Source organism: Pseudomonas sp. FBCC-B1667 (assembly GCF_059133255.1).
In genome coordinates this window covers 5,884,551-5,942,221 of the sequence record NZ_CP101437.1, presented here as the reverse complement: position 1 = coordinate 5,942,221, position 57,671 = coordinate 5,884,551, and the positions used below count along the sequence as shown (strand labels likewise).

Annotated in this window: 51 protein-coding genes and 4 tRNA genes (1 of these 55 only partly in view); 36 read left to right on the top strand and 19 right to left on the bottom strand. The window is 59.1% G+C overall.

Features of this window, described 5'->3' with window-relative positions; genetic code table 11:
* Together NL116_RS27435 and radA are read left to right on the top strand one after the other, a co-directional pair.
* Positions 1–48, top strand: the final stretch of a protein-coding gene (locus tag NL116_RS27435; protein ID WP_494374845.1) for an ankyrin repeat domain-containing protein. It extends 495 nt beyond the left edge of the window; 48 of the gene's 543 nt are visible here — the last part of the coding sequence; its start codon lies off the left edge, out of view; it ends in the stop codon at positions 46–48.
* 45 nt (positions 49–93) lie between these two features.
* Positions 94–1,461: a DNA repair protein RadA gene (gene radA, locus NL116_RS27430; RefSeq protein WP_262164169.1), complete on the top strand. Its 1,368-nt coding sequence runs from the start codon at positions 94–96 to the stop codon at positions 1,459–1,461.
* 24 nt (positions 1,462–1,485) lie between these two features.
* Here radA and NL116_RS27425 read toward each other — a convergent pair whose 3' ends face one another.
* The gene (locus tag NL116_RS27425; RefSeq protein WP_494374844.1) at positions 1,486–1,854 is read right to left on the bottom strand and encodes a PilZ domain-containing protein; all 369 of its coding nucleotides are present in this window, start codon (positions 1,852–1,854) and stop codon (positions 1,486–1,488) included.
* 160 nt (positions 1,855–2,014) lie between these two features.
* On the opposite strand from NL116_RS27425, the gene NL116_RS27420 reads away from it, so the two are divergent.
* The 3 genes from NL116_RS27420 (at position 2,015) to yjiA (ending at position 5,426) form a co-directional block, all read left to right on the top strand.
* Positions 2,015–4,081, top strand: coding sequence for a carbon starvation CstA family protein (locus tag NL116_RS27420; protein ID WP_494374843.1), 2,067 nt, complete (start codon positions 2,015–2,017; stop codon positions 4,079–4,081).
* A gap of 15 nt (positions 4,082–4,096) precedes the next feature.
* A complete protein-coding gene (locus tag NL116_RS27415; protein ID WP_003228401.1) occupies positions 4,097–4,294 on the top strand; it encodes a YbdD/YjiX family protein in 198 nt (65 codons plus the stop codon).
* A 160-nt stretch (positions 4,295–4,454) separates the two neighbouring features.
* Positions 4,455–5,426: a GTPase gene (gene yjiA / locus NL116_RS27410; RefSeq protein WP_494374842.1), complete on the top strand. Its 972-nt coding sequence runs from the start codon at positions 4,455–4,457 to the stop codon at positions 5,424–5,426.
* A gap of 102 nt (positions 5,427–5,528) precedes the next feature.
* Here yjiA and NL116_RS27405 read toward each other — a convergent pair whose 3' ends face one another.
* From NL116_RS27405 to NL116_RS27385, 5 genes are all read right to left on the bottom strand, one after another.
* Positions 5,529–6,218 (bottom strand): GntR family transcriptional regulator, encoded by a 690-nt coding sequence (locus tag NL116_RS27405; protein WP_494374841.1) that lies wholly within the window; start codon positions 6,216–6,218, stop codon positions 5,529–5,531.
* Between the two features lie 24 nt (positions 6,219–6,242).
* Complete coding sequence (locus NL116_RS27400; protein WP_494374840.1) at positions 6,243–6,947, bottom strand: FadR/GntR family transcriptional regulator; 705 nt, start codon at positions 6,945–6,947, stop codon at positions 6,243–6,245.
* 57 nt (positions 6,948–7,004) lie between these two features.
* Positions 7,005–8,318 carry a C4-dicarboxylate transporter DctA gene (locus tag NL116_RS27395; RefSeq protein ID WP_027924217.1) on the bottom strand — a complete coding sequence of 438 codons (1,314 nt, stop codon included), beginning with the start codon at positions 8,316–8,318 and terminating at the stop codon, positions 7,005–7,007.
* A gap of 249 nt (positions 8,319–8,567) precedes the next feature.
* Positions 8,568–9,821, bottom strand: coding sequence for a serine hydroxymethyltransferase (gene glyA, locus NL116_RS27390; RefSeq protein WP_059182128.1), 1,254 nt, complete (start codon positions 9,819–9,821; stop codon positions 8,568–8,570).
* 222 nt (positions 9,822–10,043) lie between these two features.
* Positions 10,044–13,892, bottom strand: coding sequence for a sensor domain-containing protein (locus NL116_RS27385; RefSeq protein ID WP_494374839.1), 3,849 nt, complete (start codon positions 13,890–13,892; stop codon positions 10,044–10,046).
* A 285-nt stretch (positions 13,893–14,177) separates the two neighbouring features.
* Between NL116_RS27385 and ettA the strand changes: the two genes are divergently transcribed.
* Entirely contained in the window at positions 14,178–15,842 is a 1,665-nt protein-coding gene (gene ettA / locus NL116_RS27380) for an energy-dependent translational throttle protein EttA (RefSeq protein ID WP_123433500.1), read from the top strand.
* A gap of 173 nt (positions 15,843–16,015) precedes the next feature.
* Here the strand turns inward: ettA and NL116_RS27375 are convergent, their stop codons facing one another.
* The 3 genes from NL116_RS27375 to NL116_RS27365 all read right to left on the bottom strand — a co-directional run bounded on the left by NL116_RS27375 (position 16,016) and on the right by NL116_RS27365 (position 19,047).
* Positions 16,016–16,510 (bottom strand): GreA/GreB family elongation factor, encoded by a 495-nt coding sequence (locus tag NL116_RS27375; RefSeq protein ID WP_494374838.1) that lies wholly within the window; start codon positions 16,508–16,510, stop codon positions 16,016–16,018.
* A gap of 101 nt (positions 16,511–16,611) precedes the next feature.
* On the bottom strand, positions 16,612–18,465 hold the full coding sequence (locus NL116_RS27370; RefSeq protein ID WP_494374837.1) for an Lnb N-terminal periplasmic domain-containing protein: 1,854 nt from the start codon (positions 18,463–18,465) through the stop codon (positions 16,612–16,614).
* 93 nt (positions 18,466–18,558) lie between these two features.
* A complete protein-coding gene (locus NL116_RS27365; RefSeq protein ID WP_123433504.1) occupies positions 18,559–19,047 on the bottom strand; it encodes a DUF3015 domain-containing protein in 489 nt (162 codons plus the stop codon).
* A 278-nt stretch (positions 19,048–19,325) separates the two neighbouring features.
* Between NL116_RS27365 and NL116_RS27360 the strand changes: the two genes are divergently transcribed.
* Together NL116_RS27360 and NL116_RS27355 are read left to right on the top strand one after the other, a co-directional pair.
* Entirely contained in the window at positions 19,326–21,764 is a 2,439-nt protein-coding gene (locus tag NL116_RS27360) for a Lon protease family protein (protein WP_494374836.1), read from the top strand.
* 337 nt (positions 21,765–22,101) lie between these two features.
* Positions 22,102–22,431 carry a PA4575 family protein gene (locus NL116_RS27355; RefSeq protein ID WP_027924208.1) on the top strand — a complete coding sequence of 110 codons (330 nt, stop codon included), beginning with the start codon at positions 22,102–22,104 and terminating at the stop codon, positions 22,429–22,431.
* Between the two features lie 4 nt (positions 22,432–22,435).
* Here NL116_RS27355 and NL116_RS27350 read toward each other — a convergent pair whose 3' ends face one another.
* Positions 22,436–24,265 (bottom strand): hypothetical protein, encoded by a 1,830-nt coding sequence (locus NL116_RS27350; RefSeq protein WP_494374835.1) that lies wholly within the window; start codon positions 24,263–24,265, stop codon positions 22,436–22,438.
* A gap of 170 nt (positions 24,266–24,435) precedes the next feature.
* Between NL116_RS27350 and NL116_RS27345 the strand changes: the two genes are divergently transcribed.
* From NL116_RS27345 to bamJ, 3 genes are all read left to right on the top strand, one after another.
* Entirely contained in the window at positions 24,436–24,924 is a 489-nt protein-coding gene (locus tag NL116_RS27345) for a TIGR00645 family protein (RefSeq protein ID WP_027924206.1), read from the top strand.
* Between the two features lie 123 nt (positions 24,925–25,047).
* Positions 25,048–25,359 carry a DUF6482 family protein gene (locus NL116_RS27340; RefSeq protein WP_494374834.1) on the top strand — a complete coding sequence of 104 codons (312 nt, stop codon included), beginning with the start codon at positions 25,048–25,050 and terminating at the stop codon, positions 25,357–25,359.
* A 121-nt stretch (positions 25,360–25,480) separates the two neighbouring features.
* A complete protein-coding gene (bamJ, locus tag NL116_RS27335; RefSeq protein ID WP_008028844.1) occupies positions 25,481–26,098 on the top strand; it encodes a BamJ family beta-barrel-assembly machinery protein in 618 nt (205 codons plus the stop codon).
* 150 nt (positions 26,099–26,248) lie between these two features.
* On the opposite strand, the gene NL116_RS27330 is transcribed toward bamJ, so the two are convergent.
* The 3 genes from NL116_RS27330 to NL116_RS27320 form a co-directional block, all read right to left on the bottom strand.
* Positions 26,249–26,506: a PA4570 family protein gene (locus NL116_RS27330; protein ID WP_494374833.1), complete on the bottom strand. Its 258-nt coding sequence runs from the start codon at positions 26,504–26,506 to the stop codon at positions 26,249–26,251.
* A 204-nt stretch (positions 26,507–26,710) separates the two neighbouring features.
* Positions 26,711–27,052, bottom strand: coding sequence for a zinc ribbon domain-containing protein YjdM (locus NL116_RS27325; protein ID WP_046028563.1), 342 nt, complete (start codon positions 27,050–27,052; stop codon positions 26,711–26,713).
* A gap of 108 nt (positions 27,053–27,160) precedes the next feature.
* Positions 27,161–28,129, bottom strand: coding sequence for a polyprenyl synthetase family protein (locus tag NL116_RS27320; protein ID WP_494374832.1), 969 nt, complete (start codon positions 28,127–28,129; stop codon positions 27,161–27,163).
* Between the two features lie 240 nt (positions 28,130–28,369).
* On the opposite strand from NL116_RS27320, the gene rplU reads away from it, so the two are divergent.
* The 5 genes from rplU to NL116_RS27295 all read left to right on the top strand — a co-directional run bounded on the left by rplU (position 28,370) and on the right by NL116_RS27295 (position 32,145).
* Positions 28,370–28,684, top strand: coding sequence for a 50S ribosomal protein L21 (rplU, locus tag NL116_RS27315; RefSeq protein ID WP_003176051.1), 315 nt, complete (start codon positions 28,370–28,372; stop codon positions 28,682–28,684).
* A gap of 34 nt (positions 28,685–28,718) precedes the next feature.
* On the top strand, positions 28,719–28,994 hold the full coding sequence (gene rpmA, locus NL116_RS27310) for a 50S ribosomal protein L27 (RefSeq protein ID WP_007943982.1): 276 nt from the start codon (positions 28,719–28,721) through the stop codon (positions 28,992–28,994).
* 194 nt (positions 28,995–29,188) lie between these two features.
* On the top strand, positions 29,189–30,412 hold the full coding sequence (gene cgtA, locus NL116_RS27305) for an Obg family GTPase CgtA (protein WP_494374831.1): 1,224 nt from the start codon (positions 29,189–29,191) through the stop codon (positions 30,410–30,412).
* Between the two features lie 137 nt (positions 30,413–30,549).
* Complete coding sequence (proB, locus tag NL116_RS27300) at positions 30,550–31,668, top strand: glutamate 5-kinase (RefSeq protein WP_027924199.1); 1,119 nt, start codon at positions 30,550–30,552, stop codon at positions 31,666–31,668.
* A gap of 12 nt (positions 31,669–31,680) precedes the next feature.
* Entirely contained in the window at positions 31,681–32,145 is a 465-nt protein-coding gene (locus tag NL116_RS27295) for a CreA family protein (protein ID WP_494374830.1), read from the top strand.
* Positions 32,146–32,330: 185 nt separating this feature from the next.
* On the opposite strand, the gene rpsT is transcribed toward NL116_RS27295, so the two are convergent.
* Complete coding sequence (gene rpsT, locus NL116_RS27290) at positions 32,331–32,609, bottom strand: 30S ribosomal protein S20 (protein ID WP_007942340.1); 279 nt, start codon at positions 32,607–32,609, stop codon at positions 32,331–32,333.
* 252 nt (positions 32,610–32,861) lie between these two features.
* Here rpsT and murJ point away from each other — a divergent pair, with 252 nt between their 5' ends.
* From murJ to ispH, 6 genes are all read left to right on the top strand, one after another.
* Positions 32,862–34,400 (top strand): murein biosynthesis integral membrane protein MurJ, encoded by a 1,539-nt coding sequence (gene murJ / locus NL116_RS27285; RefSeq protein ID WP_494374829.1) that lies wholly within the window; start codon positions 32,862–32,864, stop codon positions 34,398–34,400.
* 128 nt (positions 34,401–34,528) lie between these two features.
* Positions 34,529–35,479 carry a bifunctional riboflavin kinase/FAD synthetase gene (ribF, locus tag NL116_RS27280; RefSeq protein ID WP_494374828.1) on the top strand — a complete coding sequence of 317 codons (951 nt, stop codon included), beginning with the start codon at positions 34,529–34,531 and terminating at the stop codon, positions 35,477–35,479.
* Positions 35,480–38,311 carry an isoleucine--tRNA ligase gene (ileS, locus tag NL116_RS27275; RefSeq protein WP_494374827.1) on the top strand — a complete coding sequence of 944 codons (2,832 nt, stop codon included), beginning with the start codon at positions 35,480–35,482 and terminating at the stop codon, positions 38,309–38,311. It abuts the gene before it with no gap.
* Positions 38,304–38,816, top strand: a complete 513-nt coding sequence (gene lspA, locus NL116_RS27270) for a signal peptidase II (protein WP_494374826.1) — start codon at positions 38,304–38,306, stop codon at positions 38,814–38,816. The genes ileS and lspA overlap by 8 nt, the downstream gene beginning before the upstream one ends.
* 7 nt (positions 38,817–38,823) lie before the next feature.
* Positions 38,824–39,261 (top strand): FKBP-type peptidyl-prolyl cis-trans isomerase, encoded by a 438-nt coding sequence (fkpB, locus tag NL116_RS27265; protein ID WP_174602658.1) that lies wholly within the window; start codon positions 38,824–38,826, stop codon positions 39,259–39,261.
* 151 nt (positions 39,262–39,412) lie between these two features.
* The gene (gene ispH / locus NL116_RS27260) at positions 39,413–40,360 is read left to right on the top strand and encodes a 4-hydroxy-3-methylbut-2-enyl diphosphate reductase (RefSeq protein ID WP_494374825.1); all 948 of its coding nucleotides are present in this window, start codon (positions 39,413–39,415) and stop codon (positions 40,358–40,360) included.
* Here the strand turns inward: ispH and NL116_RS27255 are convergent.
* Entirely contained in the window at positions 40,329–40,886 is a 558-nt protein-coding gene (locus tag NL116_RS27255) for a GspH/FimT family pseudopilin (protein WP_494374824.1), read from the bottom strand. The two genes, ispH and NL116_RS27255, sit on opposite strands and share 32 nt — an antisense overlap.
* 129 nt (positions 40,887–41,015) lie before the next feature.
* On the opposite strand from NL116_RS27255, the gene NL116_RS27250 reads away from it, so the two are divergent.
* Genes NL116_RS27250 through thiO form a run of 7 tightly spaced genes read left to right on the top strand, consistent with a single transcriptional unit; the run spans position 41,016 to position 47,763 of the window.
* Entirely contained in the window at positions 41,016–41,489 is a 474-nt protein-coding gene (locus tag NL116_RS27250) for a GspH/FimT family pseudopilin (protein WP_494374823.1), read from the top strand.
* On the top strand, positions 41,486–41,935 hold the full coding sequence (gene pilV / locus NL116_RS27245) for a type IV pilus modification protein PilV (protein ID WP_494374822.1): 450 nt from the start codon (positions 41,486–41,488) through the stop codon (positions 41,933–41,935). The genes NL116_RS27250 and pilV overlap by 4 nt, the downstream gene beginning before the upstream one ends.
* Entirely contained in the window at positions 41,932–42,645 is a 714-nt protein-coding gene (locus NL116_RS27240; protein WP_494374821.1) for a PilW family protein, read from the top strand. The genes pilV and NL116_RS27240 overlap by 4 nt, the downstream gene beginning before the upstream one ends.
* The gene (locus NL116_RS27235; protein WP_494374820.1) at positions 42,642–43,112 is read left to right on the top strand and encodes a pilus assembly PilX family protein; all 471 of its coding nucleotides are present in this window, start codon (positions 42,642–42,644) and stop codon (positions 43,110–43,112) included. The genes NL116_RS27240 and NL116_RS27235 overlap by 4 nt, the downstream gene beginning before the upstream one ends.
* Positions 43,099–46,191 carry a pilus assembly protein gene (locus NL116_RS27230; protein ID WP_494374819.1) on the top strand — a complete coding sequence of 1,031 codons (3,093 nt, stop codon included), beginning with the start codon at positions 43,099–43,101 and terminating at the stop codon, positions 46,189–46,191. Before NL116_RS27235 ends, NL116_RS27230 begins: the two co-directional genes overlap by 14 nt.
* Positions 46,192–46,205: 14 nt before the next feature.
* On the top strand, positions 46,206–46,607 hold the full coding sequence (locus tag NL116_RS27225) for a type IV pilin protein (RefSeq protein ID WP_494374818.1): 402 nt from the start codon (positions 46,206–46,208) through the stop codon (positions 46,605–46,607).
* 55 nt (positions 46,608–46,662) lie between these two features.
* Entirely contained in the window at positions 46,663–47,763 is a 1,101-nt protein-coding gene (gene thiO, locus NL116_RS27220) for a glycine oxidase ThiO (protein WP_494374817.1), read from the top strand.
* A 72-nt stretch (positions 47,764–47,835) separates the two neighbouring features.
* On the opposite strand, the gene NL116_RS27215 is transcribed toward thiO, so the two are convergent.
* From NL116_RS27215 to NL116_RS27200, 4 genes are all read right to left on the bottom strand, one after another.
* Positions 47,836–49,176, bottom strand: a complete 1,341-nt coding sequence (locus tag NL116_RS27215; RefSeq protein WP_494374816.1) for a sigma-54-dependent transcriptional regulator — start codon at positions 49,174–49,176, stop codon at positions 47,836–47,838.
* A gap of 2 nt (positions 49,177–49,178) precedes the next feature.
* Positions 49,179–50,768 (bottom strand): sensor histidine kinase, encoded by a 1,590-nt coding sequence (locus tag NL116_RS27210; protein WP_494374815.1) that lies wholly within the window; start codon positions 50,766–50,768, stop codon positions 49,179–49,181.
* Positions 50,758–50,991 (bottom strand): PP0621 family protein, encoded by a 234-nt coding sequence (locus NL116_RS27205; protein ID WP_494374814.1) that lies wholly within the window; start codon positions 50,989–50,991, stop codon positions 50,758–50,760. Before NL116_RS27205 ends, NL116_RS27210 begins: the two co-directional genes overlap by 11 nt.
* 122 nt (positions 50,992–51,113) lie before the next feature.
* Entirely contained in the window at positions 51,114–52,136 is a 1,023-nt protein-coding gene (locus NL116_RS27200; protein ID WP_494374813.1) for an outer membrane protein assembly factor BamD, read from the bottom strand.
* A 151-nt stretch (positions 52,137–52,287) separates the two neighbouring features.
* Here NL116_RS27200 and rluD point away from each other — a divergent pair, with 151 nt between their 5' ends.
* The 7 genes from rluD to NL116_RS27165 all read left to right on the top strand — a co-directional run bounded on the left by rluD (position 52,288) and on the right by NL116_RS27165 (position 57,542).
* On the top strand, positions 52,288–53,250 hold the full coding sequence (gene rluD / locus NL116_RS27195) for a 23S rRNA pseudouridine(1911/1915/1917) synthase RluD (RefSeq protein WP_007942311.1): 963 nt from the start codon (positions 52,288–52,290) through the stop codon (positions 53,248–53,250).
* Entirely contained in the window at positions 53,247–53,999 is a 753-nt protein-coding gene (pgeF, locus tag NL116_RS27190) for a peptidoglycan editing factor PgeF (RefSeq protein WP_494374812.1), read from the top strand. Before rluD ends, pgeF begins: the two co-directional genes overlap by 4 nt.
* 263 nt (positions 54,000–54,262) lie before the next feature.
* On the top strand, positions 54,263–56,827 hold the full coding sequence (clpB, locus tag NL116_RS27185) for an ATP-dependent chaperone ClpB (RefSeq protein ID WP_494374811.1): 2,565 nt from the start codon (positions 54,263–54,265) through the stop codon (positions 56,825–56,827).
* Between the two features lie 299 nt (positions 56,828–57,126).
* Positions 57,127–57,202 (top strand) — tRNA-Asn (locus NL116_RS27180).
* Between the two features lie 9 nt (positions 57,203–57,211).
* A tRNA-Pro gene (locus tag NL116_RS27175) sits at positions 57,212–57,288 on the top strand.
* Between the two features lie 5 nt (positions 57,289–57,293).
* Positions 57,294–57,369, top strand: a tRNA-Lys gene (locus NL116_RS27170).
* A 96-nt stretch (positions 57,370–57,465) separates the two neighbouring features.
* Positions 57,466–57,542, top strand: a tRNA-Pro gene (locus NL116_RS27165).
* Positions 57,543–57,671: the final 129 nt, after the last annotated feature.

Here is a 57,671-nt window from a genome sequence, read left to right as displayed (position 1 = left end):
GCCTCGCGTCTGGCCAGCGGTGAAATCCGTACCGCCGCGCCGCGCTGATCGGCGTCAGCTGAGCTATCATCGCGGTTTTTGCCGGGAGTTCAGATGGCCAAGGCCAAGCGCATGTACGGCTGCACCGAGTGTGGCTCAACCTTCCCCAAGTGGGCCGGCCAGTGTGGTGAGTGCGGGGCCTGGAACACGCTGACCGAAACCCTGGTGGAAAGCGGTGGTGCCGCCGCCCCTGGCGGTCGAACCGGCTGGACCGGTCAACAGGCCCAAATCAAAACCCTGGCCGAAGTCAGTGTCGAAGAAATACCGCGTTTTTCCACCGCATCCAGTGAACTCGATCGGGTGCTGGGCGGTGGCTTGGTCGACGGTTCGGTGGTGCTGATCGGCGGTGACCCGGGGATCGGTAAATCGACCATTCTGTTGCAAACCTTGTGCAACCTCGCCAAGAGCATGCCGGCGCTGTATGTCACCGGCGAAGAATCGCAGCAACAAGTGGCCATGCGCGCCCGCCGGTTGGGCTTGCCGCAGGACCAATTGCGCGTGATGACCGAAACCTGCATCGAAACCATCATCGCCACGGCCCGGGTGGAAAAGCCCAAAGTCATGGTGATCGACTCGATCCAGACGATCTTCACCGAACAACTGCAATCGGCACCGGGCGGCGTCTCTCAGGTGCGCGAAAGTGCGGCCTTGCTGGTGCGTTATGCCAAGCAGAGCGGCACCGCGATTTTCCTCGTCGGTCACGTGACCAAGGAAGGCGCACTGGCCGGTCCCCGTGTGCTGGAGCACATGGTCGACACTGTGCTGTATTTCGAAGGCGAATCGGATGGGCGCTTGCGTTTGTTGCGTGCGGTGAAAAACCGTTTCGGCGCGGTCAACGAATTGGGTGTGTTCGGCATGACGGACAAGGGTCTGAAAGAAGTCTCCAACCCTTCGGCGATTTTTCTCACACGCGCTCAGGAAGAAGTGCCGGGCAGTGTGGTCATGGCAACGTGGGAAGGGACGCGGCCCATGCTGGTGGAAGTGCAGGCCTTGGTGGATGACAGCCATCTGGCCAACCCGCGCCGGGTCACGCTGGGACTGGATCAGAATCGCCTGGCGATGTTGTTGGCCGTTCTGCACCGTCACGGCGGCATTCCGACCCACGATCAGGACGTGTTTCTCAACGTGGTCGGTGGTGTGAAAGTGCTGGAGACCGCTTCGGACCTGGCCTTGATGGCGGCCGTCATGTCCAGTTTGCGTAACCGGCCATTGCCGCATGATTTGTTGGTATTTGGCGAAGTCGGGCTATCCGGCGAAGTACGCCCGGTGCCCAGCGGTCAGGAACGCCTGAAAGAAGCCGCCAAGCACGGCTTCAAACGCGCCATCGTGCCCAAGGGCAATGCGCCGAAAGAGGCGCCGCCGGGGTTGCAGATTATTGCCGTTACTCGTCTGGAACAGGCCCTCGACGCCTTGTTTGAATAAACCACATTGGAGTTGCGGCAACCTTCAGACTTCGATCAAGGCGCCCAGCTCACGTTCCAGCTCTTGCGGGTCACCCAGGTTGAATTCGATCAACCGCCGCAGGCGCTGGATGGATTCCAGGCTGATGTGTTTGCAGACAAAGCCGAGTTGGCCATGGTCATCGTGGGTCAGTAGCACATCCATCTTGATCGCGTCGTCAGGCGCCAGATGAACCTCAACGCAGAAGTGATGCTCCCGATTGCCCAGCCACGGCTCGGGCTTCTCGACCAACAGCCCCTTGAGCGACAGATCAATCAACTTCACCTGCCAGATGTATTCGTCCTGGCGCAGTTCGGTTTGGGCGTCGAACGCGATACGTTTGAAGCGGCGACGGTCGGCGGCGTGTTCGCTCATGGCGCAATCCTCGGAAAGGTACGCTGACTATAGACCCGCATTATTAAAGCCTGCCAGCGCAGGCGGACGTCTAGACCAATGTCGGGGTATGGCCTTTGCCGTCAGGGGAGCTAAACTCGGGGTGGCTGTCTTTCTTGTCCACTCTGGCTGGAATCATAAAATGAAAAATAATAATAGCCTGCTACGCCATTTACCCTGGCTGCTGCTGGCAATTGTCGGTGCGTGCGCCCTGGGTGTAGTGGCATTGCGCCGAGGTGAGGCGATCAACGCCTTGTGGATTGTGGTCGCTGCCGTGGCCATTTATCTGGTTGCGTATCGCTACTACAGTCTGTTCATCGCAAACAACGTGATGCAACTCGACCCGCGACGGGCCACCCCCGCCGTACTCAATAATGACGGTCTGGACTACGTTCCGACCAACAAACACATCCTTTTCGGACACCACTTCGCGGCCATCGCTGGCGCGGGGCCGCTGGTCGGGCCGGTGTTGGCGGCGCAAATGGGCTATTTGCCGGGCACGCTGTGGCTGATCGCCGGCGTCGTGCTGGCCGGTGCGGTTCAGGACTTCATGGTCCTGTTCATGTCGACCCGCCGCAACGGTCGTTCGCTGGGCGACATGGTCCGTGAAGAAATGGGCCGCATCCCCGGCACCATCGCGCTGTTCGGCTGCTTCCTGATCATGATCATCATCCTCGCGGTGCTGGCGCTGATCGTGGTGAAAGCGCTGGCCGAAAGCCCGTGGGGCATTTTCACGGTAATGGCGACCATCCCGATTGCGATGTTCATGGGCATTTACATGCGCTACATCCGCCCGGGCCGCATCGGTGAAATCTCCGTGGTCGGCGTGGCGTTGCTGCTGGGTTCGATCTGGCTCGGTGGGCAAATTGCGGCTGATCCGGTCTGGGCCAAGGCGTTCAGCTTCACCGGGATCCAGATTACCTGGATGCTGATCGGCTACGGTTTTGTTGCCGCGGTATTGCCGGTGTGGCTGATTCTGGCCCCGCGCGACTACCTGTCGACGTTCCTGAAGATCGGCACCATCGTCGCCTTGGCCATCGGCATTCTGGTGACCATGCCCGAGCTGAAAATGCCGGCGCTGACCCAGTTCATCGACGGCACTGGCCCGGTGTGGAAAGGTGGCTTGTTCCCGTTCCTGTTCATCACCATCGCCTGTGGCGCGGTCTCGGGTTTCCATGCGCTGATCTCTTCCGGCACCACGCCGAAGCTGCTGGATAACGAAGTCAATTCCCGTTACATCGGTTACGGCGCGATGTTGATGGAGTCCTTCGTTGCCATCATGGCCATGGTTGCCGCCTCGGTGATCGAACCGGGCGTGTACTTCGCCATGAACAGCCCGGCTGCTGTGGTCGGTGGTGACATCGTAGCGGTCGCGCAAACCGTCAGCAGCTGGGGTTTTGCGATTACCCCGGAGGCCCTGCAAGCGGTGGCCCATGACATCGGCGAAACCACCATCCTGGCACGTGCCGGTGGGGCGCCGACCCTGGCGGTCGGTATCGCACAGATCCTGCACAGTGTCCTGCCGGGTGAAAACACCATGGCGTTCTGGTACCACTTCGCAATCCTGTTCGAAGCGCTGTTCATCCTGACCGCGGTTGACGCCGGCACCCGTGCCGGTCGTTTCATGCTCCAGGATTTGCTCGGTTCCTTCGTCCCGGCGCTGAAACGTACCGAATCCTGGGCTGCCAACCTGATCGCCACCGGCGGTTGCGTGGCGATGTGGGGCTGGTTGTTGTACCAGGGCGTGATTGACCCATTGGGTGGGATCAACACCTTGTGGCCGCTGTTTGGTATCTCCAACCAGATGCTGGCGGGTATCGCGCTGATGCTGGCAACGGTTGTGCTGATCAAAATGAAGCGCCAGCGCTACATCTGGGTGACCATGCTGCCGGCGGTCTGGCTGCTGATTTGCACCGTGACCGCCGGCTTCATCAAGCTGTTCGACGCCAATCCGGCCATCGGCTTCCTGTCGCTGGCGAAGAAATACAGCGACGCGCTGGCCAATGGTCAGCTCCTCGCCCCGGCCAAGGACATTACGCAGATGCAACACGTGATCTTCAACGCCTACACCAACGCCACGCTGACGGCGCTGTTCCTGTTCGTGGTCTTCAGTATCCTGTTCTACGCACTCAAGGTCGGCATCGGCGCATGGGGTACGAAAGAGCGTACGGATAAAGAAGCGCCATTCCAGGCCCTGCCGGACGCGTAATCGAGGATTGCAAACATGTTCAATGACCTGAGTCGCCTCGGTAAATACCTCGGTCAGGCCGCGCGCCTGATGGTCGGCATGCCCGACTACGACACCTATGTCGAGCATATGCAAACCAAACACCCGGACAAACCAGTGATGAGCTACGAGATGTTCTTCCGTGAACGTCAGGAAGCTCGTTACGGTGGCAAGGGTGGGCCGAAGTGCTGTTGATCCGACAGCGAGATTGATGCAATCCCTGTGGGAGCGGGCTTGCCCGCGAAGAGGCCTTGTCAGTCGACATAATGTTGAATGACATTCCGCTTTCGCGAGCAAGCCCGCTCCCACATTTGTTTTGTGTTGTTTGTTAACTCTGTAAAACAGGAGAAACCGTTTGTCCTCTCCCATCCCCGTCACGATCCTCAGTGGCTTCCTCGGCGCTGGCAAGACCACGCTGTTGCGTCACCTGCTCAAAGCCGAGCACGGGCTGAAAATCGCCGTGATCGAAAACGAATTCAGTGATGCCGGTATCGACACCCAGTTGTTGGGCGACGAGCCGGTACAAGTCATGACGCTGTCCAACGGCTGCGTCTGCTGCACCATCCACACCGACCTGACCAAAGCGCTGTACCTGTTGCTCGAGCGCCTGGACAGCGGTGATATCGTCTTCGACCGTCTGGTGATCGAGTGCACCGGCCTGGCCGATCCGGCGCCGGTGGCGCAAACCTTTTTCATCGACGAGGAACTGCGCGAGCGCTACATCCTGGACGGCATTATTACCCTGGTAGACGCGGCGCATGCCGAAACGCACCTGACGCAAACCATCGCCCAAGCGCAAATCGGTTTCGCCGACCGCTTGCTGGTGAGCAAGCGTGATCTGGTGGACGAGCCGACGTTCACCGCATTGAGTGAGCGCCTGACCCGTATCAACCGTCGCGCACCGATCCGGGTGGTCGATCACGGCCAGATCGACCTGGGCGAATTGCTCGACGTGCGCGGATTCAATCTGAATGCCGACCTCGGCGGTGGCGTGAGTTTGCGCCCGGTCAGCAAAGCGCCGTCCATTGACCGCATTTCCAGCCTGGTGCTGCGTACCGACAAGCCGCTGGATATCGACAAGCTCAGCGAGTTCATGAACGAATTGCTGGAAGACCACGGCAAGCAATTGCTGCGTTACAAAGGCGTGTTGAATATTGTCGACGAGCCGCGGCGGATGGTGTTTCAGGGTGTCCTGAAGTTGTACGGGTTCGACTGGGACACGGAATGGGCGGAGGGCGAGGCGCGGGAAAGCGTGATCGTGTTTATTGCCGATGACTTGCCGGAAGAGAAAATACGTGAGGGGTTTGCGCGGGTGGCGGCAGAGTAAGGCAGAAATCTTCAGCGTTTTTGAGGACCCCTTCGCGAGCAAGCCCGCTCCCACAGGGGATTGCGTTCCAAATGTGGGAGCGGGCTTGCTCGCGAAGGCGATCTAACCGGCAACACGATTTTGGCCAAGTGTCGGTCCGCAGTTCAGCAAACTCCTCTCCAGATAATCCAGATGCTGGCTCAGCGATGTCACCGCCGTCACCGCATCTTGGCGCGCCACCGCGTCCAAAATCCCCTCATGCACCTGCCAATTGCAATAACCCTCCAACCATCCCTCGAACTGCGCAACGGCCAGCGATGTCAGCGGCACCAGACTGTCCAGAAAATGCGCCAAAGGCGCATTCCCGGCCATTTTTGCCAGCTGTAAATGAAACTCCCCCGACAATCGAATCGCCGAACCACGCGCGGTACATTCACGCGCGCTATCGATCAACGCTTCCAGGCGATTCAACGCGTGCGGGCAAGGGTGCTGACACGCCAACCGCACCAGCGTGATCTCGGCCAGCCGCCGTGCATGCAACGTTTGCCGGACCTGCTCGACATCCAGCGCCGCAACTCGGGGCCGATGATTGACCCGAAGTACGACAATCTGCTGATGAGCCAATCGCGTCAGCACACCGCGGATATCACCGCGTCGAACATCAAACATCTGCGCCAGGCTTTCTTCGGTAAAACGACTGCCCACATCAATGCGCTGTTCGAGAATCGCATCGAAAACCCGCGAATACGGATCCTCTGCCAGGGCGGGAAAGGGCAGGGCAACAAGCGTCTGCGGTGAAGCGAAGCTGTTCATGGCCGGTCTCCGGTTCCAAAGGTTTCAACTACCGAGGTTGTCGTCCGGGATGTTCAATTCGATGCCCATCCGTCGTCCTTCGCGCAGGATGTGCCGGCGCATTTCGGCACTGGCCTGTGCGCTGTTCTTGCTACGGATTGCGCGCACCACGGCTTCGTTTTCTTCCAGACGTTCGGCCAAGTGTTCCGGTGAATTACGCAGCACTTCAGCGCTTTGCTTGAGTGCGTTGCTGGTCTGCTGCACCACGCTCTGGAAAATCGGGTTCGAGGTCAGGGTGAACAATTCTTCGTGGAAGGCGATGTAGGCGTTGACCCCGGCGTCGGCGTCGTTGGCTTCCAGTGCTTCGCGCATGTCCATCAGCGTCAGGCGCAGTTGCCCGACTTCTTTGCTGCTGATCGACTGCGCCACAAGGCCGACAATGAATGGCTCAAGGGTGTAGCGCAGTTGCAGCACGTCTTCCAGGCTGGCACCGGCCACTGCGCTGTCGTGGCTTTGGCTGTCGCTGAGGTGCGCGTCCAGCACCACGACGCCTTTGCCCGGCATTGAACGCACCAGACCAAGGGTTTCCAGCACGATCACCGCTTCACGCAGGCTGGGGCGGCTGATGCCCAGTTGTTCGGCCAGTTCACGCTGCCCCGGCAGCATCTCGCCAGAACGCCACTGACCACGGGCCAGTGCGGCCCGAAGTTTTTCTACGACTGAATTGACGACCGTTGAAGTGGTAATCACGGGTTGCTCCATGGATAAAGGCAGAGGAGCCCGCCGTCGGGCAGGCTCCCACTTGATTCAAAATTCCTGCTGATGCGCCGGCGCGACGGGTTTTCTCGGCTGGAAGGTATAACCCACCTGGCCGGAAAGCACCTTGTTCGCGCGCTGGATATCGATGTCTTTCTCCCAGCGGGCGATGGCCACGGTGGCGACGCAGTTACCGATCAGGTTGGTCAGCGCCCGGCCGATGCCCATGAACCAGTCCACCGCGAGCACCAGCACCAGGCCAACCACCGGAATCGCCGGGATCGCCGTCAAGGTGGCCGCCAGGATCACCAGCGCCGAGCCGGGAATCCCATGGGCGCCTTTGGAGGTGATCAGCGACACCAGCAAAATGGTCAGCAGGTCAGTCATGGCCAGCGGCGTGCCGGTGGCGTTGGCGATGAACACGATGGCAAGGGTCAGGTAGATCGAGAAACCGTCAAGGTTGAACGAGTAACCGGTGGGAATCACCAGCCCGACCGTCGAACTGCCGATGCCCAGATGCTCAAGCTTGCGCATGATCTGCGGCAGCACGGCATCGGACGAAGCGGTGCCCATGACAATCAGCAGTTCTTCGCGCAGGTACTTGAGCAACGGCCACATCCGCAAGCCGGACAGGCGCATCACCAGGCCCAGAATCAGCGACACAAAAGCAGCGCAGGTCAGGTAAAACAGGCCGACCAGGCTGCCCAGATGCTGCAACGAATCCAGGCCATATTTGCTGGTGGTGAAGGCAATGGCGCCGAACACGCCAATCGGCGCCAGACGCACGATCATGCCCATGATGCGGAAGATCACGTGGCTCAGTTCATTGATCAGTCGGGAGATGCCTGAGGCCGCTTCGCCCACCAGGTTCAACGCGCTGCCGAACAGCACCGAAAACAGCAGCACCTGCAGAATGTTGTTGTCGGCGAAGGCGCCAATCACCGAGGTCGGGATCAGGTCCATCAGGAATTGCGTGGTGGTGTGCATGTGCTGCCCGCGCTGGGCGATGTCACCCATGTCGGCGGCGGAGAGCTGATCCAGATGAATGTTCGCGCCGCTGCCTATGCCGGTGCTGAAGGCGAACACCAGGCCGATCACCAGGGCGATGGTGGTCAGCACTTCAAAGTAGATCACTGACTTGAGGCCGATGCGCCCGACCTTTTTCAGGTCGCCGGCACCGCTGATGCCGCTGACCACCACACAAAACACGATCAGACCGATGAGCATCTTGATCAGTTTGATGAAACCGTCGCCGAGCGGTTTGAGCTGGGCCGAGTATTCAGGAAGGGTCAGCCCGCAGACGATGCCGAGCACCAGTCCGAGAACCACTTGAAGGAAGATTGAACGCGAGCACCATCTGAGCATGGGAGGAATCCTGGTCGGTGTCCTGGCGGCCTGACGCTTGAGCGCAGCAGATTCAGGACTTAATTATTGTGGTCTTACCGGTATGTCCAGTGCAGGCGCAGTCTAGGCGCAGGTTTTGCGTGATCGCAAGCGGAAATTGTGTAATTGGCATTACCGGTCTGACCAGTGGCGCTGGTCCTACAAATCCAGGACGAAAAAAAACCGGCCATCACGTGGCCGGTTTTTCTGTGCTGCAGTTCAGCGGTGCAATTAAGCGCCGTACACCGGCAGTTTCTTGCAGATAGCCTTGACCTTCTCACGAACGGCGTCGATCACCGCTTCGTTGTTCAGGTCAGCCAGGATGTCGCAGATCCAGCCGGCCAGTTCCTTGCACTCAGCTTCCTTGAAACCGCGAGTGGTCACAGCCGGAGTACCGAAGCGCAGGCCGGAGGTGACGAACGGGGAGCGTGGGTCGTTTGGCACGGAGTTCTTGTTCACGGTGATGAACGCTTTGCCCAGAGCGGCGTCGGCGTCTTTACCGGAGATTTCCTGCTTGATCAGCGACAGCAGGAACAGATGGTTTTCGGTACCGCCGGAAACCACGTCGAAACCGCGCTCGATGAACACGCCGGCCATGGCCTTGGCGTTTTTCACCACCTGTTGCTGGTAGGTCTTGAACTCAGGCTGCAGCGCTTCCTTGAAGCAGATCGCTTTAGCGGCGATCACGTGCTCCAGCGGGCCACCCTGGGCGCCCGGGAATACGGCGGAGTTCAGCTTCTTCTCGATGTCGGCGTTGGCGCGAGCCAGGATCAAGCCGCCACGTGGACCGCGCAGGGTCTTGTGCGTGGTGGTGGTCACGACGTCAGCGAAAGGCACCGGGTTCGGGTAGACGCCAGCGGCGACCAGACCGGCCACGTGGGCCATGTCGACGAACAGGTAAGCGCCCACTTTGTCGGCGATTTCGCGGAAACGCGGGAAGTCCAGAATCTGCGAGTAGGCAGAGAAGCCGGCCACGATCATTTTCGGCTTGTGCTCAACCGCCAGACGCTCGACTTCGTCGTAGTCGATCAGGCCGTTGGCGTCGATGCCGTACTGGATGGCGTTGTACAGCTTGCCCGAGGACGAAACGCTGGCGCCGTGGGTCAGGTGACCACCGTGGGCCAGGCTCATGCCCAGGATGGTGTCGCCAGCCGACAGCAGGGCCAGGTAAACGGCGCTGTTGGCTTGCGAACCGGCGTGCGGTTGAACGTTGGCGTAATCGGCGCCGAACAGTTCCTTGGCACGGTCGATAGCCAGTTGCTCGACGACGTCAACGAACTCGCAACCACCGTAGTAGCGCTTGCCCGGGTAGCCTTCGGCGTACTTGTTGGTCAGTACCGAGCCTTGAGCCTCCATCACCGCTGGGCTGGTGTAGTTTTCCGAAGCGATCAGCTCGATGTGTTCTTCCTGACGCTGAGCTTCTTGCTCCATGGCGGCAAAAAGATCGGCGTCGTACTTGGCAATAGTCAAATCACGGCTGAACATGGCGGTCCTCAAGGATCGGGGGCAGAAAAGGGGGGCATTCTAACCCAACGGGTTTTAGATGGCATATGAAAGGAGATCATGTCGCAGACAAGTGGGCTTCATGACGGGATCAGCGGTGATCATGCCGGCCTCATCGCCAGCAAGCCGGCTCCTACATTTGAAACGCGGTCCCCGTAGGAGCCGGCTCGCTGGCGATGGCGTCATTTGCCTCACCACAAAACCTCAATCGAACATGAACAGCGCATCATTGCTGAACTGCGCCTCAAACCGGGCAGGCGGCATCGGCCGGCCAAACAGATACCCCTGAACCTCATCGCAACCATGCTCACGCAGGAAGTCGAGCTGCTCGTGGGTTTCCACGCCCTCGGCGATTACCGCCAGGTTCAGGCTGTGCGCCATGGCGATGATCGCCCGGGCGATTTGCGCGTCCTGTTCACCGGACGGCAGGCCATCGACGAAGGTGCGGTCGATTTTCAGCACATCAATCGGGAATTGCTTGAGGTAGTTGAGCGATGAGTAACCGGTGCCGAAGTCGTCGACCGCAATGCTCAGGCCGAGGTTCTTCAACCCGGCAAGCATCTGCATCGCCTCGCTGACTTCACGCATCAGGATACTTTCGGTCAGTTCCAGCTCCAGGCACGCCGGCGGCAGGCCGGTTTCCTTGAGGATGTTGGCGATCCGCGTGCCGAGCTGACCATCGGAGAACTGCCGCGCCGAGATGTTCACCGACACTTTCGGCACCCGCACTTTGGCCTGATGCCAGGTCTTGAGCTGGCGGCAGGCCTCGGCGATGACCCAGTCGCCGACATCCACCACCAGCCCCAGCTCTTCGAGCACCGGAATGAAATCCCCCGGTGGCACCAGTCCGCGTCGCGGATGACGCCAGCGCAGCAACGCTTCGGCACCGGTCAGCCGTTTACCATCGCCGCTGAACTGCGGTTGGTAATACAGCACGAATTCGTTCTGTTCCAGGGCGTGGCGCAGGTCGCTTTCCAGCTCCAGGCGCTCCAGGGCGCTGGCGTTCATGTCCGCCTGATAAAACTGGAAGTTGTTCTTGCCGCGTTCCTTGGCGTGGTACATCGCCGTGTCGGCGTTCTTCATCAACTGGCTGAGTTCGTTGCCGTCCTGCGGGCTCAGGGCGATGCCGATACTGGCCGTGACGAAGAACTCGCGACCTTCCAGGACAAAGGGTTTCACCAGGCTGGCGAGGATTTGTTCCGCCACGTGGATCGCCCGGTTCAGCGCGATTTCACGGTTGACCTTCGGCTGCAGCAGCAATGTGAATTCATCGCCGCCCATGCGTGCCACGGTGTCGTCATCGTCAACGCAACCGAGCAGGCGCGTGGCCATTTCCTTGAGCATGCGGTCGCCGGCGGCGTGACCGAGGGAGTCGTTGATCGGCTTGAATCGGTCGAGGTCGAGGAACATCAGCACCACCCACGACTTCTGTCGTTCCGCCGATTGCAGCGCGGTGTGCAGGCGATCCTGGAACAGCGTTCGGTTGGGCAGGTGAGTCAGCGCATCGTAGTAAGCGAGGCGGTGAATCCGCTGTTCACTGGCCTTGCGTTCGCTGATGTCGCTGAAGAAGCACACATAGCTGGCCAGGTCACCTTCATCGTCGAGCACCGCCGTGATGCCGACCCAGGCCGGGTAGTGTTCGCCGCTGCGGCGCTTGAGCCAGACTTCGCCTTCCCAGGTGTTGTTCTGATGCAGTTGCTTGAGCACGTAGCGCAGATGCGCGTCCTGCTGCTCATCGACGGTCAACATGTTCGGCAACTGGTCGAGCACCTGTTCCACGGCGTAACCGCTGACGCGACTGAACGCTTCATTGGCCTGAACGATGTAACCGGCCGGGTCGGTGATCAGAATCGCCGAGGTCGAGTGTTCAAAGACCGTGGCCGCCATGCGCAGGTCTTTTTCGGCGCGGCGCTGTTGGCTGATGTCGCGACCGACACCGAGCACGCCTTCGAAGGCACCGTGTTCGTCCCAGACCAGCACCAGCCGCAGCTCGATGGGGATCTTGCGGCCGTCGGCCCGCAGGCAATCGAACAGGAACAACTGGGTCTGCACCTGGCTGCGGAGTAGCGCCAGTTGTTCGGGTTTATCCAGGGCTTTGCTGACCCGATCCATCAGGGTGAAGATGCCGGTCAGTTGTTGTGGGTTGGCGACGATCGATTGCCAGCCGTTCTTGAAGATCCATTCCGCGTCATAACCCAGCACGGCTTGCACCGAGGGGCTGACGTAGTTGAGCGACAACTTGCTGTCGGTGGAGAAAATCACGTCGCTGATGCTTTCGGCGAGCATCCGGTAACGCTGCTCGCTGTCGCGCAACGACTCACTGGCTTCGATCTGGTCGGTGATGTCCTTGGCCACGCCAATGATGCGCGTGACCTGATTGTGCTTGTCTCGCGCCAGGGCCTGTTCGCGAATCTCGAACCGTCGCCATTTACCATCGCGGTGACGGAAGCGCAGTTGGCACTGCATCAACTGGCTGTAACCCGCCTGACGCTGGGTCTGCCGTGAACGGTGGTAGAAATCGGCGTCTTCGGGGTGCAGCAGGATTTCCCAGAAGTACTCACCCATTTGATGCAGTTCAGTACGGTCGTAACCCAGGGTCTGTCCCAGGTGGTGGTTGCTGTAAATCATCCGCTGGCTGATCACGTCCTGCACGTACAGGTGATCCGGCACGGTGCGCACCACATCTGACCAGAACCCTTCACGTTCCAGCAGCGACAGCTCGATCAGCTTGCGGCTGGTGATGTCGGTGATGCTCAGAATCACTGCTTTATAGTCGTCCTGATTCACCGGCAGGCGCAGGACCAGCCACAAATGCTGGTCGCGGTCATTGGCACCCTGCAATTTTATTTCCAGCTCAAGCTGGTTTTGCTGGTTGAGCACTGCTTCAAGCACTTGATTGCCGATGGCCGTGCCGCCCAGCGGGTTGCCATCGATCAGCAGGTTCCAGGCTTGATCGCAGGCATTGACGTTGAGCAGTTGCAGGGCCACCTGGTTGACCTCCGTAATGCGCAATTCCTGAAGCAGTTGCCGGCGTTGTTCCGGGTCCTCGAGCCAGGCATGCAGTTGTTCGTTGCTGTGCAGGTGCGCCTTGTCGAAAAGGCTCTTGAGCCCGGACATGTCGAGAACGCAGAGGGCGACGCCGGTGCCTTCGAAGATATCCTGGTAGCGTCGACGACCTTCATTCAGTTGGCGTTGACGTCGGCGCATGTTCAGCAACGCGATGAATGGCAATAAGGAGAACGCCAGACCCAGCAGGCACTTGCCGATGAAGGCCGGCAGCAGGTCTTCGAGCACGCGTTGCCGATCGAACAACCCGCGCAACTGCCAGTCGCTACTGCTCAAGGGGACGGTCAGCACACTGCTGGCCAGTTCATCGGGCGTCAGCACGGCCGGCGTGCTCGCAGGCAATGCATCATCGCGGCTGATGATCTGGCGATTGACCCGGTTCTCCACCAGCCACAGTGGGCGGATGCCGGCTTCATTTTGTTTGGTCAGGGTCGAGAAAAAGGTCGGTGACAGGCGCAAAGCCCAATAGCCTCGCGTGCTACCGCTGGCCTGATGCAACAGAAGGTGCACCACGGATCCGTCATCGGCATTGCTGAAATAGTGCACCTGAGCGTGACTGCGCCGCACCAGATCACTCAAGTAGTCGGCGTCCTGACTGTCCGCGGCGCTGTCGCTGAGTATTTTTCCGGAAGGACTGAGCAACGCCAGGCTGCGCAGTTCGGGCAATGACTGTTGCAGCTTGCGCAGCAGTACCTGTTGTTCGTCGGCACTTTGCGGTTGTTCGACGATCGGTAGCAGGTTGAGGGCGATCTGGGCGTTGAGCGCCATGTTCAGGCTGACTTGCGCGGCCAGGTCGGCAGTGTAGTCGATGGTGTATTGGCGCTGGAGTTTCTGGGTTTCGCGAAGCTGATCCAGCAACTGCCAGAACAGCAGGGCGAGCAGCAACAGGACGAGGGTGGCCAGTGCGCCTTTCAAGGTTCCGCGCAGGGGGGAGCCGGTCGCAGGACTGTGGGCGCTCACGGAAACGGGCGGAGTGGCATTAGGCAAACTGGAATCCTGCGGTTTGACTGGACTGGCGCGACGTGCACTATAAGCCTGACGCCCGAAGGGCGGCTAGCATGCCTTGAGTTGTGGCTAAGTGCCAGCCCTTGTCGGCTGGACTGCCTTCCGTCATTCAGGTAGCTTTGCCGGTTACGCGGGAGCGTTCCAGCTCCTAAAATCAGACTTTTTCAGCGTGCACGGATTGATAGCTATCATCTGGACGACGCGCACAGTCTGGCCGGGCTCCGCCTGCGCTCCAATCATTCATCTGTCACTGACCCAAGGTTCTCCATGGCTCAATACGTCTTCACCATGCATCGGCTGGGCAAAGTTGTTCCGCCGAAGCGGGAAATCCTGAAAAACATTTCTCTGTCGTTCTTCCCTGGCGCCAAGATCGGCGTACTCGGCCTCAACGGTTCGGGTAAGTCCACGCTGCTGAAAATCATGGCCGGCGTCGACACCGAGTTCGAGGGCGAAGCCCGTCCGATGCCGGAGCTGAACATTGGCTACCTGCCGCAGGAACCGATCCTGGACCCGACCAAGACCGTGCGTGAAGTGGTTGAGGAAGCGGTCAGCGTGATCAAGAACGCCCAGGCGCGCCTGGACGAGGTCTACGCGGCGTACGCTGAAGAAGATGCCGACTTCGACAAACTGGCGGCAGAACAGGCCAAGCTCGAAGCCATCCTGCAAGCCAGCGACGGTCACAACCTGGATCGCCAACTGGAAGTCGCCGCCGATGCGCTGCGCCTGCCAGCGTGGGACGCCAAGGTCGAATTCCTGTCCGGTGGTGAAAAGCGTCGTGTGGCCCTGTGCCGCCTGCTACTGTCCGCCCCAGACATGCTGCTGCTCGACGAACCGACCAACCACCTGGACGCCGATTCTGTCGCCTGGCTGGAGCACTTCCTGCACGATTTCCCGGGCACCGTGGTTGCGATCACGCACGACCGGTACTTCCTGGACAACGTTGCCGGCTGGATTCTGGAACTCGACCGCGGTGCCGGTATTCCGTACGAAGGCAACTATTCGGGCTGGCTCGAAGCCAAGTCCGATCGTCTTGCGGCCGAATCCAAGCAGCAATCGGCTCACGAAAAGGCCATGAAGGAAGAACTGGAGTGGGTGCGCAAAGGCGCCAAGGCCCGCCAGTCCAAATCCAAGGCACGTCTGCAACGCTTCGAAGAAATGCAATCGCAGGAATTCCAGAAGCGCAGCGAAACCAACGAGATCTACATCCCGGCCGGTCCACGCCTGGGCGACAAGGTCATCGAGTTCAAGAACGTTTCCAAGGGCTACGGCGATCGCGTGTTGATCGACAACCTGTCGTTCTCCATGCCTAAAGGCGCCATTGTTGGCGTGATCGGCGGTAACGGTGCCGGTAAATCGACCCTGTTCCGCATGCTGATGGGCAAGGAGCAACCGGATTCGGGCAGCATCGAAGTCGGCGAAACCGTGCAACTGGCGTGCGTCGATCAGAGCCGCGAAGACCTGGACGGCAGCAAGACTGTATTCCAGCAGATCTCCGACGGTTCGGACCAGATCCGCATCGGCAACTACGAGATCCCGTCGCGTACCTACGTCGGTCGCTTCAACTTCAAGGGCGGCGATCAGCAGAAGTTCGTCAAGGACCTGTCCGGTGGTGAGCGCGGTCGCTTGCACCTGGCCCTGACCTTGAAAGAGGGCGGCAACGTCCTGCTGCTCGACGAACCGTCCAACGACCTCGACGTTGAAACCCTGCGTTCCCTGGAAGAAGCCCTGCTGGACTTCCCGGGCGCTGCCATTGTGATCTCTCACGATCGGTGGTTCCTTGACCGCGTCGCGACCCACATCCTGGCGTACGAGGACGACTCGCAAGCGGTGTTCTTCGAGGGTAACTACACCGAATACGAAGCCGACCGCCGCAAGCGTCTTGGCGAAGCGGCTACCCAGCCGCATCGTGTACGGCACAAGAAACTGGCCTGATATCGGCTCGGTTGCAGAAAAAACGGAGCCTTCGGGGCTCCGTTTTTTTATGGGCTTTCAAATAGACCGAGTCGTCTGCATCGCAGGCAAGCCAGCTCCCACAGTTGATCTCCATTGTCAGATGCAACTCGGTCAATGTGGGAGCTGGCTTGCCTGCGAGGGCGGACTAACGGTCACCCGGTCTCTATGCCCAAAACCTCAATCACCAAATCCCCCACCGGCCGCTTCCATACCACCTCATCCCCCACTTGCGCCCCCAGCAACGCCCGCCCTAACGGTGAGCCCCAATTGATCAACCCGCTGGCGGCATCCGCCTGATCCTCCCCCACCAACTGCACACGCTGTTCGTTGCCCTGTTCATCGGCAAAGGTCACCCAGGCGCCAATCTGTACCTTGTGGGTCGAGGAGGCCGGCACGACCAACTGAGCGCTTTGCAGGCGCTGATTGAAATACCGCCAGTCACGCTCAAGGTCGGCCTGGCGCTGTTTGTCGGCCAGTTCACCTTTCGCGCTCTGTTCATTGATCAGGTTTTGCACCTCGGCGACTTTCGCCTGCAACTGCGCAAGCCCCGCCGGCGTGACGTAATTGGGTTGCGTGCTGACCTGCCGTTCAACCGGCTGATCGGCTTGCTCGGCGGCGCTATCTTCGTTGACGAATGCCCGGCTCATGGTCTTCTCCCGTTACAGGGTTTAGGCCATGGTTGCAGGGTTTTAGTTTCGGCGTATGTCTGCAAACGACTCATGGCGAGTGATAGGCACGTGGATTCGGGTTAGTAGTGATACCACTTCACCTCAAGCATCACTTCGTTCTCGGGCGTGGCGAGGTGGCTGAAGTCGCGCTGGGCGCTCAGGCGCAGGCCCAGATTGCGCGACAGCTCCCACTGCTGATTCAGGCTGATGTTGCGGCGCACTTCACCATTGGTGAAGAAATCGCCCTTGGTCTCGAGACTGAAGTTACCCAGCGGGTTTTTCCACAGCACGCCGGTGTTGAAGCCCGCGGCCGGGGCGATGAATTCGGCGAAGTCATTGTTGTGCTCGATGCGCACCGTGCCCAAGGCAAAACCGAGCAAGTCCTCGCCCAATTGCCAGGTGCCGCCGCCACCGCCATTGACGTGGCTGACCAGAGTTTCGTCGTCATGCTTGCCCGGCACACGCTCCAGCCCGCCCGTCACCTGCCACGACAGCGGTTGCAGCAGTTCGTTACGCGGGGTCAAGGAACGAATCGTCGCCAGATCCAGCTGCTGGAATTGCCAGTGATTGCCTTCGTACTGGCGCAGTTTCATTTGCAGGATTTCAATCTGGGCGCCGAGCGGGAAGCTCTCGGCGTTGTCGTTGAGATCGTGATAGGCCATGCGCAGGCCGTATTCGCCAAACGCCTTGTCACCGCGGGTGCCGATGCCGGCCTGCCAGGTACGCGATTCATGGCCATCCTCGGGCAGTCCCGGTTGCGGGATGTCCAGCTCTGGCGCCGGGTTCTGGTTGATCGCCCGCAGCAGCTCGAAACTACGCTGAGCCCGCGCCTGGTCACGTTCCTGGCCATTGGCTCGGTAGCGTTCCAGCCGATAGGCCGCGTCGATGATCAGTGCCTGACGATCCTTGGGTTGCGCCTTGAACGCGCGCGCCTGCAACTGTTTCTGATCGGCGCTGACTTTCAGCACCCATTGCTGTTCGTCAGGGTTCAGCGGTTCGGCACGACTTAACAACTCACGTTCGCGGGACGGGCGGTATTGAATGGATTCCACCAGACCGGCCTCTTTAACGGCTTTGACCGTGTCGGTCGGAATCGCAGTCAGCGGGAATTGCTCGGTCAGACGCAGGCTTGGTCGCGCCACTTGCAGCAATTCCAGCAGGCGATAGGAGCAGTTTTCGTCGAAGAAGAAATAGTCGAACTTGATCTGCTTCAGCTCCCAGACATGCTCGACCATGCGTGCGGTTTCTTCCTGGGTCAGATTCAGCCTGTATTCCCATAAGTCACGGTTTTCGAGGCTGCGGTATTCCGAGAGTTTTTCCTGGTAGGGCACCAGCGCGAACAGCCCCGGATAGCCGCCCATCAGGCCTTTCCAAGCATAGAGGATGCTGTTGTCCGAACCTTCGATGTAGGCGCCGAAGTTGATCGCGTAGCTGAGCAGGGCCGTGTGGTCGCTCTGTACATCGGCCTGGTCGATTCGTAGCAGCGTATGACCAAACATCGATGACGGACTGTTCAAATACGCTGCCGGGAAAATCATCACCGCACTGTGGGGCGAGACGTCCTTGAACCATTGCTTGAATTCGCTGCAATCCAGTGTCGGCAGATCGGTCAGGTTGAGCTGTGCTTTCAGCCAGCGGGTACGGGCCGGATAGACGCATTGGGCGTGGTGTTCGCCGGCGCTGGCCGGGGCGTACAACGCTTGCACGGTGGCGGCCAGTTCATGGTCGGGGTGTTCGTTGCCGTCGGGCGCGAGGAAGAATTTCTTGTCGCTGACATAGCTGCGCCAGCCGCCGAGCTTGGCGGTTTCGTAGTGGCCCAGGGAAATCCAGAAGGGGTCATTGGCCAGTTGCTGCAAACGTTGAGGGTCGATGTGCGGCGCGGCGGCCAGCGGGGCGCAGACACAGAGCGCCAGCCAGGCAAGGCGTTTGAGCATAGTGGGCAACTTAAGTCGAAAAAAACAAAGACCCAAAGAAGGGGCGGGCCAAAAAAATAAATCCGCTCCCCGGAGGGAGCGGGCGCATCGAGATTAAGCTTGAGTGGCGTACTTGGCCAGACGCGGATCGCTCTTGAGAACGGCCAGGGTGTTGGTATGCACGTCTTCAGCGGTCACGTCAGCCTTGCTGAAGATTTGCTGGAAGTGCTCGTGAGTGACGGCGGCGAAATGCGCACGGTCTTCCGGCGCCACGCCCAGGACCACGGCGTAAGTGGTCAGCGCTTCGCCTTGACCTTTGGCCATGTCTTCGGACAACTCGTTCATCATGCCATTCATGGCAAACCAGGATTTGCCACCGTAGGTCAGCGACGCATTCGTTGCGCAGCCGTTGGTGCCGGAGGTCATACCGAAGGTTGCGTTGCCGGAGGTGCCGTTGGTGGTGGACGCCATGAAGTGAGCCGGGGTGCCACGCTGACCTTCGAACAGCATGTTGCCCCAACCGCAATCCGGGCCGCCTGGGGCTTGCGCCATGGCGTTGAGGGATACAACGGTGAAAAGAGTACCGAGAAGAATCCGTTTCATAGCTATGTTCTCTTTGTGTGCATACCGATGGACAAGGGGTTTTGGCCCGTGCCGGCGCCAATTGGGCCGGTTATTAGTCCAGCCGCGCAGTTTGGAGTTTAGGCACGATCACGGGGTTCCGTGATTTTTTGCAAAACATTCGCCCAAATCAGTGATTTAGCCTCGGCCCGCTTGGAGATGGCAGTTTGTCTATGCTTTGACAGGCGGCGCGCCTTGCAAGTGAAGTATGAGCAGCGCCAGAATGCCGCTATCTGCCCCGCCTGATGTAAGGAAGCCCGATGCCTGATCCTGTTGCTGCCAGCTTGCGTCTAGCGCCCGAAGCGCTGACCCGTCCGTTTTCCGCTGAACAGTTCAGCTTCTCTACCACTAATGATCTGGAGCCCTTTCGCGGTGTGCTTGGCCAGGAACGTGCGGTCGAAGCCTTGCAGTTCGGTGTGGCCATGCCACGCCCCGGTTACAACGTGTTTGTCATGGGTGAGCCTGGTACCGGCCGGTTCTCGTTCGTCAAACGCTACCTGAAAGCCGAAGGCAAGCGCCTGCAGACCCCGGCGGACTGGGTCTACGTCAACAATTTCGATGAGCCGCGCGAGCCGCGCGCCCTGGAATTACCGTCGGGCACCGCCGGTGCCTTCATTGGCGACATCAACGGCTTGATCGACAATCTGCTGGCGACCTTTCCGGCAGTGTTTGAACACCCGTCCTACCAACAGAAAAAAAGCGCCATCGATCGCGCTTTTAATCAGCGTTACGACAAGGCCCTGGACATCATCGAGCGCCTGGCCCTGGAAAAAGAAGTCGCGCTCTACCGCGATGCCAGCAACATCGCGTTTACCCCAATGAGCGAAGGCAAGGCATTGGATGAGGCGGAGTTCGCCCAGTTGCCGGAAGCCGATCGCGAGCGATTCCACGAGGATATTTCCGGCCTGGAAGAGCGTCTGAATGAGGAGCTCGCCAGCCTGCCGCAATGGAAGCGTGAGTCGAGCAATCAACTGCGCCACCTCAACGAAGAAACCATCACCCTGGCCTTGCAGCCGCTGCTGTCGCCGTTGTCGGAGAAGTACGCCGAAAACGCAGCCGTGTGCGGTTACCTGCAAGCGATGCAGGTTTACCTGCTGAAAACGGTGGTCGAGCAATTGGTCGACGACAGCAAGACTGACGCCATTGCCCGCAAGCTGCTGGAAGAGCAGTACGCGCCGAGCCTGATGGTCGGGCATTCGGCCAGCGGCGGTGCGCCAGTGGTGTTCGAGCCGCACCCGACCTACGAAAACCTGTTCGGCCGGATTGAATACAGCACCGATCAGGGCGCGCTGTACACGACCTATCGGCAACTGCGACCGGGCGCCTTGCACCGGGCCAACGGCGGTTTTCTGATCCTTGAAGCTGAAAAAATGCTCAGCGAGCCGTTCGTCTGGGATGCGCTCAAGCGCGCCCTGCAATCGCGCAAGCTGAAAATGGAATCGCCGCTGGGTGAGCTGGGCCGACTGGCCACGGTGACCCTGACGCCGCAACACATTCCGCTGGCGGTCAAAGTCATCATCATTGGTGCCCGTCAGCTGTATTACACGTTGCAAGACCTTGATCCGGACTTTCAGGAGATGTTCCGCGTCCTGGTGGATTTCGATGAAGACATCCCGATGGTCGACGAGAGCCTGGAGCAGTTCGCCCAGTTGCTCAAAACCCGCACCTCCGAAGAAGGCATGGCGCCGCTGACGGCAGATGCCGTCGCACGGCTGGCGACTTACAGCGCGCGGCTGGCTGAACACCAGGGGCGTTTATCGGCGCGCATCGGTGACCTGTTCCAACTGGTCAGCGAGGCGGATTTCATTCGCCACCTGGCGGGCGACGAGATGACCGACGCCGGGCACATTGAACGTGCGCTCAAGGCCAAGGCCACCCGTACCGGGCGCGTCTCGGCGCGGATTCTCGATGACATGCTGGCCGGGATCATCCTGATCGACACCGATGGTGCCGCCGTCGGCAAGTGTAACGGTCTGACGGTGCTGGAAGTCGGTGACTCGGCCTTTGGTGTGCCGGCGCGGATTTCCGCCACGGTGTACCCGGGCGGCAGCGGCATTGTCGACATCGAGCGCGAGGTCAACCTCGGGCAGCCGATTCACTCCAAAGGCGTGATGATCCTCACCGGGTATCTGGGCAGTCGTTACGCTCAGGAATTCCCATTGGCGATTTCCGCGAGCATTGCCCTGGAGCAGTCCTACGGCTATGTCGATGGCGACAGTGCGTCGCTGGGCGAGGCCTGTACGCTGATTTCGGCCTTGTCGAAAACTCCGCTCAAGCAGTGCTTTGCGATCACCGGTTCGATCAACCAGTTCGGTGAAGTGCAGGCCGTGGGCGGGGTCAACGAGAAGATCGAAGGCTTCTTCCGCCTCTGCGAAGCGCGCGGGCTGACCGGCCAGCAAGGTGCGATCATTCCGCAGGCGAACGTTGCGACGTTGATGCTTGACGAGAAGGTGCTGGCTGCCGTGCGCGCAGGGCAGTTTCATGTTTACGCGGTGCGTCAGGCGGACGAGGCGCTGAGCCTGTTGGTCGGCGAGCCGGCCGGTGCTCCGGATGAGAATGGTGAGTTCCCTGAAGGCAGCGTCAATGCGCGGGTGGTGGAGCGTCTGCGAGTGATTGCGGAAATGATCAGCGAGGAGGACCTCAAGGAAGCCGAGAAAGAAGCTTCGCAGGAAGCGTTGGTCGAGGCCAAGCCGGCTTGATGTAAATAGATGGGGCTACGGCAATCCCTTGTGGGAGCGGCGGTGCGGCGATCCGACTTGCTCGCGAATACGGTTCTTCATTCAACAGATAAGTTGACTGACACACCGCTTTCGCGAGCAAGCCCGCTCCCACATTTCGTTCGGGGTTGAATCCGGAAAAGCGCCATCACTCTGACGTCAATATTCACACTATGACCATTCGGCGCCTTCTGGTCTCGCCTGACGTGCGGGCCAGACTTTTCTTCTATTCTCTGGTTCAAGGATATCGACAGTCATCACAGGATCGAAACAGCCTTCCCACGGGGGCTGAATACCGGATCTTCCGAGGGTCGCCGCCATGTCGCGCAACCTCTGCCTCACCCGTCAATGCCTGGGCCTAGTGACCCGTATCGAGTGTGCCATCCGCCCTCTGGCGGGAGATACGGGCATGTGGACCTTGCTCTTCGCCGCCGGAATGGCCGGCGAGCAACCTTCAGCCATCAAGGCTCAAGGCCCGTTTCATGGCCCTTTCGTGGCTGAATCCATCCTCGACACCATCGTTGAAAGCTTGACGCTGCACGGCTACGAACTGGCCGATGATCCACAAATCTGGTGCCTGCACCTGCAAGCCCAGTTGCGGGAAATCAACGGCGGCCGTTGCCGCAATCTGGGTGGTTTCGAGCACTGAAGGGTTATTGATCCAACTCGCTCAGGTCAGCCTTGGCCAGTTTGACCTCGAAACCATATTGCACAGTGGTGAGGTCGGTTCGCTGATAAGTTTCCAGACGTGTGGGCTGGCCATAGAAGTAGTGCACGTCAAATAACGCCGGGCCTTCGGCGCTGGCATCATGGGTGACCGCAAGAATCTCCTTCAGGTAGTTCCCGCTGTCGTCCCTGGCGAAAAATCGCCAGTCCTGCGCAGGAAACAGTTTCGCATCCACCACTAAAGCATTGCCTTTGAGCTCCAGGCCCTTGGGCAGTTTTTGTGCGTCGAGCGTTTGCTTGTCGACCGTGGCCAGGAACAACGGCATGGAGCCCACGGCGAACGCCGGCGTTTGCGGAAACAGGTTCAGGTCGTAGGTGATCGTGCCGCGCAGAGGGTCGACCTGATAGGCCTGCGGTGGCAGTTCGATCGGTTCATTGCGTTTGCCGCTGCTGTCAGCGGTAAAGAAACTGACCGGGCTATCGCCAGGACTGAATGAGGTGCCGAGCAGCTCGTCATTGAAGCTTCTTGGGTGGTCGAATTCGATGCGCGCAGCGCTCGGGTCTTCCACCGACTGATTGACGTTGATACTTTTTTTCAGCTGCTCCTCACTCAGCGTCGCGCCCTTGAGCCAGTTCGGTATCTGGTCGTCGTACACCACCACCGGCAAGGTCAGCGGCTGGACGGTTTTTGCCGTGGTGTGCGGGTCGAAGCGGCGCACCGGCAAGTTCAAGTCCTTGCGGGTGACGGTGGCGGTCGAGAAATCCAGCAGGCTGACTTCAAGGGTTTCGATCGGCCCGTTGAAGTACACCTTGGAATAATGCTGGCCCTGCTGCTGCTCGAACGTGCGCTGTTCGTCATTGAGCTGTTTTTCGAACGCCTCGCTCCAGGTTTTCTGTTGCTGCATTTTCGCCAGTTGTTTTTGGTAGAAGGCAATTTGCGTCGGGGTTTCATTGATCGAACCGGAGCGAGAGAGAAATTGCCCGGTGCTGTCCTTGGCCTGGACGATCAATGGGTTCAACGGGGTGTCACCGACTTCGGCGGCCACGGGTGCTCTGTTGTTGTATTCAAGCTCGGCGTAGTTCTTCCCGAACTTCAACAGGGTGACGCTGAGGTTGTCGTCGGTGCGGGTCTGGCCGACGTCCTTTTTGCTCAGATTGAAACTGTAGAGGCGGCGTGGCGCGATCACTTCTACTTTGCCGTGCAGGATCACCGGTTGCGGCTGGTTCTTTTTGTCGACATCCAGGCCATCGATGAAAGGGTAGGTCACCGTCAGGTCGTCGGGGTTGGTCAGGTTGGAACTGGACGGGCTGAGCTGAATGCCGGGATCGGTTTCCGACCACTCGGGCTGGAAGGGGATGACCCGTTTGTTGCTCAGTGTCACCGATTGCCATTCCAGGCCATGGGGAAAAAGGAACGCCGCCGGAATATTGAAGTTGAACGGGAAGACCGGTTGCAGGTCGGTCAGGTAATCGGAACTGGAATCCTTGTGCAGTACAAACAGGCCATTGATGTAGGTGTCGACCAGGGCCTGGGGCGAGGGGTAGTGCTTGAGCACGGCGAGGGCGTCTTCGCCGTATTCGGTGTCCACCGGTTTGCTGTCGAGCTTGAGTTGCGCACGTTCGAGCAGCAGCAGTGAGCCGCCGAGCTCGGACACGGCGTCCTTGAGTTTCGGGTCCTGGATCTGATCCAGCGATTGTTCGAACTGCGCGGTTTTTTCCTCGAGACTGACGTGATGCTTGTCCTCGCCAGGCGAGCAGGCGCTCATCGTCAGCGCCAGACAGATGCCGGCACTCGTTAAAGGCAATCGCACATCCATTTCCAGTCTTCCTGTCCGATGTCGCTGAGCGGTCAATAGTCTGGACACTAGCAGAAAAAATTTGTGACACACGCGCAGGTGGCGGATTTTCCGATGGTTTCTGGCAGCTTCTGGATAGCGACAGGTGGCTGGTATACTCGCGGCCATTTTCAACCCCTGTGTGAGATTCAATGGAACGCTTTATCGAAAATGCAATGTACGCCTCCCGCTGGCTACTGGCGCCGATCTACTTCGGGTTGTCGCTTGGGCTGCTCGCGCTGGCGCTGAAGTTCTTCCAGGAGGTTTTTCACGTTATTCCCAACGTGTTCTCGATGGCGGAATCGGACTTGATCCTGGTGCTGCTGTCGCTGATCGACATGGCGCTGGTGGGCGGTTTGCTGGTTATGGTGATGATTTCCGGTTACGAGAACTTCGTCTCTGAACTGGACATCGATGACCACAAGGAAAAGCTCAACTGGCTGGGCACCATGGATTCATCGTCCCTGAAGATGAAAGTGGCTGCTTCCATCGTGGCGATTTCCTCTATCCACCTGCTTCGCATCTTCATGGACGCCAAGAACGTCGATCCCGAGCATTTGAAGTGGTACGTGATCATTCACATGACGTTCGTCGTGTCGGCGTTTGCCATGGGCTATCTGGACAAGCTGACCAAACACTGATTCTCACTCCTGTAAGGGGATTGGGTCGAACCGGACGGGCGGTGTCATTGCTGGCTTGTGCTTTGATGCGCAGGGGCCTATGCCTGTAATAAGTCTTGGCTCGCCATTGTCTGAGGTACGCTCATGAACCTTGTTGAACTTCGCGCTTATGCCATCGCAGGGAAAGTCGATGAGCTGAACCTGATTTCCATGGAAGGCGGGATTTACTTGCTGGAAGCGCGCATGCACGGTGCCGCGTATCCCTTGAGCGATGCCCACGACCATATGTTCCATGTGCGCTCGGTCGAGCATGCACGTCAGGTGCTTCATGATTTCCCTTCCTTGCCCTTTAATCTCGTTCACGCCTCGGTTCATGATGAAATGTGTGGGTTGGGCGGGAGCGTTGGGGAAGCTCTGAAGGTGCCGATTGCCTTCCGCTCTTCTTGGGATCACTGACAGCCCTCATCAGGAAGATGTCAACTGTGCTAGTCTGCTGGCCCTTTTGGTTCCGGGCGCTCCGGGACGCGCTGTGCACGCACGGCAAGTTCCCGGGCCGTCCGCACAGCGGAGCAGTGTCATGTCCGAAGTAAATCTGTCCACCGACGAAACCCGCGTCAGCTACGGTATTGGCCGTCAGCTGGGCGACCAACTGCGCGACAATCCGCCACCGGGCGTTAGCCTGGACGCGATCCTGGCGGGTTTGACCGACGCCTTCGCCGGTAAGGAAAGCCGTGTTGGCCAGGAAGAAATGTCCGCGAGCTTCAAGGTGATCCGCGAAATCATGCAAGCCGAAGCGGCTGCCAAAGCTGAAGCGGCTGCTGGCGAAGGCCTGGCTTTCCTGGCTGAAAACGCCAAGCGTGATGGCATCACCACCCTGGCTTCCGGCCTGCAATTCGAAGTGCTGACTGCCGGTGAAGGCGCCAAGCCGACCCGTGAAGATCAAGTGCGTACTCACTACCACGGCACCCTGATCGACGGCACTGTGTTCGACAGCTCCTACGAGCGCGGTCAGCCGGCAGAATTCCCGGTTGGCGGCGTGATCGCTGGCTGGACCGAAGCCTTGCAACTGATGAATGCCGGCAGCAAATGGCGTCTGTACGTGCCGAGCGAGCTGGCTTACGGCGCTCAAGGCGTTGGCAGCATTCCGCCGCACAGCGTACTGGTGTTCGACGTCGAACTGCTCGACGTACTGTAATGCCCTGATGTTGGAACGAGCTCGGTAAAATGTGGGGGCGGGCTTGCTCGCGAATACGGTCTGACAGTCAGCGATGATGTTGAATGTTATGGCCTCTTCGCGAGCAAGCCCGCTCCCACAGGGCTCGCTTCGACATCTTGCATGTAATCATCATATTTCGATCTTGTGGTGCAGTTCGCTCGACGGGCGCAACGCCCGGGCATAACAGAACAGAAACAGATTACGCACCAGTTCCTTGAGCACCATCGGCTCGCTGGAGCTCAGGCCATTGACGTCCAGATCTCCCTGATCCTGCAGCTCGCTCAACGCTTCTTCTTCAAGCACCGCACAGACTTCCCCGGTTTCCCGATGCAGGATCCTGAGGTAAGGGTGTGGGCGGTCCAGCCACGCATCGATCAAATAAGTCATGCCTCATCTCCATTGATTGGGTTTCAATGAGAATAATTCTTATTCATCAAATAGCAAGGGCCTATTGGCAGTTTGAGCTTTTTTTCGGGTAAGGGTTGCGTAAGGTCATATCGGCTGGCGATTGGCTATTGCGCGTGCAGACAGGTTGAGGCGGGGAGGGCGAAGCACCATCCCACGCAAGGCGCGGGATGGAAGACAGCAGATTCAGACTTTTCTGACGAACTCGGACTTGAGCTTCATCGGGCCGATGCCGTCGATCTTGCAGTCGATGTCGTGGTCGCCATCGCACAGGCGGATGTTCTTGACCTTGGTGCCGACCTTGACCACCAGCGACGTGCCCTTGACCTTGAGGTCCTTGATCACGGTGATGGTATCGCCGTCCTGCAAGACATTGCCGACCGAATCCTTTTTCACGGTGTCATCGGACGCCACGTCGGCTTCGCCGCTGGCGGACCATTCGTGCGCGCACTCGGGGCAGATCAGCTGAGCGCCGTCTTCATAGGTGTATTCGGAGTTGCATTTTGGGCAGGGTGGCAACGTGCTCACTAAAGCTCCTTGGATTCAGGATCGCTAAAAGCGCACATTATATAGGGTTTTAGGCGGGAGAGGGCGGAACAAGCCTGTGGGAGGCTGGCTCCCACAGGTTGAGGTCGGTCAGTGCGTGCGGGCGACCGCGAATTCGCTCAGTTCGACCAATGCGTCGCGGTACTCGCTGGCAGGCAACGCATCGAGGCATTTAATTGCACGAGCTACGTAATCACGGGCCAGATTCGCGGTGTATTCCAGCGAACCGGAAGCCTCTACCGCTTCACGGATGCTTTCCAGGTCTTCGATACCGCCTTTCTGGATAGCCTTGCGCACCAGTGCCGCCTGTTCCGGCGTGCCTTCGCGCATGGTGAAGATCAGTGGCAAGGTCGGCTTGCCTTCGGCCAGGTCGTCGCCGACGTTCTTGCCCAGGGTTTCAGCATCGCCTTTGTAATCCAGCAGGTCGTCGACCAGCTGGAAGGCCACGCCCAGGTGGTCGCCAAAGGTACGCAGGGCTTCGGCCTGTTCCGCTGTCGCTTCGCAGAGCGCGGCAGCGCTGTGGGTCGACGCCTCGAAAAGCATCGCAGTCTTGCCGCGGATGACTTCCATGTAGGTTTCTTCGGTGGTGCTGGCGTCACGGACCTTCGACAGCTGCAACACTTCGCCTTCGGCAATGATGCGGGTCGCTTGCGAAAGGATCTTCATCACTGGCATAGAGCCCAGTTCGACCATCATTTCGAAGGAGCGCGAATACAGGAAGTCGCCGACCAGTACGCTCGGGGCGTTGCCCCACATGGCATTGGCGGTCGAGCGGCCACGACGCATGCCGGACATGTCGACCACGTCGTCGTGCAGCAGGGTGGCGGTGTGCAGGAACTCGATGGTCGCGGCCAGCAGACGCAGGTCATCGCCTTCGCGGCCCAGCGCCTTGCCACATAGCAACACTAATAAAGGACGCAGGCGTTTACCGCCGGCCGAGGTAATGTAATCGCCGATTTTCGATACCAGCGGTACTCGGGAAGTCAGCTGCTTCTTGATGATGCCGTCGACGGCGCTAAAATCGTCCGCCACCGCGCGGTAGAAAGCTTGGGGTTGCATCAGCGACAGTTGCTCCAGAAGGGTTGCGCGGCATGCTAGGACCCACGTCGGCGAGTGTCAAGGCGCGATGGACGGCCTCTTGCATCACTCCGGCAGCTTGCGTACAATCGCGCACCCTGAACTTCCTGGGCAGCACCTGCCTTACGCAATTGCAAACCGGCCTTCCAGCCCTATGCAGCCATGCCAGCCAATACCTCTTCTTATAAAGAGCTGGGTGAGCAGGATTATCGGAGAAATACCATGTCGTACGCAGTAATTGTTACTGGTGGCAAGCAATACAAGGTCGCCCCAGGTGAATACCTGAAGATCGAAAAACTGGAAATCGCTACCGGCGAATCCGTTACTTTTGATCGCGTTCTGTTGGTCGCCAATGGCGATGACGTGAACATCGGCGCTCCAGTTGTTGCTGGCGCTACCGTTGTGGCTGAAGTGATCTCCCAAGGTCGTCACGATAAAGTCCGCATCATCAAGTTCCGTCGTCGTAAGCACCACATGAAGCGTATGGGCCACCGCCAGTGGTACACCGAGATCAAAATCACCGGTATTCAGGCTTAATTTCAGCCTAATTCCTCACTAGGAGAATTGACTCATGGCACACAAAAAAGCTGGTGGTAGTACCCGTAACGGTCGCGACTCAGAAGCCAAACGCCTTGGCGTGAAGATGTATGGCGGCCAGGTTATCATTCCGGGCAACATCATCGTGCGTCAGCGCGGCACCCAATTCCACGCCGGTTACGGTGTTGGCATGGGTAAAGATCACACTCTATTCGCTAAAATCGACGGCGTGATCAAGTTTGAAGTAAAAGGCGCTTTCAACCGCCGTTACGTAAGCATTGTCCCGAAGACTGACGTCGTCGCGGCATAATTACGTGGTTGCTGGAAAAGCCCTGTCTTGCGACGGGGCTTTTTCGTTTGTGGGGTGAGTCTCTTGCAAAGCTGTTTGTGATGGGCTCCAGCGCAGGTTTTTGCGGTCGTTGATTGAGGTCGCTGCGCTCATTTTTGCAAGAGTCTTATGTCTAGATTTTTTCGGCTCGTCCGTATGGCGAGAGGCGTTTTGTTATGAAGTTTGTTGATGAAGTATCGATTCGAGTAAAAGCCGGTGACGGCGGCAACGGTTGCATGAGCTTCCGTCGCGAGAAATTCATTGAAAACGGCGGCCCGAACGGCGGTGACGGTGGTGATGGCGGCTCGGTCTACATGATCGCCGACGAAAACCTCAACACCTTGGTCGACTACCGTTACACCCGTCACTTCGATGCCGAGCGCGGTTCCAGCGGCGGCAGCACCGACTGCACCGGCAAGAAAGGTGAAGAGCTGGTGCTGCGCGTACCGGTCGGCACCACTGTCATCGACGCGGCCACTCAAGAAGTGATTGGCGACCTGACCAAGGCCGGCCAGAAGCTGCTGGTGGCTCACGGCGGCTGGCACGGTTTGGGCAATACCCGTTTCAAATCCAGTACCAACCGCGCTCCGCGTCAGACCACTCCGGGTAAGCCGGGTGAGGCGCGTGACCTCAAGCTGGAAATGAAAGTGCTGGCTGACGTCGGCCTGCTGGGCTTGCCGAACGCCGGTAAAAGTACCTTCATTCGCTCGGTATCGGCCGCCAAGCCGAAAGTCGCCGACTACCCGTTCACCACCTTGGTGCCGAATCTGGGTGTGGTCAGCGTCGATCGCTGGAAGAGCTTCGTGGTCGCGGACATTCCGGGTCTGATCGAAGGTGCTTCCGATGGTGCTGGACTGGGGATTCGCTTCCTCAAGCACTTGTCGCGTACCCGTTTGCTGCTGCACCTTGTGGACATGGCGCCACTGGATGACACCAGTGCTCCGGATGCCGCTGAAGTCATCGTCAGCGAGTTGACCAAGTTCAGCCCGTCCCTGGCCGAGCGTGATCGTTGGTTGGTGCTGAACAAGTGCGACCAGATCCTTGAAGAAGAGCACGATGCTCGCGTCAAGGAAATCGTCGATCGCCTGGAATGGACTGGTCCGGTCTACGTGATCTCGGCGATCTCCAAGCTGGGCACCGAGCGTCTGTGCCACGACATCATGCGTTACATGGAAGATCGTGCTGATCGCCTGGCCGCCGACCCGGCCTACAAGGAAGAGCTGGCAGAACTCGATCAGCGCATCGAAGACGAAGCCCGTGCTCAGTTGCAGGCCCTGGATGATCAGCGTGCACTGCGCCGTAGCGGCGTTAAGTCGGTCCACGACATCGGCGACGATGATTGGGATGAAGAAGATGTGGATGACGAAGACGGTCCGGAAATCATTTACGTGCGTGACTGATTCGTTGCAGTAAACTTAAGCGCCGCTCAATCGAGCGGCGTTTTAGTATCTGGTAATCGATCGTTGGCCAGCAATAGCCACGATTAACGTCACGGGCAGTGCCAGGTCGCGCTGTCCTCAAGCTAAGGTTGAAGATGATGCGGAGCAAGGTGACAGGTGCGCAGCGTTGGGTCGTGAAGATCGGCAGCGCTTTGCTGACGGCGGATGGCAAGGGCCTGGATCGCGCGGCAATGGGTGTCTGGGTCGAGCAGATGGTGGCTTTGCATGAGGCCGGTGTCGAACTGGTGTTGGTGTCTTCCGGGGCTGTGGCCGCGGGCATGAGCCGCTTGGGCTGGACCGTGCGACCCAGTGCCATGCACGAGTTGCAGGCCGCTGCCGCCATCGGTCAGATGGGTTTGGTGCAGGCCTGGGAGTCGAGCTTTGCCGAGCATGGCCGGCACACCGCGCAGATTCTCCTGACGCACGATGACTTGTCCGATCGCAAGCGCTACCTGAACGCCCGCAGCACTTTGCGTGCGTTGGTTGAGCTGAAAGTGATCCCGGTGATCAACGAAAACGACACCGTGGTGACCGACGAAATCCGTTTCGGCGACAACGATACGCTGGCGGCGCTGGTGGCCAACCTGGTTGAAGCTGATTTGCTGGTGATCCTCACGGATCGCGATGGCATGTTCGACGCGGATCCGCGCAATAACCCTGACGCCAACCTGATTTACGAAGCGCGCGCTGATGATCCGGCGCTGGATGCGGTGGCAGGCGGTACTGGTGGTGCGCTGGGGCGCGGCGGTATGCAGACCAAATTGCGTGCGGCGCGCCTGGCAGCCCGTTCCGGTGCGCACACCATTATCGTTGGTGGACGCATAGAGCGCGTGCTGGATCGCCTGAAGGCAGGTGAGCGCATCGGCACCTTGCTGTCGCCTGAGCGCGGGATGCTGGCGGCGCGCAAGCAATGGCTGGCCGGGCATCTGCAAACCCGTGGCACGCTGGTCCTGGATGGCGGTGCGGTGAAAGCGCTGGCCCAGGACCATAAAAGTTTGCTGCCTGTGGGTGTCAAGCTGGTGCAGGGCAGTTTCCGTCGCGGTGAAATGGTGGTGTGCGTGGCGCCGGATGGTCGCGAGATCGCCCGTGGCCTGGCCAACTACAGTGCGCTGGAAGCACAAAAAATCATCGGACAGTCGTCTGAGGCGATTGTCGGTCTGTTGGGTTACATGGCTGAGCCGGAACTGGTTCACCGCGATAACCTGATTCTGGTCTGAAGGAATACCTGAATGCGTATGGCAAAAGGATTGTTGGGTCTGCTGCTGGCGCTGCCGCTGCTGGCTTCGGCTGAGGAAATTGGCCAAGTGTCGACGGTGTTCAAATTCGTCGGGCCGAACGACCGGATCGTCGTCGAGGCGTTTGATGATCCTAAGGTCGACGGCGTGACGTGCTACCTGTCGCGAGCCAAGACCGGTGGCGTGAAGGGTGGTTTGGGGTTGGCGGAAGATCGCGCCGAGGCCTCTATTGCTTGCCGTCAGGTTGGGCCCATCAGTTTCAAGGGTGAGCTGAAGGATGGTGACGAGGTGTTCAAGGAGCGCACATCGCTGGTGTTCAAGACCATGCAGGTGGTGCGCTTCCTCGACAAGAAGCGCAATACGCTGGTTTACCTGGTCTACAGCGATCGCTTGATCGAAGGCAGTCCGCAGAATGCGGTGACGGCGATCCCGATCCTGCCGTGGGCGCACGCTCAGTAATCTGACAAAGATCCAAATTGTGGGAGTGAGCCTGCTCGCGATAGCGGTGCAACAGTCGACATCGGTGTTGAATGTTGCACCGCTATCGCGAGCAGGCTCACTCCTGCATTTTTTTGTGTGTTGTCTGTTAAATCGCAGGCAATAAAAAACCGACCCTGAGGTCGGTTTTTCAACAAGCTTATCGCTTAAGCGGCAACAGCAAGGTTCAGAGCCTTGACGTGACCGTTCAGGCGGCTCTTATGACGAGCAGCCTTGTTCTTGTGGATGATGCCTTTATCGGCCATGCGGTCGATAACTGGCACGGCCAGAACGTAAGCAGCTTGAGCTTTAGCAGCGTCTTTTGCGTCGATGGCTTTAACTACATTCTTGATGTAGGTACGAACCATGGAACGCAGGCTGGCGTTGTGGCTGCGACGCTTCTCAGCCTGTTTTGCACGTTTTTTGGCGGAAGGTGTGTTGGCCACCGTCGAGCTCCTCGAAAGACTTTTTAGGAAATAGCAAACAAAATAGGCCGCGAATCATGCCGATGAGTTGATGTCTTGTCAAGGGCGGTTGAGACGTTCCGCTAAGTGGTAGGTATAAAGAGGCGGGATATTTATTTCCGGCGCTTGACCTGTAAACTCGCGAGCTTTGGCTCTGTGCTGCTGCGGCGCGGAGTATCGCATAAGTAGGCGCTTTGTTCGCCTGCTGTTTATCGACAGGCACAAACTCTTTCAATGAATCTGCTCAAATCGTTGGCCGCCGTCAGCTCTATCACGATGATCTCCCGGGTTTTGGGGTTTGTTCGTGACACGCTGATCGCACGTACATTTGGTGCCGGGATGGCGACGGACGCCTTCTTTATCGCCTTCAAATTGCCCAATCTGTTGCGTCGAATCTTCGCCGAGGGGGCGTTTTCCCAGGCCTTCGTGCCGATTCTGGCCGAATACAAAAGCCAGAAGGGCGAGGAGGCGACGCGAACATTCATTGCTTACGTCTCGGGCCTGCTGACACTGGTGTTGGCACTGGTCACGGCATTGGGGATGATCGCGGCGCCCTGGGTGATCTGGGCGACTGCACCGGGTTTTACCGATACGCCGGAAAAATTCGAGCTGACCTCCAGCCTGTTGCGTGTGACCTTTCCTTACATATTGCTGATTTCCCTGTCGTCCCTGGCCGGTGCGATCCTCAATACCTACAACCGTTTTTCGGTGCCGGCCTTTGTGCCGACCCTGCTCAACGTCAGCATGATCGTGTTTTCGGTGTTCCTGACGCCGTACTTCGATCCGCCGGTCATGGCCCTCGGATGGGCAGTCCTGGTGGGTGGCCTGGCGCAATTGCTTTATCAGCTGCCGCACCTGAAAAAGATCGGCATGCTGGTTTTGCCGCGCCTTAACCTGCGTGACAGCGGCGTCTGGCGGGTGATGAAGCAGATGCTGCCGGCAATTCTCGGCGTATCGGTCAGTCAGATTTCCCTGATTATCAACACCATCTTCGCTTCGTTTCTGGTGGCCGGTTCGGTGTCCTGGATGTACTACGCCGACCGTTTGATGGAGTTGCCTTCCGGTGTATTGGGCGTGGCGCTTGGCACGATTCTGTTGCCGACGTTGGCCAAAACCTACGCCAGCAAGGACCGTCACGAATATTCGCGCATCCTCGACTGGGGCCTGCGCCTGTGCTTCGTCCTGGTATTGCCGTGTTCGCTGGCACTGGGGATTCTGGCTGAGCCGCTGACCGTTTCGCTGTTCCAATATGGCCAGTTCAGTGCCTTTGATGCGTCGATGACCCAGCGTGCACTGATCGCTTATTCCGTCGGCTTGCTCGGGATTATCGTGATAAAAGTGCTGGCGCCGGGCTTCTATGCGCAACAAAACATCCGCACACCGGTGAAAATCGCCATTTTCACCCTGGTGGTGACCCAGGTGTTCAACCTGTTGTTGATTGGTCCGCTGGCGCACGCCGGGCTGGCCCTGGCCATCAGTGCCGGTGCCTGTATCAACGCCGGGCTATTGTTCTATCAACTGCGCAAGCAGCAGATGTACCAGCCGCAGCCAGGCTGGGCGAAGTTCGGCGCCAAGCTGGTTATCGCCGTGTTGGTGATGTCCGCAGTGTTGTTGCTCGGCATGCACTTCATGCCGGCTTGGGATCAAGGGCATATGCTGGAGCGGTTCCTGCGCCTCGGTGCTTTGATCGGCGCCGGCATCTTTGCTTACTTCGGAATGTTGCTGCTCATGGGCTTCCGTTTGCGCGACTTCAATCGCAAGGCATTGAGTTGAGGTTGCGACCTCGATAAACACGGGCGAGCCGGTGGTTTTGTCGGCTCGATCACTTTGGTTACGGTGTTGCCTGTCGTCGGCCGCCGGGTGTGGTTATAATCGACCACTTTATGAGCAAGAAGCGCGTTATGCAGCTGGTTCGAGGCCTCCAAAATCTGCGCCCCCAGCATCGGGGCTGTGTCGCCACTATTGGCAACTTTGACGGTGTTCACCGTGGCCACCAGGCTATCCTGGCGAGGCTGCGTGAGCGCGCGCTCGAGTTGGGCGTGCCTAGCTGCGTGGTGATTTTTGAACCGCAGCCGCGAGAATTCTTCGCCCCGGACACGGCCCCGGCCCGTCTGGCCCGGCTGCGGGACAAACTGCAGCTACTGGCCGAGGAAGGTGTCGACCGCGTCCTGTGCCTGGCCTTCAATCAGCGGCTGAGCAAGCTCAGCGCCAGCGAATTCGTCGATACCATTCTGGTGGACGGCCTTGGCGTGCAGCACCTCGAGGTCGGTGACGATTTCCGCTTCGGCTGTGACCGCGTTGGCGATTTCGATTTCCTGCAACAAGCCGGCATCGTTCAGGGCTTTACCGTGGAAGCTGCGCAAACCGTCGAGCTGGACGGCATTCGCGTCAGCAGCACCCAGGTCCGCAATGCCCTGGCCGCTGCGGATTTCGTCCTGGCCGAGCGGCTGCTCGGGCGGCCGTTCCAGATTACCGGGCGGGTGCTGCATGGCCAGAAACTGGCGCGCCAGTTGGGGACCCCCACGGCCAACATACAACTCAAGCGCCGTCGCGTGCCGCTGACCGGGGTTTACCTGGTCAACGTTGACATCGACGGCAAGACCTGGCCAGGCGTCGCCAATATCGGCGTGCGGCCAACGGTCCAAGGGGATGGCAAAGCCCACCTCGAAGTGCATCTTTTAGATTTTGCCGGCGATCTGTATGACCGGCGTTTGACGGTGGTCTTCCACCACAAGCTGCGTGAAGAGCAGCGTTTCGCCTCTCTGGAGGCGCTTAAGACGGCGATCAATGCGGATGTCGCCGCCGCCCGTGCCCTGTCGCACCTAGCGCCAATCGCTAATGAAGAGCCTTAAATGACCGACTATAAAGCCACGCTAAACCTTCCGGACACCGCCTTCCCAATGAAGGCCGGCCTGCCTCAGCGCGAACCGCAGATTCTGCAGCGCTGGGACAGCATTGGCCTGTACGGTAAGTTGCGCGAGATTGGCAAGGATCGTCCGAAGTTCGTCCTGCACGACGGTCCTCCGTACGCCAACGGCACGATTCACATCGGTCATGCGTTGAACAAGATCCTCAAGGACATGATCATCCGTTCGAAAACCCTGTCGGGTTTCGACGCGCCTTATGTTCCGGGCTGGGACTGCCACGGCCTGCCGATCGAGCACAAAGTCGAAGTGACCCATGGCAAGAACCTGGGCGCGGACAAGACCCGCGAACTCTGCCGTGCCTACGCCACCGAGCAGATCGAAGGTCAGAAGTCCGAATTCATTCGTCTGGGCGTGTTGGGCGACTTTGCCAACCCGTACAAGACCATGGACTTCAAGAACGAAGCCGGTGAGATCCGCGCCCTGGCGGAAATCGTCAAGGGTGGTTTCGTGTTCAAGGGCCTCAAGCCCGTGAACTGGTGCTTCGACTGCGGTTCGGCCTTGGCTGAAGCGGAAGTCGAGTACGAGAACAAGAAGTCCTCGACCATCGACGTAGCGTTCCCGATCGCCGACGAAGCCAAACTGGCGGCCGCATTCGGTCTGTCGTCGCTTGCCAAGCCGGCTTCGATCGTGATCTGGACCACTACCCCGTGGACCATCCCGGCCAACCAGGCGCTGAACGTTCATCCGGAATTCAACTACGCCCTGGTCGACGTCGGCGATAAGCTGCTGGTGCTGGCTGAAGAGCTGGTGGAGTCGTGCCTTGCCCGCTACAGCCTGGAAGGTTCGGTCATCGCGACCACCACCGGTAAAGAACTGGAACTGATCAACTTCCGTCACCCGTTCTACGATCGCCTGTCGCCGGTTTACCTGGCCGACTACGTGGAACTGGGCGCTGGCACTGGCGTGGTTCACTCCGCACCGGCCTACGGCGTGGACGACTTCGTGACCTGCAAGCAATACGGCATGGTCAACGACGACATCCTCAATCCGGTGCAAAGCAACGGCGTATACGCGACCTCGCTGGAGTTCTTCGGCGGCCAGTTCATCTGGAAAGCCAACCCGGCCATCGTCGACAAGCTGACCGAAGTCGGTGCGCTGCTGCATACCACTATCATCGAACACAGCTACATGCACTGCTGGCGCCACAAGACCCCGCTGATCTACCGCGCCACCGCGCAGTGGTTCATCGGCATGGACAAAGAGCCCGTCACTGGCGACACCCTGCGCAAGCGTGCAATCAAAGCCATCGAAGAGACCAGATTCGTTCCGGCCTGGGGTCAGGCGCGTCTGCACTCGATGATTGCCAACCGTCCGGACTGGTGCATCTCCCGTCAGCGCAACTGGGGCGTGCCGATCCCGTTCTTCCTGAACAAGGAAAGCGGCGAACTCCACCCACGTACCGCCGATCTGATGGAAGAAGTTGCCAAGCGCGTCGAAGTCGAAGGCATCGAAGCCTGGTTCAAGATGGACGCTGCCGAGTTGCTCGGTGACGAAGCGCCGCTGTACGACAAAATCAGCGACACCCTCGACGTCTGGTTCGATTCGGGCACCACGCATTGGCACGTCCTGCGCGGTTCGCACCCGATGGGCCACGAAACCGGTCCACGCGCCGATTTGTACCTGGAAGGTTCGGACCAGCACCGTGGCTGGTTCCACTCGTCCCTGCTGACCGGTTGCGCCATCGACAACCATGCGCCGTACCGCGAACTGCTGACCCACGGCTTCACCGTCGACGAGTCCGGTCGCAAGATGTCCAAATCCCTGGGCAACGTCATTGCACCGCAAAAAGTCAACGACACCCTGGGCGCCGACATCATGCGTCTGTGGGTGGCTTCCACCGATTATTCGGGTGAAATGGCGGTGTCCGAGCAGATCCTGCAGCGAAGCGCGGACGCCTACCGGCGTATCCGTAACACTGCGCGCTTCCTGCTCTCGAACCTGACCGGTTTCAACCCGGCCACCGACATCCTGCCGGCCGAAGACATGCTGGCGCTGGACCGTTGGGCCGTGGACCGCACCCTGCTGCTGCAACGCGAGCTGCAAGAGCACTACGGCGAATACCGCTTCTGGAACGTCTACTCCAAGATCCACAACTTCTGTGTTCAGGAGCTGGGCGGTTTCTACCTCGACATCATCAAGGACCGTCAGTACACCACTGGCGCCAACAGCAAGGCCCGCCGTTCGGCGCAAACCGCGCTGTATCACATCTCCGAAGCGCTGGTGCGCTGGATCGCGCCGATCCTCGCGTTCACCGCTGACGAACTGTGGGAATACCTGCCGGGTGAGCGTAACGAATCGGTGATGCTCAACACCTGGTACGAAGGCCTGACCGAGCTGCCGGAAGGCGTCGAGCTGGACCGCGCCTACTGGGAGCGGATCATGGCCGTCAAAGTGGCCGTCAACAAGGAAATGGAAATCCAGCGCGCGGCCAAGGCCGTCGGTGGCAACCTGCAAGCCGAAGTGACGCTGTTCGCCGAAGAGGCGCTGAGCGCCGACCTGGCCAAGCTGAGCAACGAACTGCGCTTCGTGCTGATCACTTCGACCGCCACTGTTGCACCGTTCGTGCAGGCTCCGGCCGATGCCGTGGTTACCGAAGTCAGCGGTTTGAAGCTGCAAGTGGTCAAGTCCAGCCACGCCAAGTGCGCCCGTTGCTGGCACTGCCGTGAAGACGTCGGTGTGAACCCTGAGCATCCGGAAATTTGCGGTCGTTGCGTTGACAACATCAGCGGCGCCGGCGAGGTTCGTCACTATGCCTAATGCCATTGGCCGTTTCGGACGGCTGAGCTGGCTCTGGTTGAGTTTGCTGGTCCTGGTCATCGACCAGGTCAGCAAGTTCTACTTCGAAGGCAAGCTTGCGATGTACCAGCAGATCGTGGTGATCCCCGATTACTTCAGCTGGACCCTGGCCTACAACACTGGCGCGGCGTTCAGCTTCCTGGCTGACAGCTCGGGCTGGCAGCGCTGGTTGTTTGCCCTGATCGCCGTGGTGGTCAGTGCGGTGCTGGTGGTCTGGCTCAAGCGTCTGGGGCGCAACGAAACCTGGCTGGCGGTTGCGCTGGCCCTGGTGCTCGGTGGCGCGCTGGGCAATCTGTACGACCGCGTAGCCCTGGGCCATGTGATCGATTTCATTCTGGTGCATTGGCAGAACCGCTGGTACTTCCCGGCGTTCAACTTCGCCGACAGTGCAATTACTGTCGGTGCGGTGATGCTTGCACTGGACATGTTCAAAAGTAAAAAGACCGGAGAAGCCGTTCATGACTGAACAGTTATTGGCTGAGCAACGCATCCGCCAGAACACGGAAGTCACCTTGCACTTTGCACTGCGCCTGGAGAACGGCGACACCGTCGACAGCACCTTCGACAAAGCCCCGGCGACCTTCCAGGTTGGCGACGGTAACCTGTTGCCAGGTTTCGAAGCGGCACTGTTTGGCTTCAAGGCGGGCGACAAGCGTACGCTGACGATTCAGCCGGAAAACGCTTTTGGCCAGCCGAATCCGCAAAACGTACAGATCATCCCGCGTTCGCAGTTCAAGGACATGGACCTGTCACCGGGTTTGCTGGTGATCTTCAACGATGCGGCGAATACTGAGCTGCCTGGCGTGGTGAAGGAATTCGATGACGAACAAGTGACCATCGACTTCAACCACCCGCTGGCCGGCAAGACATTGACCTTTGACGTCGAGATCATCAGCGTCAAATCGCTGTAACTGACTGGACACTGTCCCCTGTGGGAGCGAGCTTGCTCGCGATGAGTACCTGACATTCAACATTGATGTTGACTGACATTCCGCCATCGCGAGCAAGCTCGCTCCCACATAGGTTTTTCACTGTTTTCGCGCGCAAGACACGAGGCACAGCATGCAAATCAAACTCGCCAACCCCCGTGGCTTTTGCGCCGGCGTGGACCGTGCGATTGAAATCGTCAACCGCGCCCTGGAAGTGTTCGGGCCGCCGATCTACGTGCGCCACGAAGTGGTCCACAACAAATTCGTCGTCGAAGACCTGCGCGCTCGCGGGGCAATCTTTGTCGAGGAACTGGATCAGGTGCCAGATGACGTCATCGTGATCTTCAGTGCCCACGGCGTATCCCAGGCCGTGCGTACCGAAGCCGCCGGCCGTGGCCTCAAGGTGTTCGACGCGACCTGCCCGCTGGTGACCAAGGTGCACATCGAAGTCGCGCGCTACAGTCGCGATGGTCGTGAATGCATCCTCATCGGCCACGCCGGTCATCCGGAAGTCGAAGGAACCATGGGCCAGTACGATGGCAGCAATGGCGGTGCGATTTACCTGGTCGAAGACGAGAAAGACGTCGCCGCGTTACAGGTGAGCAACCCGGAAAAACTCGCCTTCGTGACCCAGACCACCCTGTCCATGGACGACACCAGTCGCGTAATCGACGCTCTGCGTGCTCGCTTCCCGGCTATCGGCGGTCCACGCAAGGACGACATTTGCTACGCCACGCAAAACCGTCAGGACGCGGTCAAGCAACTGGCCGACGAATGCGACGTGGTGCTGGTTGTCGGCAGCCCGAACAGCTCCAACTCTAATCGCTTGCGTGAACTGGCCGAGCGCATGGCCACCCCGGCTTACCTGATCGACGGCGCCGAAGACCTGAAAAAGAGCTGGTTTGAAGGTGTCGAACGTATCGGCATTACCGCCGGTGCCTCTGCTCCGGAAGTGTTGGTGCGGGGTGTGATCCAGCAATTGCAGGCGTGGGGCGCCACCGGTGCCGATGAACTGGCCGGTCGCGAGGAGAACATCACGTTCTCCATGCCTAAAGAGCTACGCGTGCGTTCGTTGCTCTGACGCGTTCCCCTCCCGGACATAGCGCCTGCTCGGCTTTATCGCTGCGCAGGCTGACGCGACCTGTAGCGGCCAGCACCACCTGGAGCTGGCTGACCGGTTCGCTTACTGCGCAAAAGTGCACTGTCCCGGCTTGAAACGCCCGTCCGGGCATCTGCGGTTCGCCGATCCCGCTGAATCGAACATACCGCCTTACCGGCCAATTGCCGACAATCGCCCCCCGAGCGCTACCCGCGTGCTCGACCAGCAGCGGATTGCTGCTGTCCTCCGGCCCTTTGCCGCTGATGTCCAGGATGATCCGCCAGCCCTGGCCCCAATCCCCGTTGATGCCATGAATCACCACGGCTTGATTGCGTGTGATGGCCAGGGTTCTGGCATTGCGAATAGCACTGACCAGAGCGTTCGCCGCCGCCTCGCGATGGTTCGATTCAGTGAGTGCTGCGAACGCCGGACTGACCAACAGCAGAACAATTGCGGCAATCGCCAGTCCCATAAGCAGTTCGATCAGGCTGAAACCTTGCTGATGCATGGCATTTCCCTCCCTGGAGTGGTGTGACCCGCGCAATCCTTGCGCGAGTAATGGCAAAACAACCCGCCTGGGCCGGTCGAATGTTCTAGCGTGTAAAGCAGGTATAGCCGACGGCAACGGAGGGCATCGATGGATCATCGTACAAAAGGTTTCACGCTGATCGAGTTGTTGATCACGCTCGCGGTGTTTCTGATCCTGATCACCCTGGCCGTGCCGGCGTTCACCCGTTCGGTGCAAAGCACCAAGGCTGATACCGAAATCGGTGACTTGCAGCGTGGACTCAACTTCGCCCGACTGGAGGCCATTGACCGTGGCATAACCACCCGTGTCCGTCCGACTGCGGGCGGCAGTGGGTGGACGGGTGAATTGACGGTCTATGACGGTACTGGCACACCGGCCAATGTATTGCGGGTTGTTCCAGCGATGAGCAGTGGCGCCACTCTGACGCTAACCTCAGGAGTGACCGCGCTGGACTTCAACAACCTGGGCGGTTTGTCGGCACCGTCTACCGCCGTGGTCATCAGCTACGTATCGGGGACGCAAAGCAGGACGCTGAATGTGTGTTTGAACGGACGAATTCTATTGGGTGGAAGTTGCGGATGAGGGAATGGAGCAAGCGTGCACAGGAGGGCATGACGCTGATCGAAGTCTTGGTGGCGTTGTTGATACTGACCGTGGGGCTATTGGGGGCGGCGGCGATTCAGCTCAATGCGCTGAAGTACACCGACAGTTCACGGATGACCAGCCAGGCAAGTTTTATCGCCTACGACATGATGGACCGCATCCGCGCCAATTCCGCTGCCGATTACACCGTCACGCCTCCGACCTCGGGCAACCTGAGTGTCGCCCGGGACCAGGACCTCTACGACTTCACCACCAACATCGTCAATTTCGGCGGCGCGACGGCCACCGGCAGCGTGACGCTGAACCAGCGGGTCTACACCATTACTATCAATTGGGATGACTCACGCGCCGCCAATATCGCCAGCTCGCGCCGCAGCTTTGTCCTGACCAGTCGCGCCACGGTCGACCCGGTGTCCACGCCATGAACCGCTCCAGCCGAGGGTTCGGTCTGATCGAGTTGCTGATCGCGCTGGCGTTGAGTCTGATCGTGGTCCTGGGCGTGGCACAGATTTTCATCGCCGCGAAGAATACCTACGTCAGCCAGAACGTCTCCGCCGGCATGCAGGAAGACGCGCGTTTTGTGTTGAGCAAGATGATTCAGGAAATTCGCATGGTCGGCATGTTTGGCTGTCTGGCGACTATCACCGATTCGAGTTCGTCGGGTGACTTCAACGCCAGTCAGATCACCCCCATCAATTGGGACAATGCCAACCTCAAACTGACCCTGGTGACGGCGGATGTCGGCAGCAGCGGCGGGGCACCGACCTGGACGGTGGTGTCGGACTGTCGAAACTCTGCGACGGCGTATACCGGCATGCGAGTACCCGCCACAGGGTTTCTGGCATTTCCGATCAGGCGGCTGATCTACAGCTTCAGCAACAACCAGATATTGATGGGGGTCGGTGCCGGCTCGCCCACCCAGTACGTGCTGGTGAACAACGTGAGTGCATTCAACGTGAGCTTCGGTCTCGCCAGTTCCGCCACTGATGTGGCAGCTTCCACTTACAGCAGTAACCCGTCGGACCCGGCGCGCATTCGCAGCGTGCGCCTGAGCCTGACCCTCACCGACCCGAACAATCGGGTGCGCAACCAGACCTTTAGTGTGGTTGCCGCCTTGCGCAACCGTCTGCCATGAGGCCGGCCGCGATGACGTCTCGCGCGCAGCGAGGCATGGCGCTGCTGGTCAGCCTGGTGTTTCTGCTGTTGCTGACACTGATCGGCCTTTCGTCGATGCAGAACGCCACCCTGCAGGAAAAAATGGCCGGCAGCGTGACACTGCGCAACCAGTCGTTCCAGGGCGCCGAAGCGGCATTGCGAGTGGGCGAAAGCACAGTGCAGCTCGACAGTTATTCGTTGCCGGTCTGCAGTCAGTGCGCGCCGCCGGCCGAGGCCACGAGCCTCACGGCAGCGGGTCTCAACTCGAGCTCTGGTGTGACGTGGATCGCTTCTGGCACTGGTTTTTACGGGGTGCAAAACATCGGCACCACACTTAACGCTGTCAATGTGCCGAGCAATACGTCGGCGACGCTTTACCGGGTGACCGCCGTCGGCATCGCGGGTAATTCGCGCAGCGTTGTGGAGAGTATTTATGCGAAGTACTGAATGGCGCGCCCGCATTTGGCGGTTGTTTTGCGGTGCGTTGTTGGGCCTCTACCTGTCGGCCCCGGCGTATGCCTTCACGCCTTCGGATTCACCGCTGTTAAGCGCTGCGGCTGTTTCGCCGAATGTGATGCTGCTGATCGACGATTCGGGCAGCATGAACAGCATCATTTATGCCGCCGGGTTCGATCCGACCGTCACGGGGCGCACGCCTGCCAGGCAATGTAATTTTTTCCTCGGACTGTGTTTGAGCGGCAGCGACATCGTCGGCGATTCGATCTTCCTGTCCAGCCTGCCGCAGTCCGGATGTTCCAGTGGGGCGTATGCGTTTTACAACAACAGCCTGGCGCCGTTATGCCTGAAGCTGCCTGACCCGGTCGGCAATGAAAACACCCGGTACTCCGACGATTACCTGTCGTATCTGGTGGGCCTGGCTAACGGCAATAATCGGGATTTCACCACCGGTTCGATCCCCAACGACTACCGCATGAACGTGGCGCGAAATGTGTCCACGGCACTGGTGAGTAGCAACCGCGGCTTGCGCATGGGGCTTGCGACCTTCAATCCGGTGAATAGCAGCAACTCCGGCAATGGCGGCTTCATTGCCCGCTCGATCAGTGATCTGTCGGTGGTGAGCGGCAGCGTGACCCAGTCTCAGGCCGACAATAATTACAACAACCTGATCAGCTCCATCAACGGCTTGAGTGCCGTGGCCAACACGCCGCTGGCGGAAACCTATTATGAAATTACCCGGTACTTTCGTGGGATGGCGCCGTACTACAACTCGACGCCGGCGACGTACACCAGCCCGGTCCAGTACCGTTGCCAGAAAAACTACGGCGTGGTCATCACCGATGGCCTGCCGACGTTTGACCGGAGCTTCCCGAGCAACGATCCCCTGGGTGGCACCCGGTTGCCGAACTGGGACGGCGTGAACAACGATGGCAACAACCTCAACGGTGACGGCGAAGGTGACACGCTCTATCTCGACGACATCGCCAAGTTTGCGTTCGACATCGATATGCGCTCCACCGGCACCGACGCGGCGGGCAAAAGCTGGAACGCGGTGGACTTCCCTAAACAAAATATGAACACCTACACCGTAGGGTTTACCGCTACGAACCAGATGCTGTCGGACGCGGCCAGCTACGGGCAGGGCAAGTACTATCAGGCGACCGATAGCCTGGGGCTCAACAACGCGTTGTCTTCGGCGTTGAGCGAGATCACTTCCAAGGCCGGTTCCGGGGGGAGTGGGGTCACCAGCGGCACCACCCTGTCCAGCGGCTCCAGTTATTTTCAGACCAGTTATGACCCGAAGGACTGGCGCGGCACGATCAAGTCCTTCGGTTTCACATCGGGTGGTACGGTAAACACTGGCGCTGTGCAATGGACCACCGACAGGACCATCGTTCCGGGCACGACCGCACCGACCTTTCAATCCTGGAATACCCTGAGCAACACCGCCGTCACGCTGGCCTATGGCAGCTTCTCCCCGACGCAACAGGCATCGTTGAGTCAGAGCTTGCCCAGCGGTATCACCGGCAGTGATCTGGTGGAGTGGAGCAAAGGCACCAACAAAACCGGGCTCAAGGTGCGCAGCGTTTTGCTGGGTGACATCATCAACTCGCCGCTGGTGCTGGCATCGCCTGTGGATAAAACCGCCTCTGATCTGCTGGGCGACAGCACTTACAGCACCTACCTGAACACCAAAGCCACCAATATGAGCGCCAGTCTGGTGGTGAACGCTAACGACGGTTTCGTGAATGTCATCAACTCGACCAACGGTGTCCGGCGCTATGCCTACATGCCCTCCAGCGTTTTACCCTCGCTGCGCTACATCGCCGATCCAGCCTACATCAATGGTGTGAGCCACAAGTACCTGGTCGACGGTCAGATCGGTGTGTTCGATGCCCAGTACAGCGGCGCCTGGAAAACCCTGGTTATTGGCGGCACCGGGGCGGGCGGCAAAACCTTCTACGCGCTGCAATTGTTCGATGCTTCGTTGGGTAACGCGTTCAAGGCGCTCTGGGAAATCGCAGCGCCCACCACGCCGAACACGGCAAACGTTTTCAATGATCTGGGTTATGCCTACGCGCGACCGGAAGTGGCACGCTTGGCCGATGGTCGATGGGCTGCGTTCATTTCCAACGGTTATGGCAGCAACTCCGGCGTCGCTGCCCTGTACGTGGTCGATGTGCGTGACGGCTCGTTGATCAAGAAAATTGTGGTCGACAGCACTGAAACCACCAATGGACTGTCGTCGGTGAAACTTCGGGTCAACTCGCAGAATGTGGTGCAGGCCGCTTATGGCGGTGACTTGAAAGGGCGGTTGTGGAAGTTTGATCTGAGTGCCACGGCGCCCGATACCTGGGGCATAGCCTTTTCCGGCAAACCGTTGTTCACCACGGCAGGCGGCGCCACTCAGCCCATCACCGCGCAACCGTTGCTGGCGGATAGTGCATTGGGCGGCAAGGAAGTGTTTGTCGGCACCGGTAAACTCAACGAGACGGCCGACAAGACCAACAAAGATCTACAGGCGTTTTATGCGGTGTGGGATGCGGACGGCGGATCGGGTCAAATCACCGTGGCCAGTTTGCAGGCTCAGGCGGTAACCGGTGTGTTTGCGGGGAGCGCCGATCAATTCATCACCACCAGCCAGAACGACGTGACCTACCCGGCGGAGAAGGGCTGGTACTTGCCGCTGGTGTACAACAATGCGCTGACCGGCGAGCGGGTGATCAATCAAGCGAGTCTGGTGCTGGGGCGGATCGTTTTTACGACGGCGAGTGTGGACACCACGGACCCGTGCGCCAGCTTCGGCACCGGCAAACTGGTCGAACTGGATGCGTTCAGCGGTAAGATGCTCAACTATGCGGTGCTTGATACCAACGGCGACGGTGTGGTCGACAGCGTCGACATGGTGTCGAGCGGGGTGGTTTCCACTGGCGGCATTCCGAGCCTGAACGCCATCATCAACGGTGGAACCGGAAAGATTATTAATGATTCCAGCGGCAGCATCAAAACGCTGGCAGAAAAAGGTGGCGGCGGCAGCCGTCGCATCATGTGGCGACAAATACAGTAAGTGAGAGTTGAGGCATGCGTAGATCCAACCGAGGTTTTACCCTGATCGAAATCATGATCGTGATTGCGATCATCGGGATCGTCATGACCATTGCCGCCCCGAGCTTCACCGAATACCTGAAGAAGGGCCGGCGCAGCGAAATTGCCGGGGTGTTATCGGAACAGGCGCAGATCCTTGAACGCTTCTACACCAAGAGCAATGTCTACACCAACGCCACAGGCCTGAGCGCTGGCAATGACTATTACACTATCACCCCGACTATCACTGACCAGACCTTCCTGCTGACGGCCGTGCGCAAGGCCGGCTCGAGTATGGCAACCGACAAGTGCGGGGATTTCACCCTCACCAATACCGGTGTCCGGAGCATGGTCAACGCTACAGCCGGCTTGACCGCCAAGGATTGCTGGGGGCGCTGAGTTTTCTTTCGGGCGCCTTTTGCGCCCTCTGTCTATTTAACGGTTGGATCTGAACATGATCAGGCAACAGCAAGTGGTGATTGTCGGTGGCGGCGTGATCGGGCTGCTGACGGCGTTCAATCTCGCGTCCGAAGTGCGCAGCGTGGTGCTGCTGGATCGCTCGAACGTTGGGCAGGAGTCTTCATGGGCGGGCGGGGGGATTGTTTCTCCGCTCTATCCGTGGCGCTACAACCCGGCGGTCACTGCGTTGGCGCATTGGTCCCAGGATTTTTATCCACAGCTCGGTGAGCGATTGTTCGTGGCGACCGGGGTTGATCCTGAGGTCCACACCACCGGCCTGTATTGGCTGGACCTGGATGACGAAGCCGAGGCGCTGGCGTGGGCCAAACAGGAAAATCGTCCGCTGCGGGCTGTGGATATCTCGGCGGCACACGATGCGGTGCCAGTATTGGGCGCGGGGTTCTCGCGAGCGATCTTCATGGCCGATGTCGCCAATGTGCGCAATCCGCGGCTAGTGAAGTCGCTGAAGGCTGCGTTGCTGGCGCTGCCTAATGTGACGATTCACGAGCAGTGTGAAGTCAGCGGGTTTATTCGTGAAGGCGATCAAGTCGTTGGAGTGCAGACCTCGACGGGTGCCATTCAGGGCGATCAAGTGGTGCTGACCGCCGGCGCCTGGAGTGGAGATTTACTCAAAAGCCTGGGCTTGATGCTGCCGGTCGAACCGGTGAAAGGGCAGATGATTCTGTACAAGTGTGCGGCGGACTTTTTGCCGAGCATGGTGCTGGCCAAGGGGCGTTACGCGATTCCCCGGCGCGACGGGCACATTCTGATAGGCAGTACGCTGGAGCATGAAGGCTACGACAAGACGCCGACCGATTCGGCTTTGCAAAGTCTCAGGGCATCGGCGGTGGAGTTGATTCCCGCGTTGGCGGATGCCGAAGTCGTCGGGCATTGGGCCGGCTTGCGGCCGGGTTCGCCCGAAGGCATTCCTTACATCGGTCAGGTGCCCGGGTTTGAGGGGCTTTGGCTTAATTGCGGGCATTATCGCAATGGGCTGGTGCTGGCGCCGGCGTCGTGTCAGCTGTTTGCGGATGTGATGCTGGGGCGTGAGCCGATTATTGATCCTGCACCTTATGCACCGGGCGGGCGGATCTAGTCGCGGGATCTCTGGCGCCTGTCAGCTTGCCTTCGTCGGAACGCCGCCAGGAACAGGCTCGCGAAGGGGCCTTTAATCCAACCCAAGTTTTTTGAGCCTGTAACGCATCGACCTGAACGACAAATTCAGCCGCTGAGCCGCCGCCGTGCGGTTCCAGCGGGTTTCCTCCAGCGCCTGGAGGATGACTTTACGTTCGACGTTTTCCAGATAGTCTTCCAGATTGTCGATCTGCGTCAGGTCGGGCACCCCACCCTCTGCCGCGCAATTACCCTCGGCCAGTCGTAAATCGCTGGCTTCAATCTGCTTGTTCTCGCACAACGTGTGCGCCCGTTCGAGCACGTTCTCCAGTTCTCGCACATTGCCCGGAAAGCGATAGCTTTTCAGCGCATCCAGTGCCAGAGGATGCAGTGTTGCGGGAGGTCGGCCGCTGTCCGCCGCCAAGCGCCTGAGGACATGGCTGGCCAGCGCCTCAATGTCGTCACGGCGTTCGCGCAAGGGCGGAACCCGCAGTTCAATGACATTGAGCCGGTAATACAAATCCTGACGAAAACGCTCGGCGGCGATCTCGGCCTCAAGGTCTTTGTGGGTGGCGCAAAGAATGCGCACGTCGACCACGGTTTCCTGTTGTTCTCCGATACTGCGCACCGCTTTTTCCTGAATCGCACGCAGCAGTTTGACCTGCATTGCCAAAGGCAGGTCCGCGACTTCGTCGAGGAACAGCGTGCCGCCATGTGCTGCCTGGAACAGTCCGCGCTTGTCCTCGATGGCACCGCTGAAACTGCCTTTGCGATGCCCGAAGAACTCGCTTTCCATCAGCTCTGACGGAATCGCCCCACAGTTGACCGGGACGAAGGGATGATGGGCTCGCGGTCCTTGCTCGTGGATCAGCCTTGCAACCAATTCCTTGCCGCTGCCGGATTCGCCGCTGATGTACACCGGCGCCTGGCTACGAGCGAGTTTGTCGATGTGTTTGCGCAGGTTGCGCATGGGCGGCGAGCTGCCCAGCAGCCGGCGATCAATGGCCGTACTGGCGTCGGCTGGAGCAGGCAGGCGCAGGGCGCTGGTGACCAATTCCCGCAGGCGAGTGAGGTCGACCGGTTTGGTCAGGAAGTCGAAGGCGCCGGCCTTTAGTGCGTTGATCGCTGTTTCGATGCTGCCATAGGCCGTGATCATCGCCACCGGCACCTGTGCGTAACGCTGCTGGATGTGCTGCACCAGCTCAAGGCCGGTGCCGTCGGGCAGGCGCATGTCGGTCAGGCACAGATCAAAGGTCTCCCGGGCCAGCAGGGCTTGGGCATCGCCCAGGTTACGGGCGCTGAAGGTATCGAGTTTCATCCGTCCCAGGGTGATTTCCAGGAGTTCGCGGATATCCGGTTCGTCGTCGACGATCAGGACTTTGGGCCGTGGGCTCATGTTCAACTTTGTTTCCGTCCGTGAGCAAAAGTGATGCGAAAGCAGCCGCCGCCTTGGCGTGGTTTGAAGTCTAGGCGGGCCTGGTTGCTTTCGCACAGCTCACGGGACAGATAAAGCCCCAGGCCTGTGCCTTGGCTACTGGTGGTAAAAAACGGTTCGAACAAATGCCCCTGCTGGTCTGGCGCCACGCCGGGGCCGTTATCGACAACCTCGAGAATCGGTAACTGGCTGTCGGCATCAACAAACAATTGCAGCCAGACCTGAGCCGTGTCGTGGTTCAGGGCGCTGTGGTGCCAGGCATTGCGCAACAAATTGTCCAGAACCTGGGTGAGCTGGTTCGGGTCCATCAAGGTGTTGAAGTCGCCGGAACCTATGCTCAGGTGGATCTGCTGAGCGTCGTTCGCGTTCTCACGGGTTTCAGCGACGAACCTTTCCAGCCACAGCTTCAGGTCCAGCCGTTGCGGTACGGTTTGCTGGCGGCGGGACAGTTGCAGGACATTTTCGATAACCCGATTCATTCGTTGAGAGTGGTCTTGAATAATCTGGGTCAGACGCCGATCCGCACCGTTGAGTTCCTCGGATTCGCGCAGCAATTGCGCGGCATGACTAATGGCGCCCAAGGGATTGCGGATTTCATGGGCGATACCCGCCGTCAGTCGGCCGAGGGCGGCGAGTTTCAGTTGCTGTGCCTGTTGTGCAACCTGAGCGATGTCTTCGAGAAAAACCAGGGTCTGCGGGTTCGGGCTTTGATCCAGGGCGATGAAGCTGGGTTGTAGTTCCAGGCCGCTGCCGGGGATTTTCAGGCTTTGCGGGCGCAACGTCGGATTGTTGAACCACAGCTCCAGACGTTCGACCAGCGTCGGGGAAAAGTCGTCGATCAGCCGTCCGTCGAGTGCTTTGTGCCCCAGCAGGATCAATGCACTGTGATTGGCCAGTTGCACCCGCCGTTGTGCGTCGAGCACCAGAATGCCCGTGCGCATACGTTGCAGGATCAGCGCGTTGAGTGTTTCGAGACCCATTACTTCGCTGGCTCGCTGTTCGGCGAGGTGTTCACTGACTTCCAGGCGTCTGGTCAGGCCTTGCACCAGCAAAGCCGCAGCAAAACACAGGGCGCCGAGCATGCCGACTTGCAGGTAATCGTTGGGGCTGGCCGGATGGCTGAAGCTCAGGACGAAACTTAAACCGACGATGCCCAGCGCGCCGACCGCGGCGATCAACAGGCCGACACGTCCACGCAGCAGGGTATTGCTGATGACCACCGACACAATCAATAGATTGCCGATGGCGCTGGCCACGCCTCCAGCGGCGTAGAACAAACCACAGAGCATAAAGACATCGACCAGCGCCAGGCTGAACAGCTGCGCTGGCCGTCGGGTGTTTCCCAGAAACACCACCAGCAGAATGTTCAGCACCAGGTACAGCCAGCTGCCATTGCGCAAAAGGTCATCATTGGCGAATCCCAGCAACTGATTGTCCAGGTTGCTGGTCATCAACAGCACCAGGGTGATGCCGATACTTAAACGGTAGAGGTGGTAGAGGCGCAGCAGTCGCTGAGCCTGTTTGCCGCCGGGACTTGAGGTCTCAGCGGCCACTTGAGCCCGGGCCTTGCTCAAGGTGAGCCTGGCTGCAATACCACTGTTGTTGAAGGCTCAGCGCGCGGTCGCGGGGCAGGTGTACGCCGCAATGGGCGCAACGGACCATGGGAGCAGCTTCCAGCTCGGCGGAGGACCTTGGAGCATTAGCCGAGCCCTTGAACTTGCGCCAGAACCATACTGCAGCGGCAATCAGGGCAATCCAGAACAGTAAACGAAGCATGGTGAGCTGCTTTATGACGAGTGATTCAGCAGTTTAGCCAAGGTCATGCCGAGCGCACAGCGTAATCATCACGCCCACAAAAAAGGAGCCTCGCAAGACTCCTTTTTGTACAACCTGAGGTGTCAGTCGAACACGCCAAAGGTCATGTAGCTGAACCAGGAGCGGTCACTGTTGTTGCCTTCAGACTCGTGTTGTTCTTCTTCGACTGCATCGCCATTGCCATCTTTAGGCTTCAGTTCGCTCGGAATCGCGTCCTTGGCATCCTGGAACTGTCTCTGCACGTCCTGGTTGGCGCGGGTTTCGCCCGGTGGCAGCGGCGGACGGGACTCGATCAGGCCCAGTGTGGCCTTGCTCAGCCATGAACGGTTGTCAGCTTCGGCGACCGAAGGCTTGAACTGGCCGTCTTCCAGGCTTGGGTGGTTGGGGTAGTTGAGCTTCAGGGTTTCGAGGCTGGTGGCCGCCAGCTCGTCCAGATGCATACGCTGGTAGGCTTCAGTCATGATCGCCAGGCCGTCACCGACGGAAGGGGTATCCTGGAAGTTTTCCACTACGTAGCGGCCACGGTTCGCGGCGGCGACATAGGCCTGACGGGTCAGGTAATAGTTGCCAACGTGAATCTCGTAGGCTGCCAGCAGGTTGCGCAGGTAAATCATGCGCTGCTTGGCATCCGGCGAGTACCGGCTGTTCGGGAAGCGGCTGGTCAGCTGGGCGAACTCGTTGAAGGAGTCGCGAGCGGCACCGGGGTCACGCTTGGTCATGTCCAGCGGCAGGAAGCGCGCCAGCAGGCCGACGTCCTGGTCGAACGACGTCAACCCTTTCAGATAGTAGGCGTAATCCACGTTCGGGTGCTGCGGGTGCAGGCGAATGAAACGCTCGGCAGCAGACTTGGCGGCTTCAGGCTCGGTGTTCTTGTAGTTGGCGTAGATGAGCTCGAGTTGAGCCTGATCAGCGTAGCGACCGAACGGATAGCGCGATTCCAGAGCCTTCAACTTGGCAATGGCGCTGGTATAGCTACTATTGTCCAGATCGTTCTGAGCCTGCTGGTACAGCTCGACTTCGCTAAGGTTTTCGTCTACGACTTCCTTCGATGAGCAAGCAGCGGTCAATGCGAGGATGGCGATCAGCAGCAGGTGTTTCACTTGCATGGCGGCTTGCGTCCCTATGACGGCCGCTGTCTTGGGCGGGGCCGTCCTGTTATGATGAGCGCCCCGTTGAATAGCCTCGGGGCAAAAGACGCCGTATTTAACCACAAGCGCGCAGCCGAAACCAAAGGCTGTGCCGACGCCTAGTCTGAGCATGTCCGATAAAATTGAACTTCGCGCAGAGGTGCCGTCCGAATTGGGCGGCCAACGCCTCGATCAAGTCGCCGCACAATTATTCGCTGAGCACTCGCGCTCGCGCCTTTCCGCCTGGATCAAAGACGGCCGCCTGACTGTGGATGGGGCGGTTATCCGCCCGCGAGACATCGTTCACGGTGGCGCCATTCTTGAACTGACCGCCGAGCAGGAAGCTCAGGGCGAATGGATCGCTCAAGACATCGAACTGGACATCGTCTATGAAGACGACGACATCCTGGTGATCAACAAACCTGCGGGTCTGGTGGTGCATCCGGCTGCTGGCCACGCTGATGGCACCTTGCTCAACGCCTTGCTGCACCATGTGCCGGACATTATCAATGTGCCCCGCGCCGGTATCGTGCATCGCCTGGACAAGGACACCACTGGTCTGATGGTCGTGGCCAAGACCATTCAGGCGCAGACACAGCTTGTCACGCAATTGCAGAGCCGCAGCGTAAGCCGGATCTACGAATGCATCGTGATCGGCGTGGTGACGGCAGGCGGCAAGATCAACGCGCCAATCGGTCGTCATGGCCAGCAACGCCAGCGCATGGCCGTAATGGAAGGAGGCAAGCAAGCCGTCAGCCATTACCGCGTGCTCGAGCGTTTCCGCTCCCACACTCACGTGCGGGTGAAGCTGGAAACCGGTCGTACCCACCAGATTCGTGTGCACATGGCCCACATCAACTACCCGTTGGTCGGAGACCCTGCCTATGGCGGTCGCTTCCGTATCCCGCCGGCAGCCAGTGTGACCATGGTCGAATCGTTGAAGGCGTTCCCGCGTCAGGCCCTGCATGCGCGGTTCCTGGAACTGGATCACCCGACCACCGGTAAACGCATGAGCTGGGAATCGCCACTGCCGGACGACTTTGTCTGGTTGCTGACCCTGCTCAAGCAAGACCGTGAGGCGTTCATCGGATGAGCGACTGGCTGATTCCCGACTGGCCTGCGCCTGCCGGGGTGAAAGCCTGTGTGACCACCCGTGCGGGCGGCGTCAGTCTGACGCCGTTCGACAGCCTCAACCTCGGCGATCACGTCGACGACAGCCCCGAAGCTGTTGCCGAAAATCGCCGTCGCCTCACCGATCATTTCTCTATTCAACCGGCCTGGCTGCAACAGGTTCACGGCATTGCCGTGGCCCACGCGGACCCAAGCCTGGTCGCCACTGCCGATGCCAGCTGGACCGCCACGCCCGGTATTGCCTGCGCGGCGATGACTGCTGACTGCTTGCCGGCGCTTTTTTGCAACCGTGCCGGCACTCGCGTTGCCGCGGCCCATGCCGGTTGGCGCGGGTTGGCGGGGGGTGTGCTGGAAGCCACGCTTGACAGTCTGGACGTGCCGCCCGCAGACGTATTGGTCTGGCTCGGTCCGGCCATTGGCCCCAAAGCCTTTGAAGTTGGCCCGGAAGTGCGCGAAACCTTCGTCGAGCAACTGCCGGAGGCCGCCAAAGCCTTTGTGCCAAGTGCCAATGCTGGCAAGTTCATGGCCGATATCTACGAGCTGGCGCGTTTGCGTCTTTCGGCTCGTGGTGTCACCGCTGTTTACGGTGGCGGTTTCTGCACCGTGACCGATCCGCGCTTCTTCTCTTACCGGCGCAGTCCACGCACCGGTCGGTTTGCCTCCCTTATCTGGCTTGAAGTGCCCAGTCTCACGAATACTGTTCCTTTTTGACGGCGTCTGTTGCCGTCATGCTGCGTTGCCGCTCCTCGCCATAGCGGGCTATGACTCGTCGCGGCGCCTTGCCTGACGACAACAGCCACTCGTCAAAGAGGAACGTATTCGTGAGACAGGGCACAAACGCTAGACTTCTCTGATCTGCATCAAGTGATCGGCGCTTGAAACTCCCAGAATCGACCGCATCTATAACGGTATCTGGCAGGTTTCTTCATTCAGGATGTTTTATAGGTCCGGCCTGCTCAAAAGGAAGGTGACCCATGCGCATAGATCGTTTAACCAGCAAATTGCAGTTAGCACTCTCCGACGCCCAATCCCTGGCCGTCGGCCTTGACCATCCCGGTATCGAGCCGGCGCACTTGATGCAGGCCATGCTCGAACAGCAGGGTGGTTCGATCAAACCCTTGCTGATGCAGGTCGGTTTCGACGTCAACAGCCTGCGTAAAGAGCTGACCAAAGAGCTCGACCAGCTGCCGAAAATCCAGAACCCGACCGGCGACGTGAACATGTCGCAGGATTTGGCGCGCCTGCTCAATCAGGCTGATCGCCTGGCCCAGCAAAAGGGCGACCAGTTTATCTCCAGCGAACTCGTGCTGCTCGCCGCCATGGACGAGAACAGCAAGCTCGGCAAGTTGTTGCTGGGGCAGGGCGTGAGCAAGAAAGCCCTGGAAAACGCGATCAATAACCTGCGTGGCGGCGAAGCGGTCAACGATGCCAACCACGAAGAGTCGCGCCAGGCGCTGGATAAATACACCGTCGACCTGACCAAGCGCGCCGAAGAAGGCAAGCTCGATCCGGTAATCGGCCGCGACGACGAAATTCGCCGGACCATTCAGGTCCTGCAACGCCGTACCAAGAACAACCCGGTGCTGATCGGTGAGCCTGGCGTGGGTAAAACTGCGATCGCCGAAGGCTTGGCCCAGCGCATCATCAACGGTGAAGTGCCGGATGGCTTGAAAGGCAAGCGCCTGCTGTCCCTTGATATGGGGGCGCTGATCGCCGGTGCCAAGTATCGCGGTGAGTTTGAAGAGCGCCTGAAATCGCTGCTCAACGAGCTGTCGAAGCAGGAAGGGCAGATCATTCTGTTCATCGACGAGCTGCACACCATGGTCGGCGCCGGTAAAGGCGAAGGCTCGATGGATGCGGGCAACATGCTCAAGCCTGCGCTGGCTCGCGGCGAGCTGCATTGCGTCGGCGCGACGACGCTCAACGAGTACCGCCAATATATAGAGAAGGATGCGGCCCTCGAACGACGCTTCCAGAAAGTCCTGGTGGACGAGCCGAGCGAAGAAGACACCATCGCGATACTGCGTGGCCTCAAAGAGCGTTACGAGGTTCACCACAAGGTGGCGATCACAGACGGGGCGATCATCGCCGCGGCCAAGCTCAGCCATCGCTACATCACGGATCGTCAGTTGCCGGACAAGGCCATCGATCTGATCGATGAAGCGGCCAGCCGCATCCGCATGGAGATCGACTCCAAGCCGGAAGTGCTCGACCGCCTGGAGCGTCGCCTGATTCAGCTGAAGGTAGAATCCCAGGCGCTGAAGAAAGAAAGCGACGACGCGGCGAAGAAACGCCTGGAAAAACTCCAGGAAGAAATCGTTCGTCACGAACGTGAGTACTCGGATCTCGAAGAAATCTGGAACGCGGAAAAAGCCGAAGTCCAGGGCTCCGCGCAGATCCAGCAAAAAATCGAACAGTCCCGTCAGGAACTGGAAGCCGCACGCCGTAAAGGCGACCTGAACCGCATGGCTGAGCTGCAATACGGGGTGATCCCGGACCTGGAGCGCAGCCTGCAAATGGTCGACCAGCACGGTAAAAGCGAGAACCAGTTGCTGCGCAGCAAGGTGACTGAGGAAGAAATCGCTGAAGTCGTGTCAAAGTGGACCGGCATTCCGGTGTCGAAAATGCTCGAAGGCGAGCGCGACAAGCTGATGAAGATGGAAAGCCTGTTGCATCAACGTGTGATCGGTCAGGACGAAGCGGTGGTCGCGGTCTCCAACGCGGTGCGACGTTCCCGGGCCGGGTTGTCCGACCCGAATCGTCCGAGCGGTTCGTTCATGTTCCTCGGCCCGACCGGTGTCGGTAAAACCGAGCTGTGCAAGGCACTGGCCGAGTTCCTCTTTGATACTGAAGAGGCGATGGTACGGATCGACATGTCCGAATTCATGGAGAAACATTCCGTGGCCCGACTGATCGGTGCGCCACCTGGCTATGTAGGCTATGAAGAGGGTGGTTACCTGACAGAGGCGGTGCGTCGCAAGCCTTACTCGGTGATCCTCCTGGACGAGGTCGAGAAGGCCCACCCGGATGTGTTCAACATCTTGCTGCAAGTGCTGGAAGATGGCCGCTTGACCGACAGCCATGGCCGCACGGTGGATTTCAAGAACACCGTGATCGTCATGACGTCCAACCTGGGCTCGGTGCAGATCCAGGAACTGGTCGGTGATCGTGAGGCACAGCGCGCGGCGGTGATGGACGCGATTTCTACCCACTTCCGGCCGGAGTTCATTAACCGGGTCGACGAAGTGGTGATCTTCGAGCCTTTGGCGCGGGATCAGATTGCGGGCATTACCGAGATCCAGTTGGGTCGCCTGCGCAGTCGCCTGACCGAGCGTGAGCTGAAACTGGAGTTGAGCCCAGAGGCCATGGATAAGCTGATCGCGGTGGGTTACGACCCGGTGTACGGCGCACGCCCGCTCAAACGAGCGATTCAGCGCTGGATCGAGAACCCGCTGGCCCAGTTGATTCTGTCGGGTCGTTTCATGCCCGGCGATACCGCCAAGGGTGTGGTGGAAAACGACGAAATCGTATTCGTCTGACCCATCCAGGCAACAAAACTGACGAGGCCTCGCATTGCGAGGCCTTTTTTTCGCCAGGCTGTTGAACTCTAAGGAAAAGGCTTGTAAAGTGCGCCCCGCAGTCAGTCACCCGTCAGGGTTTCCGCTCCCCAAGCAGGAATCCAAAATAAGTTGCAAATCATTAACTTGAAAGCAATTTAGGGGGTTGACAGAGGTGCTGAAGATTGTAGAATAGCGCGCCTCAGACACACGAACGCAGCGATGCGAACGGGTCGAAGAGAACGCAAAAAGCTTCACCGTTGTAAATTGAAATATGTAGTTCCGTGATAGCTCAGTCGGTAGAGCAAATGACTGTTAATCATTGGGTCCCAGGTTCGAGTCCTGGTCACGGAGCCAATTTCAAACCGGGGTATAGCGCAGTCCGGTAGCGCGCCTGCTTTGGGAGCAGGATGTCAGGAGTTCGAATCCCCTTACCCCGACCATTTTTGGGTCGTTAGCTCAGTTGGTAGAGCAGTTGGCTTTTAACCAATTGGTCGTAGGTTCGAATCCCACACGACCCACCATTTTTGAAACCAGTTAACGCTGGGATCAGATCTTAAGATCAGAGGCCAAAAGCGCTGATCGAAGAAGGCGACTTGGAAAGGTCGCCTTTTTTTTACCGGGGTATAGCGCAGTCCGGTAGCGCGCCTGCTTTGGGAGCAGGATGTCAGGAGTTCGAATCCCCTTACCCCGACCATATTAAAAATCCTCGTATCGAAAGATACGGGGATTTTTTTTGCCTGCTGTTTTTTATCTACCACTTTTTGTTTACTGAAAATGCGATTCTCTTCAAGTCATCGTACAACTTGCCGATAGCGAAGCGACG

Coding starts and splice junctions, on each gene's coding strand:
- NL116_RS27395 (WP_027924217.1), bottom strand. CDS start 8,318: ATGCTCAGATGGTGCTCGCGTTCAATCTTCCTTCAAGTGGTTCTCGGA.
- murJ (WP_494374829.1), top strand. CDS start 32,862: ATGAATCTGCTCAAATCGTTGGCCGCCGTCAGCTCTATCACGATGATC.
- NL116_RS27360 (WP_494374836.1), top strand. CDS start 19,326: ATGCCTGATCCTGTTGCTGCCAGCTTGCGTCTAGCGCCCGAAGCGCTG.
- NL116_RS27330 (WP_494374833.1), bottom strand. CDS start 26,506: ATGACTTATTTGATCGATGCGTGGCTGGACCGCCCACACCCTTACCTC.
- pgeF (WP_494374812.1), top strand. CDS start 53,247: ATGAGCGACTGGCTGATTCCCGACTGGCCTGCGCCTGCCGGGGTGAAA.
- NL116_RS27375 (WP_494374838.1), bottom strand. CDS start 16,510: ATGAGCCGGGCATTCGTCAACGAAGATAGCGCCGCCGAGCAAGCCGAT.
- NL116_RS27255 (WP_494374824.1), bottom strand. CDS start 40,886: ATGCATCAGCAAGGTTTCAGCCTGATCGAACTGCTTATGGGACTGGCG.
- ispH (WP_494374825.1), top strand. CDS start 39,413: ATGCAAATCAAACTCGCCAACCCCCGTGGCTTTTGCGCCGGCGTGGAC.
- ribF (WP_494374828.1), top strand. CDS start 34,529: ATGCAGCTGGTTCGAGGCCTCCAAAATCTGCGCCCCCAGCATCGGGGC.
- NL116_RS27405 (WP_494374841.1), bottom strand. CDS start 6,218: ATGAACAGCTTCGCTTCACCGCAGACGCTTGTTGCCCTGCCCTTTCCC.
- clpB (WP_494374811.1), top strand. CDS start 54,263: ATGCGCATAGATCGTTTAACCAGCAAATTGCAGTTAGCACTCTCCGAC.
- ileS (WP_494374827.1), top strand. CDS start 35,480: ATGACCGACTATAAAGCCACGCTAAACCTTCCGGACACCGCCTTCCCA.
- NL116_RS27230 (WP_494374819.1), top strand. CDS start 43,099: ATGCGAAGTACTGAATGGCGCGCCCGCATTTGGCGGTTGTTTTGCGGT.
- NL116_RS27320 (WP_494374832.1), bottom strand. CDS start 28,129: ATGCAACCCCAAGCTTTCTACCGCGCGGTGGCGGACGATTTTAGCGCC.
- thiO (WP_494374817.1), top strand. CDS start 46,663: ATGATCAGGCAACAGCAAGTGGTGATTGTCGGTGGCGGCGTGATCGGG.
- NL116_RS27200 (WP_494374813.1), bottom strand. CDS start 52,136: ATGCAAGTGAAACACCTGCTGCTGATCGCCATCCTCGCATTGACCGCT.
- ettA (WP_123433500.1), top strand. CDS start 14,178: ATGGCTCAATACGTCTTCACCATGCATCGGCTGGGCAAAGTTGTTCCG.
- glyA (WP_059182128.1), bottom strand. CDS start 9,821: ATGTTCAGCCGTGATTTGACTATTGCCAAGTACGACGCCGATCTTTTT.
- NL116_RS27205 (WP_494374814.1), bottom strand. CDS start 50,991: ATGCTTCGTTTACTGTTCTGGATTGCCCTGATTGCCGCTGCAGTATGG.
- bamJ (WP_008028844.1), top strand. CDS start 25,481: ATGTCCGAAGTAAATCTGTCCACCGACGAAACCCGCGTCAGCTACGGT.
- NL116_RS27295 (WP_494374830.1), top strand. CDS start 31,681: ATGCGTATGGCAAAAGGATTGTTGGGTCTGCTGCTGGCGCTGCCGCTG.
- rpmA (WP_007943982.1), top strand. CDS start 28,719: ATGGCACACAAAAAAGCTGGTGGTAGTACCCGTAACGGTCGCGACTCA.
- NL116_RS27225 (WP_494374818.1), top strand. CDS start 46,206: ATGCGTAGATCCAACCGAGGTTTTACCCTGATCGAAATCATGATCGTG.
- cgtA (WP_494374831.1), top strand. CDS start 29,189: ATGAAGTTTGTTGATGAAGTATCGATTCGAGTAAAAGCCGGTGACGGC.
- NL116_RS27365 (WP_123433504.1), bottom strand. CDS start 19,047: ATGAAACGGATTCTTCTCGGTACTCTTTTCACCGTTGTATCCCTCAAC.
- rluD (WP_007942311.1), top strand. CDS start 52,288: ATGTCCGATAAAATTGAACTTCGCGCAGAGGTGCCGTCCGAATTGGGC.
- NL116_RS27350 (WP_494374835.1), bottom strand. CDS start 24,265: ATGGATGTGCGATTGCCTTTAACGAGTGCCGGCATCTGTCTGGCGCTG.
- pilV (WP_494374822.1), top strand. CDS start 41,486: ATGAGGGAATGGAGCAAGCGTGCACAGGAGGGCATGACGCTGATCGAA.
- NL116_RS27240 (WP_494374821.1), top strand. CDS start 41,932: ATGAACCGCTCCAGCCGAGGGTTCGGTCTGATCGAGTTGCTGATCGCG.
- NL116_RS27345 (WP_027924206.1), top strand. CDS start 24,436: ATGGAACGCTTTATCGAAAATGCAATGTACGCCTCCCGCTGGCTACTG.
- proB (WP_027924199.1), top strand. CDS start 30,550: ATGCGGAGCAAGGTGACAGGTGCGCAGCGTTGGGTCGTGAAGATCGGC.
- NL116_RS27340 (WP_494374834.1), top strand. CDS start 25,048: ATGAACCTTGTTGAACTTCGCGCTTATGCCATCGCAGGGAAAGTCGAT.
- NL116_RS27250 (WP_494374823.1), top strand. CDS start 41,016: ATGGATCATCGTACAAAAGGTTTCACGCTGATCGAGTTGTTGATCACG.
- NL116_RS27355 (WP_027924208.1), top strand. CDS start 22,102: ATGTCGCGCAACCTCTGCCTCACCCGTCAATGCCTGGGCCTAGTGACC.
- NL116_RS27215 (WP_494374816.1), bottom strand. CDS start 49,176: ATGAGCCCACGGCCCAAAGTCCTGATCGTCGACGACGAACCGGATATC.
- NL116_RS27235 (WP_494374820.1), top strand. CDS start 42,642: ATGAGGCCGGCCGCGATGACGTCTCGCGCGCAGCGAGGCATGGCGCTG.
- lspA (WP_494374826.1), top strand. CDS start 38,304: ATGCCTAATGCCATTGGCCGTTTCGGACGGCTGAGCTGGCTCTGGTTG.
- NL116_RS27420 (WP_494374843.1), top strand. CDS start 2,015: ATGAAAAATAATAATAGCCTGCTACGCCATTTACCCTGGCTGCTGCTG.
- radA (WP_262164169.1), top strand. CDS start 94: ATGGCCAAGGCCAAGCGCATGTACGGCTGCACCGAGTGTGGCTCAACC.
- NL116_RS27415 (WP_003228401.1), top strand. CDS start 4,097: ATGTTCAATGACCTGAGTCGCCTCGGTAAATACCTCGGTCAGGCCGCG.
- NL116_RS27370 (WP_494374837.1), bottom strand. CDS start 18,465: ATGCTCAAACGCCTTGCCTGGCTGGCGCTCTGTGTCTGCGCCCCGCTG.
- NL116_RS27425 (WP_494374844.1), bottom strand. CDS start 1,854: ATGAGCGAACACGCCGCCGACCGTCGCCGCTTCAAACGTATCGCGTTC.
- rplU (WP_003176051.1), top strand. CDS start 28,370: ATGTCGTACGCAGTAATTGTTACTGGTGGCAAGCAATACAAGGTCGCC.